This is a genomic window from Rhizobium ruizarguesonis (assembly GCF_017357285.1).
Classification (GTDB): domain Bacteria; phylum Pseudomonadota; class Alphaproteobacteria; order Rhizobiales; family Rhizobiaceae; genus Rhizobium; species Rhizobium ruizarguesonis.
Genome location: NZ_CP071678.1, coordinates 1752667 through 1809768, shown reverse-complemented (window position 1 = coordinate 1809768; position 57102 = coordinate 1752667). Strand labels below are relative to the sequence as shown.

Sequence of the window (57102 nt, the reverse complement as noted above, 5' to 3'; positions counted from 1 at the left end):
ATCTGAAGCTTCCCTTCGACGGCCAGCCAATCCAGGGGTTCTCGGGCGTCAGGACGATGGCTGACGGCACCTTCTGGACACTCTCCGACAACGGCTTCGGCTCGAAGTCCAACTCGTCGGATTCCATGCTCTTCCTGCACCAGATGAAGTTCGACTGGGCCGGCAACAAGGCTGAAGTCGTCAAGAACCTCTTCCTTTCCGACCCCAACAAGATCGCCCCGTTCCCGATCGTGCTCGAAGGCAGCGACACGCGTTATCTCACCGGCGCCGACTTCGACATCGAATCGATCCAGCCGGTTGCCGACGGCTTCTGGCTCGGCGACGAATTCGGTCCCTACATCCTGAAGTTCGACACATCAGGCCGCCTCACCGACGTCATTCCGACGACGCTCGACGGCAAGCCGGTGCTTTCGCCCGACAATCCGCTTCTCTCGGTTCCGGCCAACCCGGCCGCGAAGATGCCGGTCTTCAATCTGAAGCGCTCCGGCGGCTTCGAAGGCCTCGCCATATCGAAGGACGGAGCCAAGCTATACGGCCTGCTCGAAGGCGCCATCTACAAGGATGACGGCACGGTGGAGACCATCGATGGCCACACCGCCATCCGCGTCATCGAGTTCGATGTCGCGTCGAAGAAGTGGACCGGCCGAAGCTGGCTCTACCCGTTCGAGGACAAGGGTGTCTCGATCGGCGATTTCAACATGCTCGACGACACGACCGCTCTCGTCATCGAGCGCGACAACGGCGCCGGCACGACGGACAAGGCCTGCGCCGATCCGAAGCAGCCGAAGCCGGATTGCTTCGAAGCTCCGGCCGTGCTGAAGCGCGTCTACAAGATCGAGTTCAACGACGCCAATGTCGGCAAGGCCGTTCGCAAGATCGGCTATATCGACCTGCTGAACATCCAGGACCCCGACAACAAGAAGAAGGCCGGCAGCAAGGACGGCGTCTATGACATGCCGTTCGTGACGATCGAAAACGTCGACCGCGTCGACGCCACACACATCATCATCGGCAACGACAACAACCTGCCCTTTTCGGCCGGCCGCGCCGTCGACAAGGCTGACAATAACGAGTTCAGCCTGCTTGAGGTTGGCGAGTTCCTGAACGCGAAGTAATTCGAGCGTGATGTGAGATAGAGAGGGCGGTGCGCAGGCGCCGCCTTTTTTCGTTGACGCTGCGCGTGGGGTCGCCCCTCTGCCCCGCCGGGCCCGGCAGGCCAGAGGGGGTCCGCTCGGCACAACTGCCGCAAATCGGTTATTCGAACCGAAACGCCAACCGCTTGTTCGTCAGCCTCGACAGCTGCTGCAGGCGGCCGTCCAGGCGTTCGCCGGCGAAATCACGATATTCGGGAGGCACGACGAATTCGAGGTCGAGGTCCGGGCTCGAGGATTTGCGGAAGGTCAGGTTCTTGACGATGCCGGGCATCGAGGCCGAGAAGAGGTAGACGACGCGCAGCATGCCGCCGAGCAGCTTGGCGCGCTCGATGAGCTGCGGCGTGGCGATCTGCGCCAGCGGGCCGGTGGCGCCGTCGTCATGCAGGCCCTCGAAACGGTAATAGTTGGAAAGCGCGATAAAGGCGCGGCCCGGATGACTGATGCCGACGAAGGAAGAGTGGGCGATGACGTTCAGCGCCTGCAGGCCCCGATAGTCAGGATGGGCGCGCCAGCTGATATCGGCAAGCAGACAGGCGGCCTGACGGTAGCGGCTTTCCTCTTCGGTTTCCAGGATCCCGAAGAGGGGCATCATCCGGCCGGTCCATTCCGCCAGCTCGCGGGCATGTTCCGGCGAACGGGCACGCAGGATCGCCAGTTCGCCGGCGGCGGCAAGCAACGGATCCAGGCGGCGCTCGGACTCCGACAGCAGCGAATAGAGATATCCCTCGCGCACACCCTGCGCCGAGAAGGAAATCACCGACGGCTTCATGGCGCTCAGCACTTCCTTCATGGCGACGGCGCCAAAGGGCAGCAGTGAACGGCGGTGCTTGGAAACGGCCTGCAGCGCCGGCTCCCTGGAATCGCGCGCGGTCACCTGTTCGAGGAACAGCATCATCGCTTCGAAAGACACCTCATAGCCCTGCATCATGTGCAGCGGATAATGGGTGATTTCCATGTGCAGCTTGGCAATGTTTCGCCAGGTGCCGCCAACGGCGTAGAAGGTGCGCCCCTCGCCCTTCGACAACAGTTTTGCCGTCTTCAGCTGCTTTCGGGCAAAGGTCTGGGCCTTGGAAAGCGAGCCGCCGGCATATTCCGACAGGCGCAGGCCGCCGAGCGGCAGCGTGATGCCCTTGCCGACTTCCTTGCCCTTGATATCGATCAGCTCCAGCGAGCCGCCGCCGAGATCGCCGGCAATGCCGTCAGGATTGTAGAAACCGCTGATGATGCCGAGCGATGCGAATTTCGCCTCCTCCTCGCCGGAGAGCACGCGGACCTTGCGGTTAAGGATGGTTTCCGCCTGATGGATGAAATCAGGACCATTGCTCGCCTCGCGCGCGGCCGCCGTCGCCAGCACATACATGGTGGCGGCGCGGGCCTGGTCGGACAGAGCCTTGAAACGGTGCAGCGCTGCCAGAGCCCGGCTGACGCTGTCTTCGTCCATCTTGCCAGTAAGGGCTACGCCTTTGCCGAGGCCGCAGAGGACCTTTTCGTTGAAGAGGACGGTTGGCGAACGGGACATGCCTTCGTAGACGACAAGACGAATCGAATTCGATCCAATATCGACGACGGAGACCGGGGCGATCCCCGGAAGGCGCCCCTGGGCTTCAGATTCAACCATTTAGGTCCAGTTTTACTTGTTGTTGCGGCCTTCGAGCAGGCCGGCGATCAGCTTCGGCGCACTGGACTTCAGAGCTTCACCACGGCCCGACAGGCTCGGATTGGTCATGAAATACTGCTGCGCATTGAACGGTTCTTCGCCCCTGCGCACTTCCATGCGTCGCGACGTACCGTCGGGCAATATCTCGTAGCTTTGTTGATTGTCAATCACGTTGCCGAGCATAATCTGTGACAAGACCTGCTCGTGAACGGTGGGATTCGTCAGCGGAACCATGGTTTCGACGCGACGATCGAGGTTCCTCGGCATCATGTCGGCCGAGCCGATGTAAACCAGCGCCTTGTCGGACGGCAGGCCGTGGCCGTTGCCGAAGCAGAAGATGCGGCTGTGCTCGAGGAAGCGGCCGACGATCGACTTGACGCGGATCTTTTCCGAAAGGCCGGGCACCTGCGGACGCAGGCAGCAGATGCCGCGCACGACGAGATCGATTTCGACGCCGGCATGGCTGGCGCGATAGAGCGCGTCGATGATGTCCGGGTCGACAAGCGAATTCATCTTCATCCAGATCGCGGCCGGCGCACCGCTCCTGGCATGCTGAATCTCTTCTTCGATGTGACGCAGGATGCGCGGGCGCATCGTATAGGGGGAGATCGCGAGCTGCATGCCCTGTTCCGGCTCGCCATAGCCGGTGATGAAATTGAAGATGTTCGCCATGTCGTGGGCGATGACGGGATTGCAGGTGAAATAGGACAGGTCCGTGTAGATCTTCGCGGTGATTGGGTGGTAGTTGCCCGTTCCGAGGTGGCAGTAGGTTCGCAGCTTGCCTTCCTCGCGCCGAACGACCATCGACATCTTGGCGTGGGTCTTGAGCTCGATGAAGCCGAAGACGACCTGCACGCCGGCGCGCTCGAGATCGCGCGCCCAGCGGATGTTCGCCTCTTCGTCGAAGCGGGCCTTGAGCTCGACCAGCGCCGTGACCGACTTGCCGGCTTCGGCGGCGTCGATCAGCGCGCGGACGATCGGGCTGTCGTTGGAGGTGCGGTAAAGCGTCTGCTTTATCGCCAGGACGTCAGGATCGCGCGCAGCCTGGAGAAGAAACTGGACCACCACGTCGAAAGATTCGTAGGGGTGATGGACGACCATGTCCTTTTCGCGGATGGCAGCGAAGCAGTCGCCGGCATGTTCGCGGACGCGCTCGGGAAATCGCGCATTGTAGGGGGCAAACCTGAGATCCTCGCGCGGCGCCTTGGTGATCTCGGACAGGGTGTTCAACGCCAGAAGGCCCGGCAGAACGGCGACGCGATTATCAGGGATATTGAGCGCCTGAACGACGAACTGACGCAGCGAGGCCGGCATTTCCGAGTCGGTCTCGATGCGGATGACCTTGCCGCGACGGCGGCGCTTCAGCGCCGTTTCGAAGAAGCGGACGAGATCCTCGGCCTCTTCCTCGACTTCGATATCGCTGTCGCGGATGACGCGGAACGTACCGGAGCCCTGCACCTCGTAACCCGGGTAGAGCCGATGGATGAAGATGTTGGCGACATCTTCCAGCGTGATGTAGCGGATCGTGTTTCCATCATCCGGCAGGCGGACGAAGCGATCGAGCGCCACCGGCAGGCGCAGCAGCGCCGTCATCGGCTCGCGGCCGTTCTTGCTGACGAGCTGCAAACCGATCGAGAAGCCGAGATTCGGAATGAAGGGGAACGGATGGGCAGGATCGATCGACAACGGCGTCAAAACAGGGAAGATCGCCTGTTCGAATTCGGCGGCCAGCCACTGGCGGTCGGCATCGCTCAAGGCGCCGGGGCGCACGATCAGGATATCTTCCTTGGCGAGATACTGCTGCAGCACGGCGAGCGAGGCCTGCTGCTCCATCTGCAGGTGGTCGATCTCCTGCAGGATCGAGTCGAGCTGCTCGGCCGGCGTCTTGCCGTCGGGGCTGCGGATGGCGATGTTCTGGCGCACCTGGCCCTCGAGGCCGGCGACACGCACCATGAAGAATTCATCGAGGTTGGCGGCCGAGATCGACAGGAAACGGACGCGCTCGAGCAGCGGATGCTCGGTGTTCAGCGTTTCTTCCAGGACACGCCGATTGAACTGCAGCCAGGAGAATTCTCGGTTGATGAAGCGCTCGGGGCTCTTGAGCAGTTCTTCCAGCGGGGGGGTGTTGTCGTTGATTTCCGGAGTGAGTTCCTGATGTTCTACGACTGCGCTATCCATGGTCCGCTTACCCCGTTTTCAATCGCCAAAGGCAATTATATCAGTTTGACGACGGAACTGTGACAGTCAATCGGCCGGTTCCGAATTTCCCAATTCATTCAATACTTCGGCAGCAAGAGACCGGGTAATTTTCGTGCCCCGCGACAGGGCCAGCCGGTCAAGCCTTTCGACGATCGTCTGGGCCGCATTCAGCGACCGCTCCATCCGGTTCACGATATAGAGCACGAGTTTGTCATCTATATAAAGCTGCCGGTCGGCGAAGAGCTTGACGATCACCTGCGACAACAGCGCCTCATCGGGTTCGCCGATTTCGACGACGGTTGCCGCTTTCAGGCGCGAGCGCAGATCGGGCAGCAAAACCGGCCACGACATCGGCCAGAGGCGGCTGGTCATCAACAGGCTGGTGCCGTTTTCGCGCACGCTGTTGATGACGTGGAAGAGCGCGTTGTCGTCGAAGCCGAGGCGGTCGGCATCCTCAAACAGCACCGGGCCGGCGGCGGCGGTAACCGCGGCATCCGAGCCAAGCTCGGGATGGATGTCGACGGCGCCGCTCAATTCCCGCCAGATGCGGGCGATGTGCGATTTTCCCGAGCCGACGGGGCCGGCGAGTACGACGACCGGCGATGGCCATGCCGGCCAGGCATCGACGATCGAAACGGCGGCGGCAAGACGCTCCGAGATCAGGAGGTCGTCGCGCCCGCTTGCGGCATCGTGCGAAAAGACCAGCGGCAGCTGCTCTCCGGCCTTGCGCTTCGGATCAGCGTTCTTCACGTCATTCATTGGGAACAGATTTCGTCTTCCGGGCGCGGCCACTGGGCGACCCGCCAAAATAAAGATCGCTCTGAAGGTAGCGTGAAATCGCGAAACGAACAAGGACGCCGACGGCAGCGGCAGCCGGCACGGCAACCAGAAGCCCGACGAAACCGAAGAGCGCGCCGAAGGCAAAGAGCGCAAACATCAGCCAGACCGGATGCAGGCCGACGCTGGAGCCGACGAGCTTCGGCTGCAGAATGTTGCCTTCCAGGAACTGACCGCTGAAGAAGACGAGGAGCACCAGGCCGATCCAGGGATAATCGGGCCAGAACTGCACAAGCGCCACGCCGATGGCGAGCACGAGGCCAACCATCGAGCCGACATAGGGAATGAAACTGATCATCCCGGCGAAGAGGCCGATCAGCAGGCCGAAATTCAGCCCGACGAGAGAAAGGCCGACGGCATAATAGATACCGAGGATGAGACACAGCGAGCCCTGGCCGCGGATGAAACCGGCGATCGCCTGGTCGATCTCCTTGGCGATCTGGCGGACATCGCCGACATAATCGCGCGGGATCCATTGGTCGACCTTGGCAACCATACGATCCCAATCAAGCAGGATATAGAAGGCGACGACGGGGGTGACCACGAGCAGCGATATGACGTCGACGATCGCCTTGCCGGAATTCCAGATCTGCGCAAAAAGCCCGGTCAGGAAGCCCATGCCCTCCGACAGGATGCCGGAGAGATTGTCCTTGATCGTGCCCATCTGGTTCTCGACCCAGTCCGGTAGCAGCGAATTCTGCGCCTGCGTGATGAACTGCTGTAATTGGCTGATATAACCCGGCAGACGCTGAGCGAAATCGTTGAACTGGCTGATCAGCACCGGAATGAGGATCATCAGCGCCAGCGCGAAGACGATGACGAAGGCAACGAGAATGCCGATGGTCGCCATCATGCGGCTCAGACCCAGGCGCTCCAGCCGGTCGGCCACCGGATCGAGGAAATAGGCGATCGCCATGCCGGCGATGAAGGGCAGCAGGATCGAGCTGAAGACATAGAGAAAGACGATGAAGAACACGAGCACCGCCAGCCAGAAGAAGATCTGACGCTTGAGAATGTTCCCACTGACTTGCTGTGGCATTGCCTTCCCCGCTGATCGTCGCCGTCGCCGAACCCCGCATCCGATCCGAAGCGGCCATTCAGCACATAGGATGCAGGCGCAAAGATGGTCAACCCTGTCGGGCAAAATCCCCGAAAGGCTCAGGGAAGACGCGGGAAATTGGGGGCTTTTGCCATGCAGCGCTTGCATAAAAGCCCCTGTCATGCAATTGCGACCGGCAGATGACGCGGCACGTTTGCCGCCTGAAATAGCCATCGGAGACCAGCATGAGCCAGTCTGGGAAAAACGGCCTGACATATAGCGATGCGGGCGTCGATATCGATGCCGGAAACCTCCTCGTCGAGAAGATCAAGCCGGCGGTGCGCTCGACGCGCCGTCCCGGCGCCGACGGCGAGATCGGCGGCTTCGGCGGGCTGTTCGACCTCAAGGCGGCGGGTTTTACCGATCCGGTTCTCGTCGCTGCCAATGACGGTGTCGGCACCAAGCTGAAGATTGCGATCGATGCCGACTATCACGACACCGTCGGCATCGACCTCGTCGCCATGTGCGTCAACGATCTCGTGGTACAGGGCGCCGAGCCGCTGTTCTTCCTCGATTATTTCGCGACCGGCAAGCTCGACCCCGACCAAGGCGCGGCCATCGTCGGCGGCATTGCCGCCGGCTGCCGCGAGGCGGGCTGCGCGCTAATCGGCGGCGAGACGGCCGAGATGCCCGGCATGTATTCCTCCGGCGACTACGATCTCGCGGGTTTTGCCGTCGGTGCTGCCGAACGCGGCAAGCTCCTGCCAACAGGCGATATTGCCGAAGGTGACGTGATCCTCGGCCTTGCCTCCTCCGGCGTCCATTCCAACGGCTTTTCGCTGGTGCGCAAGATCGTGGAATTGTCCGGCCTCGACTGGAGCGCAGCCGCACCGTTTGCCGAAGGCCGGCGGCTCGGCGAAGCTCTGCTCGAGCCGACCCGTATCTATGTGAAGCCGCTTCTGAAGGCGATCCGCGAAACCGGCGCCATCAAGGCGCTGGCGCACATCACCGGCGGTGGCTTCCCGGAAAATATTCCGCGCGTCCTGCCGAAGCATCTGGCGGCCGAGATCGATCTTGCCGCCGTCAAGGTGCCGCCGGTGTTTTCATGGCTCGCCAAAGCGGGCGGCGTCGACTCCAGGGAAATGCTGCGCACCTTTAACTGCGGTGTGGGCATGATCGCCGTTGTCGCCAGCGAGAATGTCGCGACGGTTTCCGCGGCTCTCGAAGCCGAGGGCGAGACCGTTGTCACGCTCGGTCGCATGATCGCCCGCGACGAGGGCGCCGCCGGCACGGTCTACAAGGGTACGCTTGCCATATGAGCTCGCCGCGCAAACGCGCCGTCGTCTTCATATCAGGCAGCGGCTCCAACATGATGGCGCTGGTTGCGGCGGCGAAGGCAGCCGACTATCCGGCCGAGATCATCGGGGTGATCTCCGACAAGGCGGATGCCGGCGGGCTTGCCAAGGCCGCCGCCGAAGGTATTGCCACCTTTGCCTTTCCTCGCAAGGACTATGCCAGCAAGGACGCGCATGAGGCGGCGATCTTTTCGGCGCTCGATGAGCTTTCGCCCGACATTCTCTGCCTGGCAGGCTACATGCGGCTGCTGACGCCGACCTTCATCCAGCGTTACGAAGGCCGGATGCTCAACATCCACCCTTCCCTGCTGCCGCTGTTTCCGGGCCTGCATACACATCAGCGGGCAATCGACGCCGGCATGCGTATTGCCGGCTGCACCGTGCATTTCGTCACCGAAGGCATGGACGAGGGACCGGTGATCGGCCAGGCGGCCGTGCCGGTTCTTTCCGGCGACACGGCCGATAGCCTTGCCGCGCGTGTGCTCACCATCGAACACCAGATCTATCCGCAAGCCTTGCGGCTCTTTGCCGAAGGCCGTGTGACGATGGAAGGCGGCAGGGCCATGAGCACAGAGGCCTCAACCACCGTACCCAGGGCTCAACTCATTTCGCTGATCGGCGACCGCTCTTAGGCCGCTTGTTTTACGCAATTCCCGGCAAAAGCGCTTCGCGCTTTGCCTGGGAAAACCGCTTCGCACTTTTCCTGGAATTGCTCTAAGCCGCCAAGGCCCGCAGCGGATGCAGCGTGCCGTCGCTATAGACGAAGCGGCCGGCGCGGAACGTGGCGCGGATGCGATTGATATCACCCGGCTCAACCGCGACAAGATCGGCGCGCTGGCCGATGGCGATCTCGCCGCGATCCAGCAATCCGGCCGAACGGGCAGCATTGCCGGTCGCCATGGCAACGGCTGCCGGCAGGCCACCTTCCACCATGTCGGCAAGCTTGAAGATGCCGGGTACGAAGGCGGCCGGATGATAATCGGCGGCGATGACGCTCAGCAGGCCGGCCCTTGCAGCATCGAGCGCGCTGAGATTGCCCGACATCGACTGGCCGCGCAGTGCGTTCGGCGCGCCCATCAGCGTCCAGAGGCCACGACGGCGCGCCTCCTCCGCCGCAGGTGCGGTGACCGGAAACTCGCTGATGGTGACACCGAGATCGTGCATTTCGGCGACTTTTTCGACGCTGTCATCGTCATGCGAGGCAAGCGACAGCTTGTGCTTCAGCGACAGCGCGACGATCTCCTTCAGCTTGGCCTCGATGTCAGGATTGCTGCGCATGGCGATGCGCTTGGCGACGATCTCCGCCGCCATTTCCTCGGAGATGGCGCGGCGCTCGGAGATGCTGAGGATATAGCTTTGCAGGTTGTTGTACTGGCCCTGGCCCGGCGTGTGGTCGGTCAGCGAGACCATGTCGATCTGATCGGCATTCAGCAGGCGCTCGAGCGCGGGAGCTGCCCCGACATTGGTGATTTCGTAGCGGGCGTGGACGCGGTGGTCGATCAGCAGATCGCCGCGCAGGCGGTTAATGCCCTCGATCACCGCTGATGTCGTCTCCAGCGAGCGGACGTGGCCGTAGACGCTTTCGGTCGCGAAGGAGACGGCGGCAAACGCCGTCGTGACACCAGCGGCGGCAAGCTTTTTGTCGAGTTCGTGGATGCCGAAATCGATCGGCATCGTCGCGTTCGGCCGTGGGGCGATTTCGCGCTCGATCATGTCGCCGTGGAGATCGACGAATCCGGGCATCAGCAGCCGCCCGCCGCCATCGATGGCAGCACCGGCGACCGGCTCCGGCCTGATCTCGGCGATAACCCCATCCTCAACACGCACGGAACCTTCCCTCACCACCTCGTTAGGGAGAACGAGGGTGAAATTGCTGAGCCACATGGGCTTTCTCCTGACCGCATCCGATGATTGACAAACCGCAGCGGATAGAACCGCTTCGTGACAGTCGTATGAAATTTCGCGCCTTATCATCTTAAAGCGGAAACTTGCGCTTTGGAAATGATCCGATGCACTCGCCCCGCAGATTCACCGGTCCCTCGATCCCGCGAAATGATCGCGATCAGGCCGTCAGCCTTGCCCTGTTCAACGCGGCCCATTGCAGAAGCACGATCGTTTTGACGTCGAAGATCTCGCCGGTTTCGATCATCGCCGCCGCCTCGTCGAGCGGGATTTCGAGGACCTCGATATCCTCGTGCTCCTCGTCCAGGCCGCCGCCTTCCGCCACGCGGTCGGCGATGTCGACGAGGGCTGCGAAGAAGTGGACCACTTCGGTGACGGCACCCGGTGAGGTGTAGGATTTGAATAGGAAGCGCGCATCGCGCAGGCGATAGCCGGTCTCCTCCATCGCCTCGCGACGGATAGCCGCTTCGGGATGGTCATCGTCGAGAAGGCCGGCCGGCACCTCGATTATCCAGCTGGGATCGCCGTTGAGATGAACGGCGAGGCGGAATTGGCGGACGAGAACGACGAGGTCGCGCCTAGGATCATAAAGCAGGATGCAGGCGGCCGGCGTTCGGTGATAGACCTCCCGTTTCAACCGCTGGGTTGCGCCCTTGCGGTCGATATAGTCGAGCAGGTAGCTGCTCAACCGCGTCCACCCATTCGACAGCGTGTCTTCGCTGACGATCTTCACACGTGATTTCGGCTGCATCATGCTGCGTCCCTGCGAAGCCAGACCTTGTTGTCGTGTACGGCCGCCCCGCCATAGGGCGCGACAGGGTCGGCGCCGGTCAAGACGTTGATGCCCTCGCCGTCGACATGCGCCTTGTTCGGCCAGAGGCCTTCGGCGATCAGCACGCCGGATTTGACTTCGGTGGTGATGCGGGCGTGGAGGCGCAGATCGCCGCGGCTGTTGCCAATGCGGACGAGATCGCCATGGGCGATGCCGTTGGCTTCGGCGTCGGCCGGATTGATCATCACTTCAGGACGACCTTCCTTCTGGCGAGAGGTCTTGGTCTCGGAGAAGCTCGAATTCAGGAAGTTGCGCGCCGGCGAGGTGGCGAGCCGGAAGGGATGCTCGGAATCGGCGACTTCGATGACATCGACCTGATCGGGGAAGGCAGGAAGCGCGGCATGCGGCCCGAGCGCGCCGATAGAAGCCGGGGGCTTGTTCGGCGCCGGCTGATCGATCCAGTCCGGGCGAAAATGGAACTTGCCATCCGGATGTGCAAAGCCATTCAGATAATGCGCCTCCTCGAAAGCGGGCTGACGATCGAACCATTTGTGTTCGAGGAAATGGTCGTAATCCGGCAGGCCGCTCGACTCCAGAATGCGGTCGACCATCTCCCGGGCGGTGAAGCCGAAGCCGGGGCGATCGGCGACGCCGAGGCGTTTTGCCAATTCCTCGATGACGAAGAGATTGGTGCGCACGGTTGGCGGCGGCTCGACCAGCTTCGGCCCCAGCAGGATATGGTTCTGGCCGCCGGCCCGATAGATGTCGTCATGTTCGACGAACATCGTTGCCGGGATGACGATATCGGCGATCTCGGCCGTTTCGGTCATGAACTGCTCGTGCACGGCAACGAAGAGGTCGTTGCGGGCAAAGCCGCGCCTGACGAGGCGCTGCTCGGGGGCGATGTTGGCGGGATTGGTGTTCTGGATCAGCATCGCCGTCACCGGGCCGCGATGGCGCAGCGCGACAGCGTCACCGGTCAGCACGCGGCCGATCTGGGATTGATCGAGCATGCGGACATCCGCATCCTTCATCGACCGGCCGGTCAGTTCCGCATTGTTCAAGCGGAAGATGTCGCTGTTCGAATGGAAGGCGCCGCCGCCCTCATATTGCCAGGAGCCGAGGACGGTGGCGATTGAGGCCGCCGCATGCATGGCGACCGCGCCGTTGCGCTGGCGGGTGAAGCCATAGCCCAGGCGGAAGAAGGTTTTCTTCGTCGTGCCGACGAGGCTGGCGAAGGCTTCGATCTCCTCGACCGAAAGGCCGGTGATGGCAGCAGCCCATTGCGGCGTCTTGGTTTTCAGATGCGCTTCGAGGCCGGCGGGATCATCGGCATATCTCGCCATATAGTCACGGTCGGCATGGCCGTCTCGGAAGGCGATGTGCATGACGGCGCAGGCGAGTGCGGCGTCGGTGCCGGGCCTGACGATCAGCGCCATGTCGGCCTGCTTCATCGTCGGATTGTCGTAGATGTCGATGACGACGATCTTCGCACCGCGCTCCTTGCGCGACTTGATGGCGTGGGTCATCACGTTGACCTGCGTCGAGACCGCGTTGGTGCCCCAGATGACGACGCAATCGGTGCGGCCCATCTCGCGTGGATCGGGACCGCGCAGCGTGCCGGTCGCCATCGTGAAGCCGGTCCAGGCGGGGTTGGTGCAGATCGAGGAGAAGAAGCCGGAGTAACGCTTGGCATGACGCAGGCGATCGATGGAATCGCGCTGCACCCAGCCCATGGTACCAGCGTAGAAATAGGGCCAGATCGCCTCGCTGCCGTCCCTTGCCTCGGACTTCACAAAGGCTTCGGCGATCTCATCGAGCGCATCGTCCCAGGAAATCTGCTGCCACTGCCCTGCCCCCTTGGCACCGGCGCGGCGTAGAGGATGCATCAGACGGTCGGGATGGTAGAGCCGCTCGGCATAACGGGCGACCTTGGCGCAGATGACACCCGACGTGTAGGAATGGTCATTGGCGCCGCGCACACGGCCTATGCGGCCATCCTCTGATATATCGACCTCCAGCGCGCAGGTGGAGGGACAGTCATGCGGACAGGCGGTGTGGCCTACCCTATTCTCCGGCTTCGATGATTTGGCGTGGATGGGGGTCGCAATGTTCATGGCATTTGTATATTCCAAGGCTTGCACGGCCAAAAGCCACAAAAATTCCCCATGACGCGAATTCATACGGACATTCAGCAAAAATGAACTACCGCCACATCTATCACGCGGGCAACTTTGCCGATGTGCTGAAACATGTCGTGCTGACGCGGCTGATCCGCTACATGCAGAAAAAGGATGGCGGCTTCCGGGTGCTCGACACGCATGCCGGCATCGGGCTCTACGACCTCTCCTCCGAAGAAGCACAGAAAACCGGCGAATGGCTCGATGGCATCGGCAAGCTGATGGAGGCAGAGCTCGGCCCTCAGGTTTCTGAACTGCTGGAGCCCTACCTCTCGGCAATCCGCGAACTCAATCCTGAGGGCGGCATCCGCTTCTATCCCGGCTCGCCGAAACTTGCGCGCATGCTGTTCCGCCCGCAGGACCGGCTGTCGGCGATGGAACTGCATCCCGAGGACTACGTCAGGCTGCACCGGCTGTTCGAGGGCGATCACCACGCCCGCATCACCGAGCTCGACGGCTGGCTGGCGCTCGGCGCACATCTGCCGCCGAAGGAGAAGCGCGGCATCGTGCTCGTCGATCCGCCCTTCGAGGAAGAGGACGAATATCAGCGGCTGGCCGAAGGACTGGAAAAAGCCTACCGCCGCTTTCCCGGCGGCACCTATTGCCTGTGGTACCCCCTGAAAAAGGGCGCGCCGATCAAGGAATTCCACGAGGCGCTGCAGGCGCTCGACATCCCGAAAATGCTCTGCGCCGAACTCGCCGTTCGCAGCGACCGCGGCATTACCGGTCTGACGGGCTCAGGCCTCGTCATCGTCAACCCGCCCTTCACGCTGAAGGACGAATTGCACCAATTGCTGCCCGCATTGAAGGACCATCTGGCGCAAGACCGCTTCGCCTCGCACCGCGCTTTCTGGCTGCGCGGAGAGAACAAGGCAGTCAAGGACGATTGACCGGGTAGAGCGCCGCGCGCCCCATAGGACGAGCTAAGGACGCTCTAGCTGTGGATGCTCAAGAGGTTGTCTCGGTTGAGGCCGAGGCGACTGATGGGTGTTTTTGATTTCAGGCTGCCGTGCGGGCGATGCCAATTGTACATATGGGTCCAGCTTGGCAGATGGGCTTTTCGGTGTTCGGATGACGGATAGGCGCATGCATAGGCCCACTCTCGCAAAGCCGTCTGAATGAAGCGCTCCGCCTTGCCGTTGGTTTTGGGGGTATAGGGTTTGGTGCGGATGTGCTTGAGGCCGAGTGCCTTGCAGGTGGTTGCGAAGTCCTTGGCCTTGTAGCAGGAGCCGTTGTCGGTCATCACCCGCGTGACTGTGATGCCCAGGCTCTGATAATAGGTGACGGCCGCCTTGAGGAAGGCAATGGCGCTAACGGCGGTTTCGTCGGGGAAGATATCGGTAAAGGCGATGCGGGAGGCATCGTCGATGCAGATGTGGACGTATTCCCAGCCGACACCACGCGAGTTGCTTTGGCCGGTCCGGTCGCCGGTGATGCGGTGGCCGACGCGATGAAAGCGGCCGAGGCGCTTGATATCGAGATGGATCAGACCACCCGGCTCGGCATATTCGTAACGCACAATCGGCTCGGCGGGATCGACATCCTTCATCCGTGACAGGCCTGCACGCCTGAGAACGCGGCTGACGGTGGCGGGCGACACGCCTGTTTCCATGGCGATGTGCTTGCCTGTCAGGCGCTGACGGCGAAGTGCGACGATGCGCTCTGCCAAGGACTGACCCGTCTGACGTGGACTGATTTTGGGCCGGGACGAGCGGTCCGCCATCCCGGCGCGTCCTTGTGCCCTGAACCGTTCGACCCAGCGCGAAACGATCTTTGACGAGACACCATAAAGGCGGGAAGCCTGGGCTTTGGACACTTGGCCTTTGGCAACGGCCAAAGCCATTTCCTCTCGACGCAACGGGGTCAGTCGGGCATTCTTATGGATGTTCATTCGGAGTGATCCTGGAAAACTGAGGTGTGGTAACTCCAGTCTCCTAAATCCGCTCCGAATGGACAACCTCCGGAAAGCTCACATCTAGCACTTTGAATTTGCGCATAATCCTTTCCGAAAATCGATTCCGATTTTCGGAGTTATGCGCTAGCTTCAGGGATAGTCCGCGCCGCAACTCCACAATCTCATCAGGTGTCCCATGAAGCTCCTTTGTTCGCCCGCCTCGCCCTATTCCAACAAGGTGCGGATGGCCGCGCATTTTCTGGCGCTGAAATTGAACGCCATCCGGGTCGACACCAATACCGGACCGGCGATCCTGCTGGACAACAATCCGCTCGGCAAGATCCCGACGCTGCTGACCGATGACGGACTCTCGATATTCGACAGCGTGGCGATCATGCATTATTTCGACCGGCTGACGAAGGGCGGGCTCTACCCTTCCAAGAAGGGCAAGCGCACGGATGCGGAAATCCTCGAGGCGCTCTGCGACGGCATCTGCGACTGCCTGCTGGCGATCGTCTACGAGCGGCGCTTCCGCGACGAGGAAAAAATTCACCAGCCGTGGATCGACAGGCAATGGAAGAAGGCGACGAGCGGGCTCGCTCATCTCGGCGCCAATCCACCGAAGCTTGGCAAGAAGCTCAATGGCGGGCATTTCGCGCTGGCCGCGACGCTCGATTATCTCGAGCTGCGCTTCAAGGACCAGTGGGAAGCCGATCATGCGCCGCTCACCGACTGGCTGCGGCAGTTCGACAAGAAATTCCCTGCCCATAGCGAACTCAAGTCCCAAGGCTGAGCGCGCTCAAAGCCCAGGGCTCAACGGCGGGAAGAGCAAACAGACAGCAAAAAGCCGGGCGACGTGCCCGGCTTTTTCATGCTTGAACGGATGGTCCGGCTTAGAACTTGACGCCGATACCGAGCTTGACGCTGTTCTCGTCGTAACCGCGCGAGAAGCTGCCGGAGTCGAGGTCGTAGTCCTTGCTCTGGTAGTCGGTGTAGCGATATTCCAAGCGCGTCGTGATGTTGTTGGTCACGAAGGCTTCGACGCCGGCGCCGACCGTATAGCCGAAGTTCGTCTTGCTTTCGTCCGAGGTGTCGTCGGAAACCTTGACGTCGCCGATGGCAAGACCGGCCGTGCCGTAGAGCAGGAAGGGGTTCATGTCGTAGCCGACGCGGCCACGGACAGAGCCGTTCCAGCCATACTTGTTCTTGACGCCGCCTGAGGAGACGTCGTCGCCGCTGTAGCCGAGATCGGATTCAACGCCGTAAACGATCTGGCCCTGCTGCCAGTTGTAGCCGGTGAAGACCTGGCCGCCGAAACCGTAGGTGTGGCGGTCGGAACCGAAGTCACCCATGTTGTAGGTGCCGGCGCCGCCGAGATAAAAGCCTTCCCAGTTGCCTGCCGGCTTGACCGGAGCGTCCTGGGCGACCGGTGCTTCCGGAACCTGGTCGACGGCATCGGCCGCCTGAGCTGCCGAGACGCCCGCAATTGCAAAAACGGAGGCCATGAGGCCAGCAATGAGTACACGCATACTTAGTCTCCTTTCGGTCCCGCGCCGCTTGTCAACTGTCTATCAGTGAAGCATTGGCGGGATATTGCCAGATGTCCCTTCCGGATCGAGACTGAAATTGGAACTCAAATGCGGATTTGAAAGAGCCAAATTGTGATATCATTGTGGCTGCCGCATGGCTGAAATTCGATGTTGCTTTGGCGCAACATACACTTCATTAACCATACTGAAGTGTTAAACTGAAAATACTTATTTTAAGAAATCGCATTCTTAAATAATACATAGAATATCCGGCTCTCGGACGCAACCGCAGCGGCCTATTTATATAATCTCCGTCGGCCCCTATATAGTCTGCAGACAGACTCGCGGGATCAGAAGGCAAGATTTTGAACCACAAAAGACTTCGCTCGGCCCTTATAACAGGGGCTGCTAAGAGAATAGGCCGGGCAATCGCCGAAGACCTTGCTGCAAATGGCTTTTCCGTTGCGATCCACGCGAACGGCTCCATCGGTGAGGCCGAAGAGCTGGTGGCGGAATTGCGGCGAAAGGGATATCGGGCGATCGCCCTACAGGCCGACCTCACCGATATCGGCGAAACGGGTGCCTTGGTCGCGAAGGCGTCGGAAGCGCTCGGGCCACTCGATCTGCTCGTCAATAATGCGTCGGTCTTCCAGCATGATTCCGCGCGCAGTTTCAATGCCGCCACCTGGGCTTTGCACTTCGACCTGCATGTCCGTGCGCCCTCTATTCTTGCGGCGGCCTTCGCGCAGCAGATGCCCGTTGAGGCGGCAGGGCTGATCGTCAATATCATCGACCAGCGGGTCTGGGCGCTGAGGCCCAGCTTCTATTCCTATACCCTCTCCAAATCCGCGCTGTGGACGGCGACACAGACGCTTGCACAGGCATTGGCGCCACGCATCCGCGTCAATGCCATCGGCCCCGGCCCCTCGATGCCGAGCGAGCGGCAGGCGATGGAGGACTTCCAAGCGCAGGTCTCAGCCCTTATCTTGCAGCGAGGGCCGGCGCTGGAGGAATTCGGACAAACGATTCGCTTCCTTTACGACACGCCCTCGATCACCGGCCAGATGATTGCCCTCGACGGCGGCCAGCACCTCGCCTGGCAGACGCCCGATGTGGCGGAGATTACGGAATGAACGGACGAAAGCTGCCGGATGGCGGCGTTCTCTACGACGAGACGGATGAGAGCGAAGACGATATCGAAGTGGAAGGCGACGTTTCCGCCGCCGCCCCGCTTGCGGCTGCGGTCGACTGGAATGCAGGCAGCCTCAATGAAACCGGGCTCGTCGGCGCGGAACTGATCGGCGAATTCGTCAAGCGGCTCCCCAACAGCCCCGGCGTCTACCGCATGTTCAACGCCGAGGGTGACGTGCTCTATGTCGGCAAGGCGCGCAGCCTGAAGAAGCGCGTCAACAATTACGCCGTCGGCCGCGTGCATTCCAACCGCATCGCCCAGATGGTGCGCCAGACGGCCAACATGGAATTCGTGACGACGCGCACGGAAACCGAAGCGCTGCTCCTGGAAGCGAATCTGATCAAGCGCTTGCGGCCGCGCTTTAACGTGCTTTTGCGCGACGACAAGTCGTTTCCCTATATCCTCATTACCGGCGACCACCGGGCGCCGGCGATCTTCAAGCATCGCGGTGCGAGAGCGCGAAAGGGCGACTATTTCGGACCATTCGCTTCGGCCGGCGCGGTCGGGCGCACGATCAACTCGCTGCAGCGCGCCTTCCTGATCCGCACTTGCACCGACAGCGTCTTCGAAACGCGCACGCGACCCTGCCTGCTCTACCAGATCAAGCGCTGTTCCGGGCCGTGCACCCATGAGGTCAGCGACGAGGGTTACGGCGAACTGGTGCAGGAGGCGAAGGACTTCCTGTCCGGCAAGAGCCAGAAGGTGAAGTCGCATATGGCCGAGGCCATGAACCAGGCGGCCGAGGACCTCGACTTCGAGCGGGCGGCAATCTATCGCGATCGGCTGGCCGCACTTTCGCACGTGCAGAGCCACCAGGGCATCAATCCGGCCGGTGTCGAGGAGGCTGACGTTTTCGCCATCCATCATGAGGGTGGCATCTCCTGCATCCAGGTGTTCTTCTTCCGCACCGGCCAGAACTGGGGCAACCGCGCCTATTTCCCGAAGGCCGATCCGCAGCTTTCGAGCGCCGAAGTGCTGAATTCCTTCCTCGCGCAATTCTACGACGACAAGCCCGTGCCGAAGCAGATCATGCTGTCGCAGACAGTCGAGGAGCTGGAGCTGCTTGCCGCAGCACTCAGCGAAAAGGCCGGCCACAAGGTCTCCATCCTGGTGCCGCAGCGCGGCGAGAAGCGGGATCTGGTCGACCATGTCGTCGGCAATGCACGCGAGGCGCATGGGCGAAAGCTTGCCGAGACGGCGTCGCAGTCGCGGCTGCTCGAAGGTTTCAAGGAAACGTTCGGGCTTGCCTATGCACCGCAGCGCATCGAGATCTACGACAACTCGCATATCATGGGCACCAATGCCGTCGGCGGCATGGTGGTCGCGGGGCCGGAAGGTTTCGTCAAGAACCAGTACCGCAAGTTCAACATCAAATCGACCGACATCACGCCCGGCGACGACTTCGGCATGATGAAGGAGGTGATGACGCGGCGTTTCTCGCGGCTGATCAAGGAGGAAGGCATTCCTGACCGGACGGTGCAGGCGGCCACACCCGACGCTGCCGACATGCCCTTCCCCACCTGGCCCGATGTGATCCTCATCGACGGCGGCCAGGGGCAGATGACGGCGGTGCGCGCCATCCTTACCGAACTCGGCATCACCGACAGCGTGATGGCGATCGGCATCGCCAAGGGTGTCGACCGCGAGGCCGGGCGCGAGCGCTTCTTCCCGCCGGGCCGCGAGAGCTTCACGCTGCCGCCGCGCGATCCGGTGCTTTACTTCGTCCAGCGCATGCGCGACGAGGCGCATCGTTTCGCGATCGGCTCGCACCGGGCGCGGCGCAAGAAGGAAATGATCAAGAACCCGCTCGATGAGATCGGCGGCATCGGCCCATCGCGCAAACGCGCACTGCTCCAGCATTTCGGCACGGCGAAGGCGGTTTCGCGCGCCGCCCTGTCCGACCTGATGGCGGTGGAAGGCATATCGGAAGCCGTCGCCAAGCAGGTCTATAACCATTTCCACGACGACGCCGCGAAATAACCGGCGTCCGTCGCAAATTCCACGCAAAGGCGGTGAAAAGACAGAAAGAATGTTGACGGTCCGCGGCCAAAGCCGTCATCTACCGCATCGGCCCGAAAATCGGAATCGACTTTCGGAAAGCTCGATGCGGATATTCTAAAGTGTTACAGCGTCCTTTGCGCGCCTGAAAAGACGCGCGGCGCTTTAGCGGCGCATCAATTCAGAGAAACGATCCCATGGCATCGCGTGCGTACAGCATTCCCAATCTTCTGACCTACGGTCGTATCCTCGCCGTACCGCTGATAGTTCTCTGCTTCTTCATCGAGGGCAGGCTGTCGATCAGCAACACGGCGCGCTGGGTGGCGCTGTGGATCTTCGTCATCGCCTCGCTCACCGATTTCCTCGACGGCTATCTCGCGCGCATCTGGAACCAGACGTCGAATATCGGCCGCATGCTCGATCCGATCGCCGACAAGCTGCTGGTCGCTTCGATCCTTCTGCTGGTCGCGGCCGACCAGACGATCGCCGGCTGGTCGATCTGGGCGGCGATCACCATTCTCTGCCGCGAGATCCTGGTTTCGGGCTTGCGCGAATATCTGGCGGCGCTGAAGGTCAGCGTACCGGTGACGCGGATCGCCAAGTGGAAGACGACGCTGCAGCTCGTCGCCATCGCCTTCCTGCTCGCCGGCCCGGCCGGCGACGAGATTTTCCCCTATACGACACAGACGGGCATCGCACTGCTGTGGATCGCGGCGCTGCTGACGATCTATACCGGCTACGACTATTTCCGCGCCGGCGTGAAACATATCGTGGATGACGAGGAATGACGCGGCTTGTCTATTTCGCCTGGGTGCGCGAGCGCATCGGCAAGGGCGAGGAGGAGATCGACCTCCCCTCCTCCGTCGTCACCGTTGCCGATCTCCTGAATCATTTGAAGACGCTGGGCGAAGAATATGAGACCGCACTTCAATATCCCGACGTGATCCGCGTGGCGCTCGACATGGAGCATGTCGAGCACGACGAGCCGATATCCGGCGCCCGGGAGATCGGGATATTTCCGCCGATGACGGGTGGGTGACTGGGATGAGATCGGATGCGGCATATTCCCCTCCCTTCTCCCCTCGGGGAGAAGGTGCCCGAAGGGCGGATGAGGGGGCCGCGGCCGCAGGTACTGCCCTTCGCTTGAGCTCAGTGCGTTCGCGGCTTTCGCCGCGCACCCTCCTCATCTGTCCTTCGGACATCTTCTCCCCGCTGGGGAGAAGGGGGAGGCTGTCGTGACCGCCACCCCCACCATCCGCGTCCAGCATGAGGACTTCGACCTGCAGGCCGAGGTCGATCTGCTCTCCAAGGGCAAATCCGGCATTGGCGCCGTTGTCACCTTTTCCGGCCTCTGCCGCGATGAAGGCGGCACGCTGGCGGCCCTCGAACTCGAACATTATCCCGGCATGGCCGAAGCGGAGATGCTGCGCATCGGCGATCTTGCCATCGCGCGTTTCGGACTTCTCGGCCTCACCGCCATCCACCGCTACGGAAAGATCGCAGCCGGCGAGAATATCGTGCTCGTCGTCGCAGCCGCACCGCACCGGCAGGCGGCGTTCGACGGCGCCAATTTTGTCATGGATTTCCTGAAGACTGCGGCCCCCTTCTGGAAGAAGGAGCACGCCAGGGATGGCGCCAGCGGCGATTGGGTCTCAGCGAAAGACGCCGACGACGCGGCGCGCGACAAGTGGAAATAAGTTAGAGAATAACACGCTCCCGGCGGCTCATCACCAAGAGCAGGACGAGCAGCGAAAAGATGACCAGATCCCGCCAGACGAAGGGGCCATAGGCGCCCCACATGGTTTCGACGACGGCAAGCCCGGCAGCGCCGCCTGCCGAGCGCAGCGGATCGGAGTAGCCGCCGACGGCTGCGATCAACAGGACCTTCAGTCCGAACATCAGGCCGGCGCCGAAATCCATCGAGCCGTAATAGAAGGTGGCGAGGATGCCGCAGATCGTGGCGACGAGGGCGGCTGCCGCATAGGCGACGAGAAAGACGCGATCGGCGCTCGTGCCACAGAGTTCGGCCGCCAGCGGGTCATCGGTAACGGCGCGCCAGACGCGGCCCCAGGCCGTGCGTCTGAGGATCAGCGTGCCCACAGCGACAATGGCAGACATCAGTACCGTGTTGATCAGCTGGATATGGGTGAGCGTCACTTTGAACAGCCCGTCGCTCCAGAAGACGACTGTGTCGTTCAGGAACGGCGGCAGCCAGATAGAGCGGGTATTGGCGGCAAGCCGGGCGGTCTCCATCAGTACGATCATGATGCCGAGGGCAGCGACGATGACCGTATTCGGCGATTTGTTGACCAGCGGCAGCATGATCGAGCGGCCGATCCATAGGCCCGCCGCCAGCGAATAGACGATGGAAGCACAGGCGCCGACGGCAAGGGCGGCCGGCAGCACCAGCCAAAACCTGACATAGGCGAGTTCGGTGAAGAGCAGCAGGATCTGGCCCGCAAAGGCAAAGATCGCCCCATAGGTGATGTCGGCCCGCTTCGTCACGCCGAAGGCGACGGCATAACCGAAGGCAAGCGCGGCATAGAGGGCGGCAAGCGGAACCGCATTCGCCAGCTGCTGCAGAAGATAGGCCATTCCGAACACTCCGCGTCATCAAAATTATAACTAGTAAAACCTATTTCACCAGTTATAATTTCATCATGAGCTTTTCCTGGACCCCTCACCGCTTTGCCGGCGGCGCGCTGGCGCTCGATGTCGTCAACAGCGTCGTTCTGCGCCACGATGCAACGCGGCGGATCGACCGCTTCGCGGTCAGGGATCAAATGCAGAGCTTTCCACGCGCCGCCGCCGAATTCTGCGCCGAGCGCGCCCTCTTCGGCGATATCGCGCCGGTGGCGGCGGAAAACGAAGCGGATTTCATCGCACTGCGGGAAGCGATCGACCTCTATTTCCGCAAGCGTATACTGAATGGCGGCGACGACCAATTGCTGGCCAGGCTGCTGCAAGCGCTGGCGAAGGCGTTGCGCGACGCAAGCCCCGGCAGCCTGGCCGCGGCGACCGCCCATTCGGCACTGCGGCTGATCGCCATGCCCGATCCGGAACGCATGAAGATCTGCGGCAATTGCGGCTGGCTGTTCATCGACCGCAGCAAGAACAGGAGCCGGGCCTGGTGCGACATGGCGGTGTGCGGCAACCGCACCAAGGCGAACCGTCACTATCGCCTCAAGAAGGAGGAGACGCCATGAGAAACTATTGGATCGTGATGGCGGCGGCGGCCGCCCTTCTGCTTTCCGCCTGCCAGCGCCAGGCTGAAAACCTGGTCGAGGTCACCGGCCATCTCTTCGTCTTCAACTATCGGGTGGCGAGCGCCACCTATCTGCTGACGCTGAAGAAGACCGGGCCTATCCCCGATGGTTCGGTCATCATCGCCGAATTCGAAAATCCGCAGGGGGGCGATCCGCTGGTGCTGAACCAGAAGATCTACCCGATCGACGACAAGATCGCGCTGCAGAGCGAAAAACTGCACTGTGTGCGCAAGGACCGCCCCTATTCCGTGAGTGTCCGGCTGGTCGACAAGGATGGCAAGGTGCTGCAGGAATTGAAGACGCAGTTCCGGTCCGACCTAGACCAGACCGTCCTGCCGAGCAAACCGCTCGTCCTCGGCGCGCTTTATGACAAGAACCCGGAGGTCTTCAAGCCTGACGGCAGCGTCGATTTCTCGAATACCGACAAATGCCCGGCATAGAGAAATGCATAGAAAAAGCCGGGGCGTGGCCCCGGCTTTCGAGAGTCAATTCAAGGCATTGCCGGCGAATGCCTCAGCCGACGATTTCGGTATCGGAGAACCAGTACTTGATTTCCTGGGCAGCCGTTTCCGGAGCATCCGAGCCGTGAACGGAATTTTCGCCGATCGACAGAGCATGAACCTTGCGGATCGTGCCTTCGTCAGCGTTTGCCGGGTTGGTGGCGCCCATGATCTCGCGGTTCTTGAGGATCGCGCCTTCGCCTTCCAGCACCTGGACGATGGTCGGGCCGGAGGTCATGCCTTCGACCAGCTCGCCGAAGAAGGGGCGGTCCTTGTGAACGGCGTAGAAGCCTTCGGCTTCGCGACGGCTCATCCAGACGCGCTTGGAAGCGACGACACGCAGGCCGGCATCTTCGAGCATCTTGGTGATGGCGCCCGTCAGGTTGCGCTTGGTTGCATCCGGCTTGATCATCGAGAAGGTGCGTTCAATCGCCATAGTCAAATCCTCTGTTTTCTCGGGAAAAGTGGGCGGTCTTTACCCGCCCCAACGCCCGAAAACAAGAGGTCGGCGGCAATTTCACGCCGCTGTCACAGTCCTGCCGCGGCTTTGGTGGAGATCGAGGCAGCGTTCGAACCAGGCCATGACGGGATCGTCAGCGGCTAGCATGGCGAGACCGGCGGAGACACGCAGCCATTGCAGCGCGCCGAAGACGATATAGTCGGCAAAGAGCGGTGTCTGGCCGCCGATGAAGGGTTGGAATTTCAGCATGTGCCGAAGCGGCTCCAGCTTGGCACCGAGGGCGGCCTTCTCCACCTCGCTATCGGCGGCAACCACCTCCAACGGCTTGCCGAGCCGAGTCTCCCGGCTTTCGCGGAAATAGGCCTTGTCTCCCTCGTCGAGGTTCGCATGGATGTCGAGAAGGGCGATGCGCATGATCGCCGGATGGATGATCATCTGCGAATAGCCTTCCACCATCCGCGACAACGCCTTGCCGCCCTCGCCGTTGAACAGTGACGGCCGCTCGGGATAGGCCTCCTCCAGATAGAGGGCGATGTCGAAACTGTCGGAGACCAGCCGGCCATTGTCGTCGAGAACCGGCACGATCGACGAGACGCCGCCACCGATCGCGCGGATGCGGGCATAGGTCGTCGGAATCTCCTCGAAATCGAGGCCCTTATGCGCCAGCGCCATCACCGCCTTCCAGCAATGGGGCGAAAAGAAGCGCCGCTCGTCGGCGCCGCAGAGGGAATAGAGGGCTCTGGTCATGACAGTCCTTTCGAGATCGCAGCTCTATCCATTCCACGACAGAAAGCGGCTGCGATCAAATCAGGAAATTTCATGGCGTCATCACTCGGCTTTCTAGGGAAACCGGCTAGACTGCCGATACGATACGGGAGGGGACAGGATGCTCAGACATTACAGGATGTTCGCCGCCTATAATCGCTGGGCCAACACGCAAGTCTATGCGGCTGCGGCCGAACTCAGCGATGCAGAATTCCGCAGCGACCACGGCGCTTTTTTCGGTTCGCTGCATCGCACGCTCAATCATCTGATCGTCGCCGACCGGATATGGATGAAGCGCTTCACCGGCACCGGCGAAGCGCCGGGGACACTCGATGCCGTGCTCTTCGAAGATCTGGATGCGCTTGCCGCCGCACGCAAAATCGAGGACGAGCGTATCATTGCCTGGACGGGCATGCTGGACGAGAAAACCCTCGCCGCCGACTTCACCTATGTGCCGGTGACGCAGCCGATCAAGATCACCCAGCCGCTGGCTCCGGCGCTCGCGCATCTCTTCAACCACCAGACCCATCATCGCGGCCAATGCCACATGACGCTGACGGCGCTCGGCAAGCCGAGCCTCATGCTTGATCTCATCTACTTCCTGCGGAGCGGGCCGCGAGTGGATGTGAGGCCCGATCCGAATTAGAAAGTGAGAACATGATGCCATCCGGAAAACCGCTCACACTTTTCGGCATCATGTTCCGGCCATCAAGACTGAATTAACCGCCTTTGCCGGTTCTGCCGCCGATCCAGGGCTTCCCCGTTGAAAATTCAGCCTCTCTTAAACGCTTGCGGGCATAGCGTGATGTGAGAGATGAGGCCGGGCCGCGAGGGATCGTCATGCAGAATGCAAGCGCAAACGCACTGGTGCCGCGCGAGGCGGCACGCCCGGCGCCGATGGCGGACATTCAGAAGATCGCCCAGCACATGGCGCGCCTGAACGTCGTCGCGCTGCCGCGCAATTACGAACTCTTCCACGAGGCGATCGTCGGGCTCAATGCCGGCCTTGCACAGGATATCGCAGCACTCGGACCGCAGCCGCAGCAGCCGATGCTCGACGAACTCGGCCTGAAATATCGCCTCGTCGGTCATTGCGGACTGGCGGGCGAAACATCACGCAACGAGGCGAGCCGGATGCTGCGCGACGTGGCGGAAAGGCTTGCCGAAGGGTTGAAGCATAAGAACGCCTTTGCGCGCGCCTGCGGTACGATCCTGAAATCCGTTTCCGGCCATGACGATCAGAGCCTTGCCGCCTTCCTCAGCGAGATCGACTACCTCACTGCTTCGCTTTCGACCGTTCTTGCGGCGGAGATGGAAATCGGCGCGAAGCTGCAGGACGATATCAAGACGCTGGAAACGCTGGAGCGCGGTATTTCGGCGATGCAATCGGCCGCCATCGCCGACAGGATCACCGGACTTCCGAACCGCATCGCGCTGAACCGGACGATCGCCGATCTCTACGAGCGGGAAGAAGGTGCCGCCGGCAGCGCGCTGATCATGGTCGATATCGACAATTTCACCGATCTCAACGACAAATATGGCACGCAGGCAGGCAACAAGCTCCTGAAGAAGCTCGCCGGACTCCTCCAAAAGTCGATCAAGAAAAACGATTTCATTGCCCGCACCGAGGGTGACGAATTCGCCCTCTTGTTTTCCAATGTTGGCATGAAGGATGCAATTGCTATCGCCGACCGCCTGCGCGCCTCCGTCGAGGACAATCTGGTCTTCGCGACATCCGACAAGACCGATCGCGGCAGGCTCACCATCTCGATCGGCGTGGCGCTCAGCACCGATGCTGCAACACCAGGACAGTTGCAGGCCAATGCCCGCGTGGCGCTTCTCGCCGCGCAATCGAACCCTCGACTGCCGGTGCAGGCTTTCGGCCGCTGAAGCGGCGGACACGTGTTCTGGCCGCGGGACAAGCAAGCTTGCCAGCGCACAAGCAAGCTTGTCGTGGGACAAGCAAGCTTGTCCCGGGGATAAGCGCTCTTGCCTTGGCGAGCGCTTTCGGCCAAAACGCCGCCATGATCACGCTCACCGACATTTCCGCCCGCATCGCCGGGCGCCTGCTTCTCGACAATGCCAGCGTTTCGCTGCCTTCAGGCACGAAGGCCGGGCTCGTCGGGCGCAACGGCGCCGGCAAGTCCACGCTTTTTCGCGTCATCACCGGCGATCTCGGCTCGGAGAGCGGAACGGTGTCGATCCCGAAAGCCGCACGCATCGGCCAGGTGGCGCAGGAAGCGCCTGCGACCGAAGACGCGCTGATCGAGATCGTGCTTGCCGCGGACAAGGAACGTACCGCCCTCGTTGCCGAGGCGGAAACGGCGACCGACCCGCACCGCATCGCCGAAATCCAGATGCGCCTCGTCGATATCGACGCGCATTCGGCCGAAGCGCGTGCGGCGAGCATTCTTGCCGGCCTCGGCTTCGACAAGGCGGCGCAAGCCCGCCCCGCCTCCTCCTTCTCCGGCGGCTGGCGCATGCGCGTCGCCCTTGCCGCCGTGCTGTTTTCGGAGCCGGATCTGCTTCTGCTCGACGAGCCGACCAATTATCTCGACCTCGAAGGCACGCTGTGGCTGGAAGACTATGTCAGGCGCTATCCGCACACCGTCATCATCATCAGCCACGATCGCGACCTGTTGAACAATGCGGTCAATGCGATCGTCCATCTCGACCAGAAGAAGCTCACCTTCTATCGCGGCGGATATGACCAGTTCGAGCGGCAGAAGGCGGAAGCCGACGAGTTGCAGACGAAGGCCAAGGCCAAGAACGACGCGGCGCGCAAACATCTGCAGGGCTTCATCGATCGCTTCAAGGCCAAGGCCTCCAAGGCTCGGCAGGCACAATCGCGCGTCAAGGCGCTCGAGCGCATGGGAACGGTCGCCGCGGTGATCGAGGATCACGTCCAGCCGATCACTTTTCCCGAGCCGGAAAAGCAGCCGGCCTCGCCGATCGTCGCGATCCAGAGCGGCGCCGTCGGTTACGAGCCCGGCAATCCGATCCTGAAGAACCTCAATCTTCGTATCGACAATGACGACCGCATCGCCCTGCTCGGCTCGAACGGTAACGGCAAATCGACTTTCGCCAAATTCATCTCCGGCCGACTTGCGCCGGAGAGCGGTGAAGTGAAGATCGCGCCGAGCCTGAAGATCGGCTTCTTCGCGCAGCACCAGCTCGACGACCTCATCCCCGAGCAATCGCCGGTGGAGCATGTGCGCCGGCTGATGCCCGGTGCGCCGGAGGCCAAGGTGCGCGCCCGCGTCGCGCAGATGGGGCTTGCGACCGAGAAAATGGCGACGGCCGCCAAGGATCTTTCCGGCGGCGAAAAAGCCCGCCTGCTGATGGGGCTTGCCGCCTTCAATGCGCCGAACCTGCTGATCCTCGACGAGCCGACCAACCACCTCGACATCGACAGCCGCCGCGCGCTGATCGAGGCGCTGAATGACTACGAAGGCGCCGTCATCCTGATCTCGCACGATCGCCATCTGATCGAGGCGACGGTCGATCGGCTGTGGCTGGTCAATGGTGGCACGGTGACGACCTTCGAAGGCGATATGGACGAATATCGCGACCTCATCGTCACATCCGGTAAAAAAAAAGAAGAAAAGCCGCAGCTAATTGAAGACGCGACGTCGAAGGCCGACCAGCGCAAGCTCAATGCCGAACGTCGCGCCTCGCTGACGCCGCTCAGGAAAAAGATCAACGAAATCGAATCCTTGACGGCGAAGCTGGAGAAACAGATTCAGGCGCTTGACGCGGAACTTGCGGATCCGTCCCTTTACGAGAAGACGCCCGCTAAAGCCGCCGAGAAGGCAAAACAGCGCGGCGAAGCTGCGGCGAAACTGGCTGCCGCCGAGGAAGACTGGCTGCTGCTGTCGGCCGAATACGAAGAAGCGATGGCGGGATAGCCACAGGTCTTAGAACAGGATGATTTTAGGCGGGATCGGCCTAAAATCTGAATCCTATTCTAAATTAAAGAGTTAGAGCATGATGTCGCCCGAAAACCGCTCACACTTTTCGGCATCATGCTCTAGCGAAAGCGTGGCGAGGTGCCGCGCATCAACACAATTCCGGCCGCTATCAACCGATCGTTAACCATAATCCGAAAGGTTGTCTCAACATTCGTTACCGATTTGTTGAGCCCTTTCCATGTATCGTTTTTTCGTTCTGTCCTGCATAGCCCTCACGGCCGCCCTCTCCGCCTGCAGCACCACCAGACAAGCCGCTCCCGATACCACGATCAAGACCTCCTCGGTGATCGCGCCCGAAGAGCGGAAACTTGCCTATGCCGGCGACGATGCGACGCCGCGCCTTGCCGGCCCGCACCATCTGGCCGGACGGACACTGGAGGTCTCCTCGCTCGCCGATCTCAAGCTACAGGGCAAGGAGGTGATCCTCAGCTTCGACGATGGCCCGATCCCCGGCCGGACCGACAAGGTGCTGGCAATCCTCGACCAATTCGGCGTCAAGGGCGCCTTCATGATGGTCGGCGAGATGGCCGAGATGCATCCGGCGCTCGCCCGCAAGGTCGCCCAGGACGGCAACACGATCGGCAGCCACACCTATGATCACGCCAACCTCGATTCACTGAGTTTCGACGCGGCGATGGCCGAGGTGATCAAGGGCGAATTGGCGGTGACCAAGGCGACCGGAACCGATGTCTCCTTCTTCCGCTTCCCCTATCTTGCCGAGAGCCACAGGCTGCGCGCCGCGGTCGCCATGCGCGACATGGTCGTCATGGATGTCGATATCGACAGCAAGGACTACTTCACCACGACGCCGGTCTCCATAACGCAGCGGACGATGAACCTCTTGCACAAGCGCGGCCGCGGCATCATCCTGATGCATGACATCCACAAACGCACGGCGACGATGCTGCCGACCCTGCTCTCGAAACTCGAGACCGAAGGCTACAAGGTGGTGACGCTGAAATTCAAGAAGACCGAGGTGCCGAACACCGTCGTCGCCTCGGCCGATTTCGTGACGACCCGTTAAGGCTGCGGGTTGCCAAGTTGGGATCGGCTGCCTAGATCAGTGCGACGTCAATGGAAGCAGGCAAGTCGGATATGAACCTCCATCTCGAAACGGACGACGATCCGCGCACCCGCCAGTTTATCGACGAGCACAACCGGGTTTCCGACGCGGCACTGAGAACACCTGAATTCGAGAGGGATCGCGATGCGATCAAGGCGCTGATCGAGCGGCAGGACAGGCTGATCGTTCCGATGCGCCGCGGCGAGTGGCTGTTCGATTTCCGCCAGAGCAAGGACAATCCTCTCGGCGTCTGGCTCCGCCTGGCGGCGGACCAGGAGCCGCTTCCCGACGCCGCCTGGGAGCCGGTCTTCGATCTCGACGCCTTCTGCGTGAGGGAAGGCAAGCGCTGGAACTGGCGCGGCGTCGTCACCTGCCCATGGGAACCCACGCGAGTGCTGCTCACACTTTCGGACGGCGGCTCCGACCTTCTCCGCCTGCTCGAATTCGATGCCGGGCTGAAACAGGTCGTCGTGGGCGGCTTCGATAGCCCGGCCGCACGATCGCATGCCACTTGGCTGAACCGCGACGAAATCTGCTATTTCGGTTCCATCGACCGATTTTCGGCAACCCGTTCCGGGTGGCCGCGAGTCGGGCGGCGATTGAAGCGCGGGCAGCGACCGGAAGATGCCGCCGTCATGTTCGAAGCAGCAGATGAGGACGTCTACGGCTTCAATCTCGTCATCGACCCTGCTCTATCAGGCGCTTCGCCGGATCACGGATTGATCGACATTTTCGTCGCCGCCCACGAGATCGGCGTCGCCAGCGCTTTCCTGATCGCCAACGACGGCACGCGGCAGCGCATCGATCTGCCAGCCGATGCCGATTTCCAGTTCAATCGCGATCATTGCCTTTGGCGGGCAAAGACCGATGAGCGCGTTGCGACCGGCAGCCTCGTACTGCAACGCTTCGGTCCTGCCTCGGAGACGGCCCTGCTCGGGCCGGAGCGGATCCTGTTTTAGCCTGGCGAGGGCCAGTCCATCTCGCAGATGATACTGATGCGCGAGTGGTGCGTCTTCATCATTTCCGACCGGCTGCGCCCGCGTCTCATGGTGCTGGACCTGACAAGGCCCGATTCCGAGCAGCGCGAGATCGCGTTGCCGGCAGACATGCAGACCGCTCATTTCAGGCCGCTCCATGCGGATCTGCATCTTGGCGACGATACGCTCTACATCGTCGGCCAGGGTTTCCTGCAGCCTCCGGCCTGTTACCGCCTTGAGCTCTCGGATCGCAGCAAGCAGGCCGAGCCGATTTTCGTCGCCGCGGCGCCGAGCTATTTCGATGCGACCGATATGTCATCCGAACTGCTGGAGGCTGTTTCCGAGGACGGAACGAGGGTTGCTTATCGGCTGGTCCTGCCGAAGCAATGGACCAAGGGCGCGCTGCCGGTCCTGCTGTACGGCTATGGCGGCTTCGATGTTTCGCTGTCGCCGAACTATTCCGGCGTGACAGGACGCTGGCTGGAGCAAGGCGGTGCCTATGTGCAGGCCTATATCCGCGGCGGCGGCGAATTCGGGCCTGACTGGTATCGCAGCGCCAAGCGGCAGGGGCGAGACCGGGCGTTTGCCGATTTCGTCGCCATCGCCCGTGATCTCGTCGCCCGCGGCTACACCGTGCCGTCGCGGATTGCCTGCCAGGGCGGCAGCAATGGCGGTCTGCTGACCGGCGTGATGCTGACGCGCTATCCCGATGATTTCGGCGCCGTCTGGTGCCAGGTGCCGGTCCTTGACATGACACGCTTCCACCTGTTCAGCGCAGGGCAAGCCTGGATGGACGAATACGGCGACCCGGAGACGCCGGTGGACCGGGATTTCATGCTCGGCTATTCGCCGCTTCACAATGTCAGGCCGGCGACCGAGGTCACCTATCCCCCTATCTACGTCGAAAGCTCAGCCAATGACGACCGTGTGCATCCCTCGCATGCGCGCCGCTTTGCCGCGCGGCTGGAGCAAGAAGGACACCGGCCGCTCTTCCATGAATTCGGCTCCGGCGGGCATGGCGGCGACGGCAATTCCGAAGAGCGCGCCGCCCGCGCAGCGATGGGTTACAGCTTCCTTCGCCAAACCATCATGCGATAGGATGCCATAGAATGGAGGAGGAGAGCTTGTCGGCGCGCCTCTTTCTGAATACAAACACGGCAATAATCATACTTTTCATACAGGCTCGAGCGAAACACCATGTCTCCTATCAATCTCGCCATCGTCGGCGTCGGCAAGATCGTCCGCGACCAGCACCTTCCCTCCATCGCCAAGAACCCGGATTTCGCGCTCGTCGCCACGGCAAGCCGCCACGGCACAGTCGAAGGCGTCAAGAGCTATACGACGATCGAGGCGATGCTCGACGCCGAGCCCTCGATCGATGCCGTTTCGCTCTGCATGCCGCCGCAATACCGCTACGAGGCAGCCTATAAGGCGCTCGTCGCCGGCAAGCACGTCTTCCTGGAAAAGCCGCCCGGCGCGACGCTGAGCGAAGTGGCCGATCTCGAAGCGCTGGCGAGCAAGCAGGGTGCGTCGCTCTTTGCCAGCTGGCATTCGCGCTATGCGCCGGCCGTCGAGGCCGCCAAGGCATTTCTTGCCTCGACGACGATCAAAAGCGTGCATGTGATCTGGAAGGAGGATGTCCGCCACTGGCATCCGAACCAGGATTGGATCTGGCAGGCCGGCGGCCTCGGCGTTTTCGATCCCGGCATCAACGCGCTGTCGATCGTCACCCATATCCTGCCGCGGCCGATCTTCATCACCGAGGCCGTGCTCGAATTTCCCGAGAATCGCGATGCGCCGATCGCGGCCGACATTCGCTTCCGCAATGCCGACGGCCTGCCGGTTCACGCCGAATTCGACTGGCGCCAGACCGGCAAGCAAAGCTGGGACATCGTCGCGGAGACGGCAGCCGGCCAGATGGTGCTCGCCGAGGGCGGCGCCAAGCTTTTGATCGACGGCGCGCTGACATTCGCCGAGCCGGAGCAGGAATATCCCTCGCTCTACCGTCGCTTCGCCGAAATCATCAAGGCCGGCAAATCGGATGTCGACCTCGCGCCGCTGCGCCACGTCGCCGACGCCTTCATGCTCGGCAAGCGGAAATTCGTCGACGCGTTCCACGACTGAGCGTCGTAATAACGTCATAGAAACCGGCAAGATTTGCCGGCTTATGGCAATTGTGTTCGGGGGCAGCCGCTCATGAGCAACAAAATCCGCCGCAACGGCCGATTTTTCCGCGTGTTGAAGATTGGCATCCTTGTGGTGCCGCTTCTCGGCCTTGCAGCATGTTCGGGCGAACAGGCCGTCATGCCTCCTGATGCACCGGGCGTTTCCCGATCCGAGGAATATTCCTTCGGATCGGCGACCCAGGCTCAGGATTGGCAGGCCACCCGCAAGGTGTTGGGCCAACTGGAAGGGCGGTTCGGAGAGAAGTCCGTGCGGATACTGGCCCGCAATCTCGCCAGCACCACCGACCCGCAGACCATCAAGGCCTATTATGCCGACCGCCTTGTCCATCAAGCCGGCTGGGCAGAAATGCCGGTCAGCACCTTTGCCGACAAGGCGTGGGCATTCGCTTTTGTCAGTCCGAATGGAAAGCGGGTTTTGGCAGTGGAGGCGCTCAATCCGTCGGAAGGTGTGGGAGGGATCGTCCCCCTCAACATCCTGACGAACCTCGACGAGGACAAAGGGTCGTAGGGATAACGGCTTCCGCCGGCCGGTGAGAACGAAGTTGGAAGGTTTCATGCGGCATTCGAAGTGTTACCGCTGTAGTGTCGTCGCAAAACGGTCAGGCCTTCTTCTCCCACCGCCCCTCTGACGTCTGCTGCCAATAGGTGAGGTTATGCCCCTCGCCTTTCAGCTTCTTCCACTGCGCACGGGCGGCTTCCAGCTGCTCCTGATCGTGACCATCGAACATGAAGACGATGCGCTCATAGGCATCGGCCGGCGGCGGCTCGGCGCCGTCGACGATGAAACGCACGGTCGCTGCATTGGCATTGTCTGGCGTCACCGTCAAAAGCACCGGCTGGCTTTCGGAGAAGTCCGCCTCGTCGGTGCCGTGCGGCAGGAAGCTCTCCTCGCGGAAAGTCCAAAGATGCTGATCGAGAGCATCGCGTCGCGCCGGCTCACGCGTCTGGACGACAACGCGCCAGCCGCGCTCGACGCTTTTGTCGATGAGCGGCGGAAGCGCGTCCTCCAGCCTGGTTTCGGTCAGATGATAGAAGAGAACGTCCGTCATCAGGATTCATAATGGGCGCGAACGAGCTCGTCGAGCAGGCGCACGCCAAAACCGGAACCCCAGGACTGGTTGATCTCGTCCTGCGGCGAGCCCATCGCCGTGCCGGCAATGTCGAGATGCGCCCAAGGCGTCTCCTGCACGAAGCGCTTGAGGAAATGCGCGGCCGTGATCGAGCCGGCCTGTCGGCCGCCGGTGTTCTTCATATCAGCGAACTTGCTGTCGATCAGCTTGTCGTAATCCCTGCCTAGCGGCATGCGCCAGAGCTTCTCATTGCTCGAAAGGCCGGCTGCCGTCAGTTGGGCGGAAAGCTGGTCGTCATTGGAGAACAGGCCGGCATGCACATTGCCGAGCGCGACGACGATCGCCCCGGTCAGCGTGGCGAGATTGATCATGAACTGCGGCTTGAAGCGGTCGTTGCAGTACCAGAGCGCATCGCAGAGCACGAGGCGGCCCTCGGCATCGGTGTTGATCACCTCGATTGTCTGGCCCGACATTGACGTGACGATGTCGCCTGGACGCTGGGCGTTACCGTCGGGCATGTTCTCGACCAGGCCGATGATGCCGACCGCGTTGACGGCGGCCTTGCGGGAGGCGAGTACATGCATGAGGCCGGTGACGGCGGCGGCACCGCCCATATCGCCCTTCATGTCCTCCATGCCAGCGGCCGGCTTGATCGAAATGCCGCCGGTATCGAAGACGACACCCTTGCCGATGAAGGCGACGGGACGATCCTTGCCCTTGCCGCCCTTCCACTGCATGACCGCCAGGCGCGGCGGGCGCACGGAGCCCTGGGCGACGCCGAGAAGGGCGCCCATCCCAAGGCGGCGCATCTCCCGCTCCGTCAGGATTTCCACTTCGACGCCGAGCTTTTCCAGCTCCTTTGCCTTGGCGGCGAACTCGACGGGGCCGAGCACGTTCGGTGGTTCGTTGACGAGATCACGGGCAAGATTGACGCCGCCGGCAATCGCTTCGGAATCGGAAAACGCCTTCTTGGCACCGCCAGGATCGGCGGTGACGATCGTCACCTTGACGGATTTCGCCGGCTTCTCCTCCTCGTCGCCCTTCTTCGTCTTGTAGGTATCGAAGCTATAGGCGCGCAGCAGCATGCCGAGCGCGAAATCGGCCGCTGCCCGCGCGCTCGTCTCAAGCCCGGGCACGTCGATGAAGACAGCAGCCTTGTCGGTATTCTTGATTCTCGATGCCGCAGCACCACCGGCCTTCAGCCAGTCATGGGCAGTGAGTTCGGCGGCCTTGCCCAGCCCGATGACCACGATGCGCTCGACGGGCGCGCCTTCGGGGGCGACAATATCGAGCGCGCCCATGGATTTCGCGGAGAATCGGGCGATCCTGGCAGCCTTGGCGATCACGCCTGCCGGGTCGACCGCTTCGGCGCCGGCAGCGCTGTCGGCCTCCGCAGTCTTCAACAGGATCGCCAGGCCGCCATTGAGCTTTGCCGACTTCGAGAATGAAATTTCCATCTTTACTGACATGTCTTCTCCGCTGGGATTCTTTGAAATCCGTCCCTCGCGGATAATTTCGCGTTTGGCGGGTCTGTCAATGGCTTGCGACAATTGTTATGGTCGCCCGCGGCCATCATGGCCCTCATGTTTTCGTCAGTTTCGTAGATATTCGCGTTGACAGTTTTTTCGAAAAATCGATGGCGGGACCTGGCAATCCGCCTGCCGAAAACGACTTTCGGTGCATTCATGCTGCTGTTTTGGACGTGGTGGGCGCTGCTTGTGGTCTTCCGCGCCTTCCCCGGAATAGACATCTATTTTTCCCAGCTTTTTTTCGTGGGTGCAGATTGCGACGCGACGGCCGCCACCGGGAGCATCTGCGGCAGCTTTCCCTATCGCGACGTCGCGACCTTCGACCTGCTGCGCACGGTCTTCTTCCGCCTGCCCTATGTGATGGCGATCGTGATGCTGTGGAAACTCGTCGAATGCTACCAGCAGCACGGCGCGACCTTCAACGCCGAGCGGGCGCAAAAGCTCAAAGTCGCGCTCGGAACGCTGCTGATCGGGCCGGTGCTGCTGGTCAATGTCGTCCTGAAGGAACATTGGGGCCGGCCGCGGCCGATACAGACGGACATTTTCGGCGGTGCGCTGCATTTCGTCGAGGCCGGTTCGCTTGCCGGAAAATGCGTTTCGAACTGTTCGTTCATCTCGGGCGAGGCAGCAAGCGCCGGCTGGCTCATCTGCCTTCTGCTCTTCGTTCCGAAACCCCTGCGTTATGCGCTGGCGGCGCCTGTGGCGGCGATCTCGATCCTCACCCCGGCGATGCGGCTATCCTTCGGCGCGCACTACCTTTCCGACGTCGTTCTTGGATGGCTTTCGTCGCTCGTCGTCTTCGCCGCGTTGCTGGCGTTAACTGAGTCGCAACAGCATCAAAAAAATTCTGAAATTTGAATGAATTTTTGACACCAGCTTGTCGCAAAAGCGCGACAAAGAGCGTAGAGGGATTCTCCTGCAAAGCCGTTTGGGCGTGCAGGTGCTTTCAAGGGCAGGCATGAAACTACTCGAGACATACATATTGCGGCGCGTCGGCCAGATGTTTCTCGTGGCGCTCCTGCCCGTTCTGGCGATCATTTGGACGACACAGGTTCTGCAGCGCATCAATCTGGTCACCGACAGCGGCCAGTCGATCGGCACGTTCGCCAAGCTGGCGACGATGATCCTGCCGTCGATCATTCCCGTCGTGCTGCCCTTCGCCCTCGTTATCGCGATCACCCAGACGCTGACGACGATGAACAACGATTCCGAGCTCACCGTCATCGACGCGGCCGGGGCGCGGCGCAGCGTGCTGATCCGACCGATCCTGCTGCTTGCCGCCGTCATCAGCGTCTTTTCCTTCTTCGTCGACAACGTCGTCGAGCCGCGCGCAAAGACCGTCGTGCGCCAGATGATCGCCGAGACCTATGCTGACCTCCTCTCTTCGGTGATCGAAGAAAAGACCTTCCGCAAGCTTGATGAAGGCCTTTATGTGCAGATCTCGAAGCGGATGGCCGGCCGCATGCTGAAGGGCCTTTTCGTCGCCGACGAGCGCGACCCGGCCTACGAACTGATCTATTATGCGAAGGAAGGCGCCGTCGACGATACGGGCACGACGCTGATCATGCATCAGGGCGAAGTGCACCGCAAAACGCCCGATGGCAACGTCTCGGTCATCAATTTCGATTCCTATTCCTTCGACCTCTCGGACATGACGGAGAATCGCGGTCAGGCGACGCTGCGTGCCAGCGACCGCGACCTGTGGTTTCTGTTCAATCCAGATCCGGCCGACAAGGACTATACGATCCGGCCGCAGAGCTACCGCGCCGAACTGCACCGCCGGCTGACGGACTGGATCCTGCCCGTCGTCTTTACACTGTTTTCACTGGCGATCGCCGGCGATGCGCGCTCGCACCGCGAAGCGCGGCTGCATCCGATGGTGAGCGCGCTTGCCTATGCCTTCGCGATGCGATGGGCGGCCTTCTACGCGGCCAATCAGATCGACACCGACCCTGAATATATCGTCGTCCTCTACGCCATTCCGATCGTCAGCAGCATCGTCTCGATCGTCTTCCTCGGCCTGCACAAACGACTGGTCATGCCTTCGTTCATTCGGGACCGGATTTCGTCCTTCTGGAGAGGGATGCAGGAAAGGCTGCTTGCCGCGACCGGCAGGACCGGCGGGGGCGCTGCCCAATGATGTTCGGGACATTGTCGCGTTATTTCTTTCGCCGCTACCTGGTGACGACGGGCTGGTTCCTGATCGGCGTCTCGGCGATTTCCTTCCTCCTCGATTTCAGTGAGACGGCGGGCCGCATGTCCGGACTTCCCGGCTACACGATCGGCGGCGGCGTCCTGATGACCGCGGTGCGCCTGCCGCTCATCCTGCAGCAGACAGTGCCGTTCATCGCTCTCTTCGTCGGCATGACGGTGCTGATCGGGCTCAACCGCAAATATGAACTCGTCGTCACGCGCGCAGCCGGCATTTCGGTCTGGCAGTTCATGTTCCCCTTCATCGCCGGCTCGCTGGCGCTCGGCCTGTTGACGATGGCGGCGTTGAACCCGCTTGCCGCCTGGGGACAGCGCCAGGCGCTGCTGGTCGAATCCGACTGGCGCGGCGAGAACGCGGTTTTGCGCAAGGCGCCGCAGATTCCGTGGCTGCGCCAGATCAGCGGCCGGGACGATGTCATCATCGGCGCGCAGACGGTCCAGGAGAACGGAACCAAGCTGATCGACGCCGTGCTGATCCATTTCGATTCAAGCGGTCAGGTCATTCTGAGACAGGACGCCGCCACGGCAAAATTGGAAGATGGTTACTGGCAACTTAACAACGTTGTCGAGCGCAGGCCTGGCGAAATCCCCGTGCGCAAAGCTTCGGTTCAACTTCGCACCAATCTGAAACAGGACTTCGTCCAGGAGCGGCTGACAGCGCCGGAAACAATTGGTTTCTTTGACCTTTCCAACCGGATTGCGGCGGCCAAATCCTTCGGCATCTCGACCAAGGCGCTGGAGACGCAATTCAACTCCCTGTTGTCCCAGCCATTGCTGCTGGTGGCCATGACTTTCATTGCTGCAACAGTGTCCCTAAAATTTAGCCGGTTCAACCAATCCCGCTCCGTGATTCTGGGTGGCATCCTTTCGGGCTTCATGCTTTATGTCATCACCGTGCTTGTAAAGGCATTCGGAAGCAGTGGAGTCGTGCCCCCCTTCGTGGCGACGTGGATACCGGTGGTCGTCGCGCTGGCCTTGGGTGCGACTATTCTGCTTCATCAGGAGGACGGCTAGTGGCGGCAGGCGACCGCAAGTATTTTAGTAAACAGTTGGTTGCCCTGCTTGTCGGCGCGGCTTTATGTTCCTATTTCGGCAGCGCCCCGGCCTCTTTCGGCCAGGCCAGCGCGCCCGAACAAAATATAGAGAAGAAGATTCCCGAAGGGGCCAAGCTTCTGCTTTCGGCCAATGAACTGGTCTATAACCGTGACGCCGATCTGGTGTCGGCGGTCGGCGGCGTGCAGATCAATTATGCCGGCTACAAAATGGTCGCGCAGAAGGTCGAGTACAATCAGAAGACCGGCCGGATGATGGCGATCGGCAATATCGAGCTGGTCAGTCCCGACGGCAACCGCATCTATGCCGACAACCTTGACGTGACGGACAATTTCGCCGACGGGTTCATGAACTCGCTGCGGATCGAAACCGCCGACAATACGCGTATTGCCGCCGAAACCGGCGAGCGCGTCGGCGGCACCAAGATGATTCTCAACAAGGGCGTCTACACGGCCTGCCTTCCCTGCGCCGAAGATCCGAAGCGCGCGCCCTTCTGGCAGGTCAAGGCCCAGCGGGTGATCCAGAACGGCGAGACGCATACGATCCGTCTGGAGAGAGCGCGCTTCGAGTTGCTCGGCCATCCGATCGCCTTCCTGCCGTTCATCGAAGTTCCCGACAATACAGTGAAACGCAAGTCGGGCTTTCTCTTCCCGACGATGAGCCTGTCGCAGAATCTCGGCTTCGGTCTTTCCGTTCCTTATTACTATGTGATCTCGCCAAGCATGGACGCGACGGTCACCGCCACGGGCTACACCGCCCAGGGCTTCCTCATCGAAGGCGAATTTCGCCAACGCTTCGAAAATGGCACGCATATTCTGCGCGTCGCCGGCATCGACCAGGCAAAGCCGGGCAACTTCAGCTCCGGCACCAGCGATGCCGAAGCCGGCCAGCGTGGCATGGTGACATCGAAGGCCGAATTCCGCATCAATCCGCGCTGGACGTTCGGCTGGGACGTCATGATGCAGAGCGACAACAATTTCTCGAAAACGTACAAACTCCGCGGCCTGACCGGTACGGATCGGACCAACCAGATCTACCTGACGGGACTTGGGAAACGCAATTATTTCGACATGCGGGCGTTCTATTTCGACGTCCAGGATGCCGACCGGACGAACACCGCCGAAAAACAGCAGGCGATCGTCTATCCGTCGCTCGACTATCACTACGTGGCGCCGCAACCGCTTGCAGGCGGCGAGCTTTCGGCTGATGTCAACCTGACGAATATTTCGCGCACCCATGACGACTTCTATACCGTCGACGGCTTCGACCGCTTCCGCGGCCTGAAGGGACAAACCTCGCGGCTGACTGCCGAGCTGCAGTGGAAGCGCACTTATGTCACGCCGACCGGCTTGGTGATCACGCCACTGCTGGCCGCGCGCGGCGATGCCTTCGCGCTGAACATGGACGACCCCACAGGTTACGCCGGCAACTACGACGACGGCAATTCAGCCACCCGCTCGATGTTCACCGCCGGGCTGGAGATGCGTTATCCGATCCTGATGACGACGGACAATAGCACCCATATCCTCGAGCCGATCGCACAGATCTATGCCCGCCCCGACGAGCAGTTGGCAGGCCGCCTGCCGAACGAGGATGCGCAGAGCTTCGTCTTCGACGCCACCTCGCTGTTCGACCGCGACAAATTTTCGGGCTACGACCGCGTCGAAGGCGGGACCCGCGCCAATGTCGGCATCCAGTACACCGGTACATTCGACAGCGGTTACAAGCTGCACGGCATCTTCGGCCAGTCTTACCAGATCGCCGGCCAGAACTCGTTTGCGACCGATGATCTCGTCAATGTCGGCGCGGATTCGGGCCTTGAAACCGACCGCTCCGATTATGTCGGCCTTGGCGGCGTCGAAACACCGTACGGCGTTTCCGTCGCAGCCTCCTACCGGCTCGACGAAAAAGATTTCGAATTCCGCCGCGGCGATCTGACGACGGCCTACCAGAACGACACCTTCGCGACGCAGCTGACCTACACCCATCTCAGCGCCCAGCCGGCATATGGCTTTGCCGAAGACAATGACGAGATCCAGACCAACAGCAGCGTCAAGTTCAAGGATTACTGGTCGATCTTCGGCGGCATTGCCTGGGATCTGAACAATGATGTGATCAGCCGGCGGACGATCGGCCTCTCTTATGACGACGAATGCACGATCTTCACGATCGCCTATACGGACAGCAGAGATTCCGACGACGAGTCGGGAAGCGACTGGACGATCGGCGCACGGCTGACCTTCCGCACGCTCGGCGACATCAAGATCGGTTCCGACACCCTCGAATGACGGGCGATCGGCGCAAACATGGCCTGAAGCCATTCTTTCGCCGTAAGCCTGTGCAGGACATTGCCGCCAGTCGGTATCTGAGGCATAGGGGTTTCGCTCCGTGACGGAAGCGATTTCTGCGTGTCTCGCACTGTGGTAAGAACGCCGCGAACAACGGCTCGCGACGCTATCGGGAGGTCAACAGATGATTGACGCGAAAAAAGCCATAACCAAGTTCCTCGCCGGGGCAGCGCTTGCGTTGCTGACAGGCCTTGCCGGACCAGCGCTCGCGGTAAGTGAAGTCAAGGCCGTGGTCAACGGCACCGCCATCACCAGCGGCGATGTCGCCAAGCGCCAAGCCTTCCTGCGCCTGCAGCATACGAAGGCCGATGCCAAGACCGCCGAGGAGCAATTGATCGACGAAGCGCTCAAGCAGCAGGAAGTCTCCCGCGTCCATATGTCGGTGTCGCAGCAGGACGTCGATGCGTCTTTCGCGCGCTTTTCGAGCGGCAACAAGCTTTCCCCCGAGCAGATGTCGCAGATCCTCGATCGCGCCGGCGTCGGCGTCGACCATTTCAAGCGTTTCGTCGCCGTGCAGATGAGCTGGCCGCGTGTCGTCAACGCCCGCTACGGCTCGACCTCGCGGCTGTCGAACTATGATCTCGTCTCGCGCATGATGCAAAACAACAAGCAGAAGCCGGTGACGACGGAATATATGCTGCAGCAGATCATCTTCGTCATTCCGCAAGCCAAGCGCGGGGCCATCACCGGCAAGCGCAAGGGCGAGGCCGAGGCGTCGCGCTCGAAATTTCCGGGCTGCGATCAGGCAAAGGTGTTTGCTGCGACGATGCGCGACGTTTCCGTGCGCGATCTCGGCCGCCTGCTCGCCCCCGAGATCCCGCCGGATTGGAAGCCGCTGGTCGAGCAGGCCAAGGGCAACACGACAGGGACCCGCGTCACCGACAAGGGTGTCGAGTATCTGGTAATCTGCAGCCAGCGGCAGGTCTCCGACGACCAGGCAGCCGAAATGGTCTTCCGCCAGGAAGATCTCGACAAGTCCAAGGGCGGCAAGGACGCCAGCCCGGAAAACGAAAACAGCAAGAAATACCTGGATGAACTGCGCAAAAAGGCGCAGATCGCCTATCGCTGACCGACAATGGCGATACCGTTTTCGCGACCGCTTGCGCTGAGCCAGGGCGACCCCGCCGGCATCGGGCCGGACATTACTCTGATGGCCTGGCTCCGGCGGCGTGAACTCGGGCTGCCGCCTTTCTTCCTGATCGGCGATCCTGATGTCTTGGCGCTGAGAGCCCGCCAGCTCAATCTGGCCGTGTCGATCCGCGAGACCGATAATGCCAGCGAGGCCGCCGGCATGTTTGCCGACGCGCTGCCCGTCATGACCATACCGGCCGGCATCGAGGTCGTGGCTGGCGAGCCGCATGCGGCAACGGCGAAAGGTACGATCGCGGCGATCGAAAAAGCCGTGTCGCTTGTCATCAACGGCGAGGCGCTGGCGGTCGTTACCAACCCGATCGCCAAGGCCGTACTCTACGAGGCGGGTTTCCGGTTTCCCGGCCATACAGAATTTCTCGCCGATCTCGCCGCCAGGGCGACCGGCCGGCCGGTGACACCGGTGATGATGCTGTCCGGACCGAAACTCAGGGCCATTCCCGTCACCATCCACATTCCGGTCCGGGATGTGCCGCAGGCGCTGACGGGCGAACTGATCATGGAAACCTGCCGGATCGCTCATGAAGACCTGAGGCAGCGCTTCGGCATCGAGGCGCCGCGGCTTGCCGTTGCCGGCCTCAACCCGCATGCGGGCGAAGGCGGGGCGATCGGCAAGGAGGACGAGGACGTCATCCGTCCGGCGATCGAGCGCCTGCGCGACGAGGGCGTCGATGCGATCGGTCCCCTGCCCGCCGACACGATGTTCCATGACGAGGCGCGGGCGCGATACGACGTCGCCGTCTGCATGTATCATGATCAGGCATTGATCCCAGCCAAGGCACTCGGTTTCGACGACAGCGTCAACGTGACGCTTGGGCTTCCCTTCGTACGCACCTCGCCGGATCACGGCACCGCTTTCGGCATCGCCGGCAAGGGACTGGCGCGCGAGCAGAGCCTCGTTGCGGCCCTGAAGCTCGCCGCCCAGCTCGGCCGCAGTGCGGAAAGCCGCCGCTGATGGCAGCACTCGATGGCCTGCCGCCGCTTCGTGACGTCATCCAGCGTCACGGCCTCGATGCGCGCAAGGCGCTCGGCCAGAATTTCCTGCTCGATCTCAACCTGACGCAGAAAATCGCCCGCACGGCGGGGGCGCTCGATGACGCGACCATTTTCGAGGTCGGCCCCGGCCCCGGCGGACTGACGCGCGCGATCCTGGCGCTCGGCGCCAGGAAGGTTATCGCCATCGAGCGGGATGCACGCTGCCTGCCGGCGCTCGGCGAGATCGCCGATCATTATCCCGGCAGGCTCGAGGTGATCGAAGGCGATGCGCTGAAGACGGATTTCGAGACATTGGCGCCGGAAGGCCCGATCAAGATCATTGCCAACCTCCCCTACAATGTCGGCACGCAGCTCTTGGTCAACTGGTTGCTGCCGAAAGCCTGGCCGCCGTTCTGGCAGTCGCTGACGCTGATGTTCCAGAAGGAGGTCGGCGAGCGCATCGTCGCCAACGAAGACGACGACCATTACGGCCGTCTCGGCGTGCTCTGCGGTTGGCGGACGGAGGCACGCATGGCTTTCGACGTGCCGCCACAAGCCTTCACACCGCCGCCGAAAGTGACGTCGACGGTCGTGCATCTGGTCCCCCGCGAAAACCCCATCCCCTGCGCTGTCGCCAATCTGGAAAAAGTGACGCAGGCCGCTTTCGGCCAGCGTCGCAAGATGCTGCGCCAAAGCCTGAAACCACTCGGCGGCGAGAGCCTGCTCGTCAAGGCCGGGATTGATCCGGCGCGACGGGCTGAGACCCTTTCCGTCGAGGAATTCTGCCTGTTGGCGAACAGCCTTTAGAGCGGTTCAACTTTTCATGGAAGTGTAGAACCGCTCTAACCTTTTGTTTCTACGCAATCCCGGACGCAAAACCGCTGCGCACTTTTGCTGGACTTGCTCTAGATCCAGGATGACGTCATCCGAAACCGCGCACGTTCCGGCATCGCGTTTTAAAGCGACGGCGTCTCTTCCAGGAGCTCGCGGACAAAGTCGAACATGCCATGGCGGCGGTCGCGGCGCAGGCGTTCGGCCTTGACGATCGACTGGACGGCGTCGAAGGCAGCGTTGAGGTCATCATTGATGATGACGTAGTCGTATTCGCGCCAATGGGCGATCTCGGCGCGGCTGTTGGCGAGGCGCGTCTGGATGACCTCTTCGGAATCCTCGGCACGGCGGTGCAGCCGCGACTGCAGCTCGGTCATGGTCGGCGGCAGCACGAAGATCGAGACGACGTCGGCCGACATCTTCTCCTGCAATTGCTGGGCGCCCTGCCAGTCGATATCGAAGAGCATGTCGCGGCCTTCCGCCATGGCCTGCTCGACCGGCTCACGCGGCGTGCCGTAGAAATTGCCATGGACCTCGGCCCATTCGAGCAGCGAGTCGCTATCGCGCAGCCGCTCGAACTCGCGCACACTCTTGAAGTGGTAGTGCACAGTCTCGACCTCGCTTGGGCGGCGCTGGCGCGTGGTGACGCTGACGGAAAGGCCAATTTGCCTGTCTGTCTCCAGAAGCGTGCGCGCGATGGTGGATTTGCCGGCGCCCGACGGCGACGAGATCACAAGCATCAGACCGCGGCGGGCGATCTGCACGGGCGAGGATTTCGCCGGTTTCATGTCTTACTCCAAATTCTGGACCTGCTCGCGGAACTGGTCGATCACGACTTTCAACTCGATGCCGGCAGCGGTAACTGCCGAAGCATTCGACTTCGAGCAGATGGTATTCGATTCGCGGTTAAATTCCTGTGCAAGGAAGTCCAGGCGGCGCCCGGCAGGGCCACCTTTCACCAGAAGATCGCGCGCTGCGGCGATATGAGCCTTCAGACGATCGATTTCCTCGCGCAAATCCGCCTTGGTCGCCAACAGTGCGGCTTCAACATGCAGCCTGTCGCGGTCGAGTGCGGCCATGCCGTCCATCAACAAGGCGACCTGCGCGGCAAGCCGCGCAGCGATCTCCTGCGGCGAGCGCGAGGGATCGACGTCGATCGTTCGTGTCAGGCCTTCGATCGTCGTGATATGGTCGTGAAGAATGCGGGCCAGCGCCGAACCTTCCTGTTCGCGCATTGCTCTCAGATCGGCAAGCGCGGCCAGCAGGCCGGCAGCGATATCGGCGTCACGGGCGGCAAGCGCCTCCTCGCCATCCTCGCTTTCGCGGAATTCGACGATGCCGCGCACCAGAAGCAGCGTATCGAGCTTCAGCGGCGCCGGATCGATGACACCGTCCAACTGCTCGCGCATGGCCAGCACGGCGGCAAGCGCCTCCTTGTTCAGCACCGCCTCGAAACGGTTCTCGTCGGCGGTGACGGATAGCGATGCCTGCAGGTTGCCGCGGCTGAAGCTTTCACCGGCGAGACGGCGGACCTCTGCCTCCATGCGTTCGAGGCCGGGCGGCAGGCGCAGGCGCAGGTCGAGGCCCTTGCCGTTGACCGAGCGCAATTCCCATGCCCAGCGCCAGCGGCCGCTCGTTCCCTCGCGCCGCGCAAAACCGGTCATGGACTGCAAAGCCATGCGAGCCTCCCGAAAGTATCAGTTAATCTTCTTTTTCTTCGGCGGCACGACGGTCGCGCCACTATCCGCCGGCTGCTCTTCCGGCTGGCCGTCGACTGCGATGTTCGGGTCCGAACCCTTGTCGGCCTCGAGCTTGCGCCAGCGCTTGACGTTGGCATTGTGCTCCTCGAGCGTGGCGGCGAAAACATGGCCACCAGTGCCGTCAGCGACGAAATAGAGGTCCTGCGTCTTCCAGGGATTGGCGACGGCTTCCAGCGCATCCTTGCCGGGATTGGCGATCGGCGTCGGCGGCAGACCCTTGATGACATAGGTGTTGTAAGGTGTATCCCGCTTCAGGTCCGACTGGTAGATCGGCCGGTCGGCCGGTTTGCCTTCGCCGCCGAAGAGGCCGTAAATAATCGTCGGATCAGACTGCAGGCGCATGCCCTTGCCGAGCCGGTTCAGAAAAACGGAGGCGACATGCGCACGCTCGTCGGGAACGCCAGTTTCCTTTTCGACGATCGAGGCGAGTGCCACGAATTCCTCCTTGGATCGCAGCGGCAGCGAGGAGTCGCGCTTGTCCCAGATCTGATCGACGAGCTTCTGCTGCGCAGCCGCCATCTGGTCGATGATTTCCGAGCGCTTGGTGCCGCGCGAGAATTTGTAGGTATCCGGACGAAGGCTGCCCTCGGTCGGCAGTGCGGCCGGCAAGTCGCCTTCCAGCACAGTATCCAGCAGCATGCGGTCGAACATCTGGCGGACCGTCAAGCCCTCGGGGAAGGAAACGGAATAGAGAATGGACTTGCCCGATTTCAGAAGCTCCATGATATCGCTCATGGAAGCCCTCGCCTTGATCTCGTATTCACCCGCCTTGAGGCTCTCACCCGCAGACAGATGCGTTGCCGTGAGATAACGGAAGATGCGGGCATCGCTGATGATCGCGTTGCGCTCGAGGTTCGAGGCGATTTCGGTCAGACCAGCGCCGTTGCGGACGATGAAATTGGTGTTGGTCTGCAGCGGACCGGGATTCCGATAGGTCGATGTGGCGTAGTAGAAGCCGATAACGGCGACGACGCAGACCAGAACCGCCATCGTCATGATGAAGTTCAGGAAAAGAACGACCTGGCCGCGGGCTTTCTTGGACCGCTTCGGCGGCTCCGGAACGCGCTCAGGACGCAGGGCTTCGCTCGGCGACTTCGGGATGATCGGTCCCTTCTGTGCCTGGGTATCGTTGCTCTGGTTCGTCGTATCGCTCACCGGCAATCCTCTAAAACTTGACCCTCACTTCGCTATTTCGCGAAGCAATGCGGCAAAAGCAGGTTCTGCCGCCGTTCAACGACGCCGTTGCCGGTCGTTGTGCTTTCGCACGCCCTCCTACGCAAAGTAGAGGACGGCCTGTTGCGGTGTAAGGGAGACCCGTTACACCGCATACAGGACTCTTATTGCGCGTAACGGCGCAGTACGAGCGACGCGTTCGTGCCGCCGAATCCGAACGAGTTGGACAGCGCCACATTGATTTCCCGCTCACGCGCCTTGTGCGGAACAAGATCGATCGCCGTCTCACGTTCGGGATTGTCGAGATTGAGCGTCGGCGGCGCGATATTGTCGCGGATGGCGAGCGTGGTGAAGATCGCCTCGATGGCGCCGGCAGCACCGAGAAGGTGTCCTGTCGCTGACTTGGTCGAGGACATGGAGATCTTCGACGCCGCATTGCCGACCAGCCGTTCGACGGCGCCAAGTTCGATCGTGTCGGCCATGGTCGAGGTACCGTGAGCATTGATGTAATCAATATCGGACGGTGTCAGCCCGGCGCGCTTCAGCGCCATCGCCATACAGCGGCCGGCACCCTCGCCGTCTTCGGAGGGTGCGGTGATGTGATAGGCATCGCCCGACAGGCCGTAGCCGACGATTTCGGCATAGATCCTGGCGCCGCGCGCCTTGGCATGTTCCAGTTCTTCGAGCACGACGATGCCGGCGCCCTCGCCCATGACGAAGCCGTCGCGGTCGCGGTCATAGGGACGCGACGCTTTCTTCGGGTCGTCATTGTGCTGGGTCGACAGCGCCTTGCAGGCGGCAAAGCCTGCAAGCGAAATGCGGCTGACCGGGGATTCCGTGCCGCCGGCGACCATGACGTCGGCGTCGCCGAGCGCGATCAGCCGCGCGGCATCGCCGATCGCATGCGCACCCGTCGAGCAGGCGGTGACGACCGAATGATTGGGTCCGCGCAGCTTGTGGCGGATCGAGACCTGGCCGGAGACAAGATTGATCAGGCGGCCGGGAATGAAGAAGGGGGAGATGCGGCGCGGGCCTTTGTCGCGCAGGGTGTAACCCGCCTCGACAATGCCTTCGATGCCGCCGATGCCGGAGCCGATCAGCACGCCGGTGGCGATCTGGTCCTCATCGGTTTCGGGATGCCAGCCGGCATCGGCAAGCGCCATGTCGGCGGCGGCCATGCCGTAGATGATGAAGGGATCGACCTTGCGTTGCTCCTTCGGCTCCATCCACTGATCGACATTGAAGGTGCCGTCGGTGCCGTCGCCAACAGGGATACGGCAGGCGATCTTGGCGGGAAGGTCATCGACCTCGAATTCGGTGACGAGGCGGGCGCCGTTCTGGCCGGCAAGCAACCGCGACCACGTCACCTCTGTTCCGCATCCCAAGGGTGATACCATGCCGGTACCGGTGATGACGACACGTCTCATCGCGTGCTTTCCCCGTCTCTTATGTTCTATGGAGAAATATGCCGAAAAGAAAAGGGCGGACTCCAGGCCCGCCCTTTCTCAAACTCACAGGATCAGGCCTGGGCCTTCTCAATAAACTTCACGGCATCGCCGACCGTCAGGATCGAGTCGGCAGCGTCGTCAGGAATTTCAACGCCGAATTCTTCTTCGAAAGCCATGACAAGTTCGACCGTGTCGAGCGAGTCAGCGCCTAGATCGTCGATAAAGCTGGCGCTCTCGACGACCTTGTCGGCATCGACGCCAAGATGATCAATAACAATTTTCTTTACGCGTTCTGCGATATCGCTCATGTCGGTTTCCTCGACCTTATGTCCTGATCGGAATGCCGTTGCGGCACCCCTACCCTGTTTCAGCCTGCGATGTTTTCAGACATCCTCGGCAAACTCGTTTACCCGGCTTCAGAGATGTTCCAGGCTTGCAAAAAGCCCGCCGGTTCGTCTGCTTTCTCGGGACGACTGTTCACAGTCATGGCCCGCTTAACATGCTTTATGTCTGCCGCAAAGCCAGAAAATCAACGCTTCGTGATTGCTCAACATGCTATTGGCGGAAATATTCCCATGCCAACGGTTTGTCGTTTCAGATCATCGCCATGCCGCCGTTTACGTGCAGCGTCTGGCCGGTCATATAGGCAGCCTCGGAGGACGCGAGGTAAGCAACCGCCGAAGCGACCTCGCCGCCCGTGCCCATGCGCTTCATCGGGATCGCTCCCATGATCGCTTCCTTCTGCTTGTCGTTCAGCTTGCCGGTCATGGCGCTCTCGATGAAGCCCGGTGCGACGCAGTTGACCGTCACGTTGCGGGTGGCAATTTCCTGCGCCAGGGACTTGGTGAAGCCGATCATACCGGCCTTGGAGGCGCAGTAATTGGCCTGGCCCGGATTGCCGGTGACGCCGACGATGGAGGTGATGTTGATGATGCGGCCATAGCGGCGGCGCATCATCGGATGCGTCAATTCGCGCGTCAGGCGGAAGGTCGATGTCAGATTCACTTCGAGGACGCTGTCCCAGTCCTCGTCGCTCATGCGCACGAACAGGCCGTCGCGGGTGATGCCGGCATTGTTGACGAGGATGTCGACGCCTTCAAGGTCGGCCTCGGCCTTCTGGCCGAGCGCCTTGACCTCATCGCGGTCGGACAGGTTGGCCGGGAAGATCTTGACGCGCTCGCCGAGTTCGGCCGCTAGCGCTTCCAGCTTCTCGACACGGGTGCCGTGCAGGCCGACGATGGCGCCCTGCTTATGAAGAAGGCGGGCGATTTCCTCGCCAATACCGCCCGATGCGCCTGTGACGAGAGCCTTGCGGCCGGAGAGATCGAGCATGGAAACGTTCCTTATATCAGGGACACCAAATCCGGTGTCCGGGGATACCAATCAGGCCATGAGGGCGGCGACGGCCGCGTCGATATCCGCCGGACCGTTGACGGAGATGCCGTTGATCGTCTTGTCGATGCGGCGGGCAAGGCCGGTCAGCACCTTGCCGGAACCGAGTTCATAAAGCGTCGTGACGCCATTTCCAGCGAACCACTCCACCGTCTCGCGCCAGCGGACCTGACCGGTCACCTGCTCGACCAGGAGGCTGGCGATCTCGTCGGCGGCTGTCACGGGGGCGGCACGGACATTTGCAATGAGGGGCACGATGGGATCGGATTTTGAAACCATTGCCAGTGCTTCGCGCATGGCGTCGGCGGCCGGCGCCATCAGTGTCGAATGGAACGGAGCGGAGACCGGCAGCAGAATGGCGCGCTTGGCGCCCTTGTCGGTCGCGAGGCCGGCGGCCTTTTCGACGGCTGCCTTCTCGCCCGAGATGACGATCTGGCCGCCGCCATTGTCGTTAGCGATCTGGCAGGCGCCGACAGCGGTGGCTGCCTCGCAGACGGCAACGACGTCGGCATGTTCGAGGCCGATGATCGCGGCCATGGCGCCGACGCCGACAGGAACAGCCGCCTGCATGGCATTGCCGCGAATGCGCAGCAGCCGCGCGGTATCGGCGAGCGAAAAGGTGCCGGCGGCGCAAAGTGCCGAATATTCGCCGAGCGAGTGGCCGGCGACGTAAGCGACCTTCGACTTCAGATCCAACCCTTTGGCTTCCAGAACGCGAACAACGGCGATCGAGACGGCCATCAGCGCCGGCTGGGCGTTCGCCGTCAAGGTCAACGTATCCTCGGGACCGTTGAACATGACGTCCGAAAGCTTTTCACCGAGCGCCTCATCGACCTCTTCAAAGACGGCTCGGGCTTCGGCAAAATTCTCGGCGAGATCCTTGCCCATGCCGACGGCCTGACTGCCCTGGCCGGGAAAAGTGAAAGCAATGGTCATTCTCGTGTCCCTGGCTCATGCCCCTGATTGCGCCCCTTAAGGCTGTTTTGCCTCCAATTGACATTCTTTCCGGCAGAGTCAAGTGGCGGCCCGTTCTCCGCAAAGCCTTTCGCGCACGCGCAAAAGCCCGGTTTTTGCTCTTGCGCTCCGCCAAATCCAGCCTAGATTTGCGCGGACCCTCCCAAGGCTTCCACCTCTCTCCCAAGGTTTTTCCATGAAGTACAATTCACTAGGCCGCACCGAGATTTCCGTTTCAGAGATCTGCCTTGGCACCATGACCTGGGGTTCGCAAAACAGCGAAGCCGACGCGCATGCGCAGATGGACTATGCCGTCGAAAAGGGTGTCAATTTCTTCGATACGGCCGAGCTTTATCCAACCACCCCGGTTTCGGCCGCGACACAGGGCCGGACCGAAGACTATATCGGCAGCTGGTTCAAGAAGACCGGCAAGCGTGGGGATATCGTGCTCGCCACCAAGGTCGCGGGCCGCGGCCGCGACTATATACGCGGCGGCGAAGGTGCCGATGCGAAGAATATCCGCCTGGCGCTCGAGGCCAGCCTGGCGCGGCTGAAGACTGATTACGTCGACCTCTACCAGATCCACTGGCCGAACCGAGGCCATTTCCATTTCCGCCAGAACTGGAGCTACAATCCCTTCAATCAGGACCGCGACGAGACCGTCGCCAATATGCTCGACATCCTGGAAACGCTCGGCGCGCTGGTGAAAGAGGGCAAGATCCGCGCGATCGGCCTTTCTAATGAAACGACCTGGGGCATACAGAAATACCTGACGCTCTCCGAACAGAACAGCCTGCCGCGCGTTGCCAGCGTCCAGAACGAATATAATCTGCTCTACCGTCATTTCGACCTCGATCTCGCCGAGCTCTCGCATCACGAGGATGTCGGGCTGCTCGCCTATTCGCCGCTCGCCGGCGGCATCCTCTCCGGTAAATATGTCGATGGCATCAGGCCAAAGGGTTCGCGCGGTTCGATCAACCCCGATATCGGCGGCCGCCTGCAGCCGCTGCAGGAGCCGGCAACCAAAGCCTATCTGCAGATCGCGGCAACCTACGGTCTCGACCCGGCGGCGATGGCGCTCGCCTTCTGCCGATCAAGGCCTTTCATGGCCTCGGTCATCATCGGCGCAACCTCAATGGAGCAGCTGAAAATCGATATCGGCGCGGCCGACCTGACGCTTTCGGACGAGGTGCTCGCGGAGATTGCCAAGGTGCATCGGCAGTATCCGCTGACGCTTTGATCATATTCCTGGGCGCCTGCCCGACGCTAGAACAGGATGGGAGCATGATGTCGTCCGAAAACCGCTCACACTTTTCGGCATCATGCTCCGCCCACCGATTTGCGTCGGGTTCGATTGCCCGATTGCGCTTGCCTTTCCGCGAAAAATCCGTATAAGCCGCCCTGTTCGTTAACCCGCTCTTCTGGCTGGTGGCTGAACGGAGGGCCGGTTTCCTTTTGGAAATCGTTCGGAACGGAAGCGTTCCAGCCTCCCGTGTCTCCGCTCTCGACCGTCTCGGAAACGCTTTCTTGCCTGGGTCCGCCCAATCAGGAGCAGTCGTTGAGGCTTAGCCGCCGAATATCGGGTTGAACCAAACGCAAGAAAGGCAAAGCTGTCATGGCTCTTTATGAACATGTATTCCTTGCCCGGCAGGATATTTCCGCTCAGCAGGTCGACGCCCTCGTAGAACAGTACAAGGGTGTGATCGAAGCGAATGGCGGTAAGGTCGGGCGTATCGAGAACTGGGGCCTCAAGTCCCTCACCTACCGCATCAAGAAGAACCGCAAGGCGCACTACGCCCTGATGGACATCGATGCACCGGCTGCTGCCGTCCAGGAAATGGAACGTCAGATGCGCATCAGCGAAGACGTTCTTCGCTACATGACGATCGCCGTCGAGAAGCATGAAGAAGGTCCGTCTGCCATGATGCAGAAGCGCGACCGTGACGACCGTCCGCGTGAAGGCGGCCGTGGCCCGCGTGAAGGTGGCTTCGGTGATCGTGACCGTGGCCCGCGTCCGCCGCGTGAAGGTGGCTTCGGCGACCGTGACGACCGTCCGCGCCGTCCGCGCGAAGACCGTGTATAAGGGAGATCTGAGATATGTCTGAAACTTCCTCCGCTCCGGTCCGCCGCCCGTTCCATCGCCGCCGCAAGACCTGCCCATTCTCCGGCGCCAACGCGCCGCGGATCGACTATAAGGACGTACGCCTGCTGCAGCGCTACATTTCCGAGCGCGGCAAGATCGTTCCGTCCCGCATCACGGCCGTTTCCCAGAAGAAGCAGCGCGAACTCGCCCAGGCGATCAAGCGCGCCCGTTTCCTCGGCCTGCTGCCCTACGTCGTCGCCTAATCGGTCGACGCCAACACCTTTGAGGGAAGGCATTCGTGCCTTCCCTTCTCCCTTCCGCGATGGGCGCGGATCGGAACTGTTAAAACCCATGTTGAGACGTTTCTGAATTTGATTCAGCAACATCCTCTAACTGCTTGATGAAGCAGGACAGCGACCTTGAAACGACCGAACATTAAAACGCTGCTGATCGGCGCACTCGCCGGATTGACCGCCGCCCTGCTGGTGCTGGGCGCGAGCATGCAGCCGTCGTTTTTCAGCGCGCTTCTCTACACGGCCTCGGCTCTGCCGATCCTGATCGTCGGGCTCGGCTGGGGCAATGCCGCCGCGGTCTCGGCCGTCGTCACCGCTGCGGCGCTGGGCGCGATCTTGATCTCGCCTTCCTTCGCGCTGATCATGACGCTGGTGACGCTTCTGCCGGCCGGTTGGCTCAGTCATCTCGCCAATCTGGCGCGTCCGGCCTCCGAACTCGGCGGTCCCGACCATCTGCTTGCCTGGTATCCGCTCTCCGATATCCTGCTGCATCTCTGCGGTCTGGTGACGCTTGCCGTCATCGTCATCGGTGTGATCATCGGCTACGGGCCTGAGATCACCGATCCCATCGTCGATCTGCTGATCACCTCGCTCAAACAGCAGCAACCCGAATTCATGCCCGATCCGGCAGCGACGGCGCAGACCAAGTCGCTGATCCTACTGATGCTGCCGGCTTTGCAGGGCGGCATGTGGGTCAGCATGCTGTTTGCCGCCTATTATTTCGCCGTGCGCATCGTTGCCGCGTCCGGCCGCGGCCTTCGTCCGCGCGAGGATATTCCCTCATCGCTGCGGATGAACCGCAACTCGATCTTCATCTTCCTGGCCGGGCTTGCCGCCTGCTTTTTCGGCGGCGTTCCGGCGCTGGTCGGTGCGACCGTGATCGGCACCTTCGGCGCCGGCTTCATGCTCTCCGGTTTCGCCTCTCTGCATTTCCGCACGCGCGGCAAGGACTGGCGCATACCGGCTCTCATCCTCTGCTATCTGGCCTCGATGCTCATGCTGCTGCCAGCTCTCCTCATCCTCGTCCTCGGTCTCAGCGATACGCGCAAGGCGATCGCGCTGACCCCGACGAAAGATGCTGATGCCCCCAAACAATCCGATACGAAAATCTGAGACACAAGAAAGGAAAAAGAAAATGGAAGTCATCCTTCTCGAACGCATCTCCAAGCTCGGCCAGATGGGCGAAACCGTAAAGGTTCGCGACGGCTTTGCCCGTAACTACCTGCTGCCGCTCGGCAAGGCGCTGCGCGCCAACGCCGCCAACAAGACCCGCTTCGAAGCCGAGCGCGCGACGCTCGAAGCCCGCAACCTCGAGCGCAAATCGGAAGCCCAGAAGGTCGCCGACGTTCTCGACGGCAAGTCCTTCATCGTCGTGCGTTCCGCCGGCGAAACCGGCCAGCTCTATGGTTCGGTCGCTGCCCGTGACGTCGTCGAGATTCTCGGCGCCGAAGGCTTCAACATCGGCCGCAACCAGGTTCACCTCAACACGCCGATCAAGTCGATCGGCCTGCACAAGGTCGAGCTGCAGTTGCATGCCGAAGTCGAAATCCACGTCGAGCTGAACGTTGCCCGCTCTGCCGAAGAGGCAGAGCGCCAGGCCAAGGGCGAAGAACTCACCTCGGTCGACGCGATCTACGGCGTCGACGAAGACGCGCTGCGTCCGGAAGACTTCTTCGATCCGGAAGCCGACGGCGTCGACGAAGACGAAGCATAATTCTCGTTGGAGCGATCCGCGTGAGGGAAAGCCCGGCCACCGCGCCGGGCTTTTTCGTTTCCATCCCTTCGATTTGAGCCGCCGATCGGTTCGCTTTTTTTAAGGGGATTTTCCGGATGTTTTTGCTGCGTGCCTTATCGCATCGCGCTAAAGTAGGTTCTCCGAAACGGATGGGCTGAGTCGGCGCCATACCGTGTCGTGCGGGTGACACTGCCAGTATTTCTCCTTTGTGTCGCCCAAGACTGTGGAGAAGTCGAACAACGTGCACAGCATTCAGGATTTAGGCGAAGCGAGCCCCCGCTCCTTTCGTAGCCTCTTGATTTTCGCGTCCGGAATTGCAAATCCGGAGCTGGAAAAAGACAGAACGGATGATGATGAACGACGCCGCTCGAAAGATTGCAGCTGTTGCCCCGTCGGAGCAGCATTATCGCGAAGCACCCAACAATATCGAAGCCGAGCAAGCGCTTCTGGGTGCGATCCTGATGAACAACGACGCCTATTACCGGGTGTCCGACTTCCTGAAGCCGATCCATCTCTATGAACCGCTGCACCGGAAGATCTTCGAGGTTGCCGGCGATATCATCCGCATGGGCAAGATCGCCAACCCGGTGACGATCAAGACCTTCCTGAAAGCCGACGAAAAGGTCGGCGACATGACGGTTTCGCAATATCTGGCGAGCCTCGTCAGCAATGCCGTCACCGTCATCAATGCCGAGGATTACGGCCGGGCGATCTACGACCTGGCGCTGCGCCGGGCGCTGATCACCATTGGCGAGGATGTCGTCAACATCGCCTATGACGCGCCGCTCGACATGCCACCGCAGTCGCAGATCGAGGATACCGAACGCCGCCTCTTCGAACTGGCGGAAAACGGCCGCTACGACGGTGGCTTCCAGGCCTTCAACGATGCGGTCGCGCTGGCGATCGACATGGCGGCCGTCGCCAAGGAACGTGATGGCGGGCTTTCCGGCATTTCCACCGGCATCCATTCGCTGGATTCCAAGATGGGCGGCCTGCAGCGGTCGGACTTGATCGTGCTTGCCGGACGCCCCGGCATGGGCAAGACCTCGCTTGCCACCAACATCGCCTACAATATCGCCGCCGCCTACGAAGGCGAAGTCCAGTCGGACGGCAGCATGAAGGCGAAGAACGGCGGCGTTGTCGGCTTCTATTCGCTCGAAATGTCGTCCGAACAGCTCGCCACCCGTATCATCTCCGAGCAGACGGAAGTCTCCTCCTCGAAGATCCGCCGCGGCGACATCAACGATGCCGATTTCGAAAAGCTCGTCGCCTGCTCGATGATGATGCAGAAGGTGCCGCTCTTTATCGACCAGACCGGCGGCATCTCGATCGCCCAGCTTTCGGCCCGCGCGCGCCGTCTGAAGCGCCAGCGCGGCCTCGACGTGCTGGTCGTCGACTACATTCAGCTGATGACCGGCTCGGGCAAATCCAGCGACAACCGCGTGCAGGAAATCACCCAGATCACCACCGGCCTGAAGGCGCTCGGCAAGGAACTCAACGTTCCAATCATCGCGCTGTCTCAGCTTTCGCGCCAGGTCGAAAGCCGCGACGACAAGCGGCCGCAGCTTTCCGACCTTCGCGAATCCGGCTCGATCGAGCAGGACGCCGACGTCGTGCTCTTCGTGTTCCGCGAGGAATATTACGTCAAGAATTCGGAGCCGCGCGACATCCACGATCCGAAATATCCGGAATGGGAAGCGCTGTTCGACAAGGTGAAGGGCACGGCCGACGTCATCATCGCCAAGCAGCGCCACGGGCCAACAGGCACGGTGAAGCTCGCCTTCCAGGCGGAATTCACGCGCTTTGCCGATCTCGCCGATCCCTCCTTCACCCAATATGAAGAGCACTGATCGCGCGGATGCTGCGTGCAGCGCCGGGCTTTCCCTTGACATAGTTGACCTTTAAACTGGCCGGAGAATCCTTCTCCGGCCTCTTTTCGATGCGGATCATGAGCGAATTTTTCGACGCCCCCGAAGACGACAACTTTGCCTCGGCAGGCCTGCGGCTGACCGTCGACCTGACCGCTCTGACGGAGAACTGGCGCGACATGGCGCGCCGCTCCGGTGCGGCGCGCGCCTCGGCGGTCGTCAAGGCGGATGCTTACGGCATGGGCATCGAGGATGCCGGCGAAGCGCTCTACATGGCCGGCGCCCGCGACTTCTTCGTCGCGACCGTCGACGAGGGCGTAACACTTCGCCTCTA

Annotated in this window: 52 protein-coding genes and 2 pseudogenes (2 of these 54 cut by a window edge); 33 read left to right on the top strand and 21 right to left on the bottom strand. The window is 61.5% G+C overall.

Annotation, left to right across the window (positions count from 1 at the left end):
• A protein-coding gene (locus J3P73_RS08970) for an esterase-like activity of phytase family protein (RefSeq protein ID WP_130661326.1) crosses the window boundary here: on the top strand, positions 1-1115 show its 3' portion. 244 nt of this gene lie to the left of the window's left edge; 1115 of the gene's 1359 nt are visible here — the last part of the coding sequence; the start codon falls outside the window, past its left edge; the stop codon is at positions 1113-1115.
• Between the two features lie 139 nt (positions 1116-1254).
• On the opposite strand, the gene ppx is transcribed toward J3P73_RS08970, so the two are convergent.
• The 4 genes from ppx to J3P73_RS08950 all read right to left on the bottom strand — a co-directional run bounded on the left by ppx (position 1255) and on the right by J3P73_RS08950 (position 6886).
• Positions 1255-2772: an exopolyphosphatase gene (gene ppx, locus J3P73_RS08965; RefSeq protein WP_018070523.1), complete on the bottom strand. Its 1518-nt coding sequence runs from the start codon at positions 2770-2772 to the stop codon at positions 1255-1257.
• 12 nt (positions 2773-2784) lie between these two features.
• A complete protein-coding gene (locus J3P73_RS08960) occupies positions 2785-4989 on the bottom strand; it encodes an RNA degradosome polyphosphate kinase (protein ID WP_018070524.1) in 2205 nt (734 codons plus the stop codon).
• A 66-nt stretch (positions 4990-5055) separates the two neighbouring features.
• The gene (hdaA, locus tag J3P73_RS08955) at positions 5056-5769 is read right to left on the bottom strand and encodes a DnaA regulatory inactivator HdaA (protein WP_018070525.1); all 714 of its coding nucleotides are present in this window, start codon (positions 5767-5769) and stop codon (positions 5056-5058) included.
• Complete coding sequence (locus J3P73_RS08950; RefSeq protein WP_018070526.1) at positions 5762-6886, bottom strand: AI-2E family transporter; 1125 nt, start codon at positions 6884-6886, stop codon at positions 5762-5764. The genes hdaA and J3P73_RS08950 overlap by 8 nt, the downstream gene beginning before the upstream one ends.
• Positions 6887-7131: 245 nt before the next feature.
• Here J3P73_RS08950 and purM point away from each other — a divergent pair, with 245 nt between their 5' ends.
• Both purM and purN read left to right on the top strand, forming a co-directional pair.
• Complete coding sequence (gene purM, locus J3P73_RS08945; protein ID WP_027689746.1) at positions 7132-8205, top strand: phosphoribosylformylglycinamidine cyclo-ligase; 1074 nt, start codon at positions 7132-7134, stop codon at positions 8203-8205.
• Positions 8202-8873 carry a phosphoribosylglycinamide formyltransferase gene (gene purN / locus J3P73_RS08940; RefSeq protein ID WP_207579887.1) on the top strand — a complete coding sequence of 224 codons (672 nt, stop codon included), beginning with the start codon at positions 8202-8204 and terminating at the stop codon, positions 8871-8873. Before purM ends, purN begins: the two co-directional genes overlap by 4 nt.
• Positions 8874-8955: 82 nt before the next feature.
• Here the strand turns inward: purN and J3P73_RS08935 are convergent, their stop codons facing one another.
• The 3 genes from J3P73_RS08935 to J3P73_RS08925 all read right to left on the bottom strand — a co-directional run bounded on the left by J3P73_RS08935 (position 8956) and on the right by J3P73_RS08925 (position 13098).
• Entirely contained in the window at positions 8956-10125 is a 1170-nt protein-coding gene (locus J3P73_RS08935) for an alpha-D-ribose 1-methylphosphonate 5-triphosphate diphosphatase (RefSeq protein ID WP_027689744.1), read from the bottom strand.
• 178 nt (positions 10126-10303) lie between these two features.
• The gene (locus J3P73_RS08930) at positions 10304-10897 is read right to left on the bottom strand and encodes an NUDIX domain-containing protein (protein ID WP_027689743.1); all 594 of its coding nucleotides are present in this window, start codon (positions 10895-10897) and stop codon (positions 10304-10306) included.
• Positions 10894-13098 (bottom strand): molybdopterin-containing oxidoreductase family protein, encoded by a 2205-nt coding sequence (locus J3P73_RS08925; RefSeq protein WP_027689742.1) that lies wholly within the window; start codon positions 13096-13098, stop codon positions 10894-10896. Before J3P73_RS08925 ends, J3P73_RS08930 begins: the two co-directional genes overlap by 4 nt.
• Before the next feature lie 17 nt (positions 13099-13115).
• Here J3P73_RS08925 and J3P73_RS08920 point away from each other — a divergent pair, with 17 nt between their 5' ends.
• On the top strand, positions 13116-13985 hold the full coding sequence (locus tag J3P73_RS08920; RefSeq protein WP_018070532.1) for a 23S rRNA (adenine(2030)-N(6))-methyltransferase RlmJ: 870 nt from the start codon (positions 13116-13118) through the stop codon (positions 13983-13985).
• Positions 13986-14029: 44 nt separating this feature from the next.
• Here the strand turns inward: J3P73_RS08920 and J3P73_RS08915 are convergent, their stop codons facing one another.
• Entirely contained in the window at positions 14030-14986 is a 957-nt protein-coding gene (locus J3P73_RS08915; protein WP_130666286.1) for an IS481 family transposase, read from the bottom strand.
• Positions 14987-15185: 199 nt separating this feature from the next.
• On the opposite strand from J3P73_RS08915, the gene J3P73_RS08910 reads away from it, so the two are divergent.
• Positions 15186-15782 carry a glutathione S-transferase gene (locus J3P73_RS08910; protein ID WP_207579886.1) on the top strand — a complete coding sequence of 199 codons (597 nt, stop codon included), beginning with the start codon at positions 15186-15188 and terminating at the stop codon, positions 15780-15782.
• A 100-nt stretch (positions 15783-15882) separates the two neighbouring features.
• On the opposite strand, the gene J3P73_RS08905 is transcribed toward J3P73_RS08910, so the two are convergent.
• Positions 15883-16518, bottom strand: coding sequence for an outer membrane protein (locus J3P73_RS08905; protein ID WP_018070534.1), 636 nt, complete (start codon positions 16516-16518; stop codon positions 15883-15885).
• 365 nt (positions 16519-16883) lie between these two features.
• On the opposite strand from J3P73_RS08905, the gene J3P73_RS08900 reads away from it, so the two are divergent.
• The 5 genes from J3P73_RS08900 (at position 16884) to J3P73_RS08880 (ending at position 21405) form a co-directional block, all read left to right on the top strand.
• Positions 16884-17651, top strand: coding sequence for an SDR family oxidoreductase (locus J3P73_RS08900; RefSeq protein ID WP_018070535.1), 768 nt, complete (start codon positions 16884-16886; stop codon positions 17649-17651).
• Complete coding sequence (gene uvrC / locus J3P73_RS08895; RefSeq protein ID WP_018070536.1) at positions 17648-19690, top strand: excinuclease ABC subunit UvrC; 2043 nt, start codon at positions 17648-17650, stop codon at positions 19688-19690. Before J3P73_RS08900 ends, uvrC begins: the two co-directional genes overlap by 4 nt.
• A gap of 215 nt (positions 19691-19905) precedes the next feature.
• The gene (pgsA, locus tag J3P73_RS08890; RefSeq protein ID WP_003547103.1) at positions 19906-20496 is read left to right on the top strand and encodes a CDP-diacylglycerol--glycerol-3-phosphate 3-phosphatidyltransferase; all 591 of its coding nucleotides are present in this window, start codon (positions 19906-19908) and stop codon (positions 20494-20496) included.
• The gene (gene moaD / locus J3P73_RS08885; RefSeq protein WP_017959832.1) at positions 20493-20747 is read left to right on the top strand and encodes a molybdopterin converting factor subunit 1; all 255 of its coding nucleotides are present in this window, start codon (positions 20493-20495) and stop codon (positions 20745-20747) included. Before pgsA ends, moaD begins: the two co-directional genes overlap by 4 nt.
• A 196-nt stretch (positions 20748-20943) precedes the next feature.
• Entirely contained in the window at positions 20944-21405 is a 462-nt protein-coding gene (locus J3P73_RS08880; protein WP_018070537.1) for a molybdenum cofactor biosynthesis protein MoaE, read from the top strand.
• A gap of 1 nt (position 21406) precedes the next feature.
• On the opposite strand, the gene J3P73_RS08875 is transcribed toward J3P73_RS08880, so the two are convergent.
• On the bottom strand, positions 21407-22303 hold the full coding sequence (locus tag J3P73_RS08875; protein WP_018070538.1) for a branched-chain amino acid ABC transporter permease: 897 nt from the start codon (positions 22301-22303) through the stop codon (positions 21407-21409).
• Between the two features lie 65 nt (positions 22304-22368).
• On the opposite strand from J3P73_RS08875, the gene J3P73_RS08870 reads away from it, so the two are divergent.
• Both J3P73_RS08870 and J3P73_RS08865 read left to right on the top strand, forming a co-directional pair.
• Positions 22369-22914, top strand: a complete 546-nt coding sequence (locus J3P73_RS08870; protein WP_018070539.1) for a CGNR zinc finger domain-containing protein — start codon at positions 22369-22371, stop codon at positions 22912-22914.
• Positions 22911-23414, top strand: coding sequence for a hypothetical protein (locus J3P73_RS08865; protein ID WP_018070540.1), 504 nt, complete (start codon positions 22911-22913; stop codon positions 23412-23414). Before J3P73_RS08870 ends, J3P73_RS08865 begins: the two co-directional genes overlap by 4 nt.
• Before the next feature lie 73 nt (positions 23415-23487).
• Here J3P73_RS08865 and ndk read toward each other — a convergent pair whose 3' ends face one another.
• Both ndk and J3P73_RS08855 read right to left on the bottom strand, forming a co-directional pair.
• On the bottom strand, positions 23488-23910 hold the full coding sequence (gene ndk, locus J3P73_RS08860; RefSeq protein ID WP_003547097.1) for a nucleoside-diphosphate kinase: 423 nt from the start codon (positions 23908-23910) through the stop codon (positions 23488-23490).
• Between the two features lie 81 nt (positions 23911-23991).
• On the bottom strand, positions 23992-24681 hold the full coding sequence (locus J3P73_RS08855; protein WP_207579885.1) for a glutathione S-transferase family protein: 690 nt from the start codon (positions 24679-24681) through the stop codon (positions 23992-23994).
• 139 nt (positions 24682-24820) lie between these two features.
• Here J3P73_RS08855 and J3P73_RS08850 point away from each other — a divergent pair.
• The 7 genes and pseudogenes from J3P73_RS08850 (at position 24821) to J3P73_RS08820 (ending at position 33404) form a co-directional block, all read left to right on the top strand.
• Positions 24821-25328, top strand: a pseudogene (locus J3P73_RS08850) (DinB family protein).
• A 211-nt stretch (positions 25329-25539) separates the two neighbouring features.
• Positions 25540-26589 (top strand): GGDEF domain-containing protein, encoded by a 1050-nt coding sequence (locus J3P73_RS08845; protein ID WP_032995671.1) that lies wholly within the window; start codon positions 25540-25542, stop codon positions 26587-26589.
• A 134-nt stretch (positions 26590-26723) separates the two neighbouring features.
• Complete coding sequence (locus tag J3P73_RS08840; RefSeq protein ID WP_207579884.1) at positions 26724-28607, top strand: ABC-F family ATP-binding cassette domain-containing protein; 1884 nt, start codon at positions 26724-26726, stop codon at positions 28605-28607.
• 241 nt (positions 28608-28848) lie between these two features.
• Positions 28849-29694 carry a polysaccharide deacetylase family protein gene (locus J3P73_RS08835; RefSeq protein ID WP_130655128.1) on the top strand — a complete coding sequence of 282 codons (846 nt, stop codon included), beginning with the start codon at positions 28849-28851 and terminating at the stop codon, positions 29692-29694.
• Positions 29695-29765: 71 nt separating this feature from the next.
• A pseudogene (locus tag J3P73_RS08830) lies at positions 29766-31808 on the top strand (prolyl oligopeptidase family serine peptidase).
• A 99-nt stretch (positions 31809-31907) separates the two neighbouring features.
• A complete protein-coding gene (locus J3P73_RS08825) occupies positions 31908-32834 on the top strand; it encodes a Gfo/Idh/MocA family protein (RefSeq protein ID WP_130655126.1) in 927 nt (308 codons plus the stop codon).
• A gap of 72 nt (positions 32835-32906) precedes the next feature.
• Positions 32907-33404: a hypothetical protein gene (locus J3P73_RS08820; RefSeq protein WP_018070547.1), complete on the top strand. Its 498-nt coding sequence runs from the start codon at positions 32907-32909 to the stop codon at positions 33402-33404.
• A 91-nt stretch (positions 33405-33495) separates the two neighbouring features.
• Here the strand turns inward: J3P73_RS08820 and J3P73_RS08815 are convergent, their stop codons facing one another.
• Together J3P73_RS08815 and J3P73_RS08810 are read right to left on the bottom strand one after the other, a co-directional pair.
• Positions 33496-33945 carry a DNA polymerase III subunit chi gene (locus J3P73_RS08815; protein ID WP_018497277.1) on the bottom strand — a complete coding sequence of 150 codons (450 nt, stop codon included), beginning with the start codon at positions 33943-33945 and terminating at the stop codon, positions 33496-33498.
• The gene (locus tag J3P73_RS08810) at positions 33945-35435 is read right to left on the bottom strand and encodes a leucyl aminopeptidase (protein ID WP_018070549.1); all 1491 of its coding nucleotides are present in this window, start codon (positions 35433-35435) and stop codon (positions 33945-33947) included. The genes J3P73_RS08815 and J3P73_RS08810 overlap by 1 nt, the downstream gene beginning before the upstream one ends.
• A 144-nt stretch (positions 35436-35579) precedes the next feature.
• Between J3P73_RS08810 and J3P73_RS08805 the strand changes: the two genes are divergently transcribed.
• The 7 genes from J3P73_RS08805 to rsmA all read left to right on the top strand — a co-directional run bounded on the left by J3P73_RS08805 (position 35580) and on the right by rsmA (position 44038).
• Positions 35580-36353, top strand: coding sequence for a phosphatase PAP2 family protein (locus J3P73_RS08805; protein WP_164592675.1), 774 nt, complete (start codon positions 35580-35582; stop codon positions 36351-36353).
• A gap of 100 nt (positions 36354-36453) precedes the next feature.
• Positions 36454-37635 (top strand): LPS export ABC transporter permease LptF, encoded by a 1182-nt coding sequence (gene lptF / locus J3P73_RS08800; RefSeq protein WP_164592677.1) that lies wholly within the window; start codon positions 36454-36456, stop codon positions 37633-37635.
• On the top strand, positions 37632-38720 hold the full coding sequence (lptG, locus tag J3P73_RS08795; protein ID WP_130655122.1) for an LPS export ABC transporter permease LptG: 1089 nt from the start codon (positions 37632-37634) through the stop codon (positions 38718-38720). The genes lptF and lptG overlap by 4 nt, the downstream gene beginning before the upstream one ends.
• Positions 38720-41047: an LPS-assembly protein LptD gene (locus J3P73_RS08790; RefSeq protein WP_018070553.1), complete on the top strand. Its 2328-nt coding sequence runs from the start codon at positions 38720-38722 to the stop codon at positions 41045-41047. Before lptG ends, J3P73_RS08790 begins: the two co-directional genes overlap by 1 nt.
• Positions 41048-41231: 184 nt before the next feature.
• Positions 41232-42176: a SurA N-terminal domain-containing protein gene (locus J3P73_RS08785; protein ID WP_130688076.1), complete on the top strand. Its 945-nt coding sequence runs from the start codon at positions 41232-41234 to the stop codon at positions 42174-42176.
• 6 nt (positions 42177-42182) lie between these two features.
• Complete coding sequence (gene pdxA, locus J3P73_RS08780) at positions 42183-43211, top strand: 4-hydroxythreonine-4-phosphate dehydrogenase PdxA (RefSeq protein ID WP_207579883.1); 1029 nt, start codon at positions 42183-42185, stop codon at positions 43209-43211.
• A complete protein-coding gene (gene rsmA, locus J3P73_RS08775) occupies positions 43211-44038 on the top strand; it encodes a 16S rRNA (adenine(1518)-N(6)/adenine(1519)-N(6))-dimethyltransferase RsmA (RefSeq protein WP_130661316.1) in 828 nt (275 codons plus the stop codon). Before pdxA ends, rsmA begins: the two co-directional genes overlap by 1 nt.
• Positions 44039-44187: 149 nt before the next feature.
• Here rsmA and gmk read toward each other — a convergent pair whose 3' ends face one another.
• The 7 genes from gmk to fabD form a co-directional block, all read right to left on the bottom strand.
• Positions 44188-44850, bottom strand: coding sequence for a guanylate kinase (gene gmk / locus J3P73_RS08770; RefSeq protein WP_075224229.1), 663 nt, complete (start codon positions 44848-44850; stop codon positions 44188-44190).
• A gap of 3 nt (positions 44851-44853) precedes the next feature.
• Positions 44854-45741, bottom strand: coding sequence for a YicC/YloC family endoribonuclease (locus tag J3P73_RS08765; protein ID WP_130688073.1), 888 nt, complete (start codon positions 45739-45741; stop codon positions 44854-44856).
• An 18-nt stretch (positions 45742-45759) separates the two neighbouring features.
• Positions 45760-46977: an endolytic transglycosylase MltG gene (gene mltG, locus J3P73_RS08760; protein ID WP_207579882.1), complete on the bottom strand. Its 1218-nt coding sequence runs from the start codon at positions 46975-46977 to the stop codon at positions 45760-45762.
• A gap of 182 nt (positions 46978-47159) precedes the next feature.
• Positions 47160-48422, bottom strand: coding sequence for a beta-ketoacyl-ACP synthase II (fabF, locus tag J3P73_RS08755; protein WP_018070559.1), 1263 nt, complete (start codon positions 48420-48422; stop codon positions 47160-47162).
• A gap of 92 nt (positions 48423-48514) precedes the next feature.
• Positions 48515-48751: an acyl carrier protein gene (locus J3P73_RS08750; RefSeq protein ID WP_003547058.1), complete on the bottom strand. Its 237-nt coding sequence runs from the start codon at positions 48749-48751 to the stop codon at positions 48515-48517.
• Positions 48752-49037: 286 nt separating this feature from the next.
• Positions 49038-49775 carry a 3-oxoacyl-[acyl-carrier-protein] reductase gene (gene fabG, locus J3P73_RS08745; protein ID WP_018070560.1) on the bottom strand — a complete coding sequence of 246 codons (738 nt, stop codon included), beginning with the start codon at positions 49773-49775 and terminating at the stop codon, positions 49038-49040.
• A gap of 51 nt (positions 49776-49826) precedes the next feature.
• Positions 49827-50771 (bottom strand): ACP S-malonyltransferase, encoded by a 945-nt coding sequence (fabD, locus tag J3P73_RS08740; RefSeq protein WP_075224232.1) that lies wholly within the window; start codon positions 50769-50771, stop codon positions 49827-49829.
• A 214-nt stretch (positions 50772-50985) separates the two neighbouring features.
• Here fabD and J3P73_RS08735 point away from each other — a divergent pair, with 214 nt between their 5' ends.
• From J3P73_RS08735 to alr, 7 genes are all read left to right on the top strand, one after another.
• Positions 50986-52029 (top strand): aldo/keto reductase, encoded by a 1044-nt coding sequence (locus J3P73_RS08735; RefSeq protein ID WP_207579881.1) that lies wholly within the window; start codon positions 50986-50988, stop codon positions 52027-52029.
• A 375-nt stretch (positions 52030-52404) separates the two neighbouring features.
• Positions 52405-52872, top strand: coding sequence for a 30S ribosomal protein S6 (rpsF, locus tag J3P73_RS08730; RefSeq protein WP_003547040.1), 468 nt, complete (start codon positions 52405-52407; stop codon positions 52870-52872).
• Positions 52873-52886: 14 nt separating this feature from the next.
• The gene (rpsR, locus tag J3P73_RS08725; RefSeq protein WP_003547038.1) at positions 52887-53135 is read left to right on the top strand and encodes a 30S ribosomal protein S18; all 249 of its coding nucleotides are present in this window, start codon (positions 52887-52889) and stop codon (positions 53133-53135) included.
• 156 nt (positions 53136-53291) lie between these two features.
• Positions 53292-54278: a DUF2232 domain-containing protein gene (locus J3P73_RS08720; protein WP_075224235.1), complete on the top strand. Its 987-nt coding sequence runs from the start codon at positions 53292-53294 to the stop codon at positions 54276-54278.
• Between the two features lie 22 nt (positions 54279-54300).
• Positions 54301-54879: a 50S ribosomal protein L9 gene (rplI, locus tag J3P73_RS08715; protein ID WP_018070564.1), complete on the top strand. Its 579-nt coding sequence runs from the start codon at positions 54301-54303 to the stop codon at positions 54877-54879.
• Positions 54880-55253: 374 nt separating this feature from the next.
• Positions 55254-56750 (top strand): replicative DNA helicase, encoded by a 1497-nt coding sequence (locus J3P73_RS08710; protein ID WP_012756827.1) that lies wholly within the window; start codon positions 55254-55256, stop codon positions 56748-56750.
• An 89-nt stretch (positions 56751-56839) separates the two neighbouring features.
• On the top strand, positions 56840-57102 hold the beginning of the coding sequence (gene alr / locus J3P73_RS08705) for an alanine racemase (protein ID WP_207580000.1). Its footprint extends 907 nt past the window's final position; the window shows 263 of its 1170 coding nt (coding positions 1-263); its start codon is at positions 56840-56842; its stop codon lies off the right edge, out of view.

Bases quoted from the DNA above. Each gene is read 5' to 3' on its own strand.
- J3P73_RS08845 (WP_032995671.1), top strand. From the start codon at position 25,540: ATGCAGAATGCAAGCGCAAACGCACTGGTGCCGCGCGAGGCGGCACGC.
- J3P73_RS08815 (WP_018497277.1), bottom strand. From the start codon at position 33,945: ATGACGGACGTTCTCTTCTATCATCTGACCGAAACCAGGCTGGAGGAC.
- J3P73_RS08905 (WP_018070534.1), bottom strand. From the start codon at position 16,518: ATGCGTGTACTCATTGCTGGCCTCATGGCCTCCGTTTTTGCAATTGCG.
- J3P73_RS08910 (WP_207579886.1), top strand. From the start codon at position 15,186: ATGAAGCTCCTTTGTTCGCCCGCCTCGCCCTATTCCAACAAGGTGCGG.
- rplI (WP_018070564.1), top strand. From the start codon at position 54,301: ATGGAAGTCATCCTTCTCGAACGCATCTCCAAGCTCGGCCAGATGGGC.
- J3P73_RS08785 (WP_130688076.1), top strand. From the start codon at position 41,232: ATGATTGACGCGAAAAAAGCCATAACCAAGTTCCTCGCCGGGGCAGCG.
- J3P73_RS08855 (WP_207579885.1), bottom strand. From the start codon at position 24,681: ATGACCAGAGCCCTCTATTCCCTCTGCGGCGCCGACGAGCGGCGCTTC.
- J3P73_RS08735 (WP_207579881.1), top strand. From the start codon at position 50,986: ATGAAGTACAATTCACTAGGCCGCACCGAGATTTCCGTTTCAGAGATC.
- fabF (WP_018070559.1), bottom strand. From the start codon at position 48,422: ATGAGACGTGTCGTCATCACCGGTACCGGCATGGTATCACCCTTGGGA.
- J3P73_RS08750 (WP_003547058.1), bottom strand. From the start codon at position 48,751: ATGAGCGATATCGCAGAACGCGTAAAGAAAATTGTTATTGATCATCTT.
- J3P73_RS08875 (WP_018070538.1), bottom strand. From the start codon at position 22,303: ATGGCCTATCTTCTGCAGCAGCTGGCGAATGCGGTTCCGCTTGCCGCC.
- J3P73_RS08825 (WP_130655126.1), top strand. From the start codon at position 31,908: ATGTCTCCTATCAATCTCGCCATCGTCGGCGTCGGCAAGATCGTCCGC.
- J3P73_RS08915 (WP_130666286.1), bottom strand. From the start codon at position 14,986: ATGAACATCCATAAGAATGCCCGACTGACCCCGTTGCGTCGAGAGGAA.
- rpsF (WP_003547040.1), top strand. From the start codon at position 52,405: ATGGCTCTTTATGAACATGTATTCCTTGCCCGGCAGGATATTTCCGCT.
- J3P73_RS08810 (WP_018070549.1), bottom strand. From the start codon at position 35,435: ATGTCAGTAAAGATGGAAATTTCATTCTCGAAGTCGGCAAAGCTCAAT.
- J3P73_RS08840 (WP_207579884.1), top strand. From the start codon at position 26,724: ATGATCACGCTCACCGACATTTCCGCCCGCATCGCCGGGCGCCTGCTT.
- uvrC (WP_018070536.1), top strand. From the start codon at position 17,648: ATGAACGGACGAAAGCTGCCGGATGGCGGCGTTCTCTACGACGAGACG.
- fabD (WP_075224232.1), bottom strand. From the start codon at position 50,771: ATGACCATTGCTTTCACTTTTCCCGGCCAGGGCAGTCAGGCCGTCGGC.
- fabG (WP_018070560.1), bottom strand. From the start codon at position 49,775: ATGCTCGATCTCTCCGGCCGCAAGGCTCTCGTCACAGGCGCATCGGGC.
- J3P73_RS08835 (WP_130655128.1), top strand. From the start codon at position 28,849: ATGTATCGTTTTTTCGTTCTGTCCTGCATAGCCCTCACGGCCGCCCTC.
- gmk (WP_075224229.1), bottom strand. From the start codon at position 44,850: ATGAAACCGGCGAAATCCTCGCCCGTGCAGATCGCCCGCCGCGGTCTG.
- pgsA (WP_003547103.1), top strand. From the start codon at position 19,906: ATGGCATCGCGTGCGTACAGCATTCCCAATCTTCTGACCTACGGTCGT.
- ppx (WP_018070523.1), bottom strand. From the start codon at position 2,772: ATGGTTGAATCTGAAGCCCAGGGGCGCCTTCCGGGGATCGCCCCGGTC.
- purM (WP_027689746.1), top strand. From the start codon at position 7,132: ATGAGCCAGTCTGGGAAAAACGGCCTGACATATAGCGATGCGGGCGTC.
- lptG (WP_130655122.1), top strand. From the start codon at position 37,632: ATGATGTTCGGGACATTGTCGCGTTATTTCTTTCGCCGCTACCTGGTG.
- J3P73_RS08710 (WP_012756827.1), top strand. From the start codon at position 55,254: ATGAACGACGCCGCTCGAAAGATTGCAGCTGTTGCCCCGTCGGAGCAG.
- J3P73_RS08925 (WP_027689742.1), bottom strand. From the start codon at position 13,098: ATGAATTCGCGTCATGGGGAATTTTTGTGGCTTTTGGCCGTGCAAGCC.
- J3P73_RS08865 (WP_018070540.1), top strand. From the start codon at position 22,911: ATGAGAAACTATTGGATCGTGATGGCGGCGGCGGCCGCCCTTCTGCTT.
- pdxA (WP_207579883.1), top strand. From the start codon at position 42,183: ATGGCGATACCGTTTTCGCGACCGCTTGCGCTGAGCCAGGGCGACCCC.
- rpsR (WP_003547038.1), top strand. From the start codon at position 52,887: ATGTCTGAAACTTCCTCCGCTCCGGTCCGCCGCCCGTTCCATCGCCGC.
- lptF (WP_164592677.1), top strand. From the start codon at position 36,454: ATGAAACTACTCGAGACATACATATTGCGGCGCGTCGGCCAGATGTTT.
- J3P73_RS08930 (WP_027689743.1), bottom strand. From the start codon at position 10,897: ATGATGCAGCCGAAATCACGTGTGAAGATCGTCAGCGAAGACACGCTG.
- J3P73_RS08870 (WP_018070539.1), top strand. From the start codon at position 22,369: ATGAGCTTTTCCTGGACCCCTCACCGCTTTGCCGGCGGCGCGCTGGCG.
- J3P73_RS08950 (WP_018070526.1), bottom strand. From the start codon at position 6,886: ATGCCACAGCAAGTCAGTGGGAACATTCTCAAGCGTCAGATCTTCTTC.
- J3P73_RS08960 (WP_018070524.1), bottom strand. From the start codon at position 4,989: ATGGATAGCGCAGTCGTAGAACATCAGGAACTCACTCCGGAAATCAAC.
- rsmA (WP_130661316.1), top strand. From the start codon at position 43,211: ATGGCAGCACTCGATGGCCTGCCGCCGCTTCGTGACGTCATCCAGCGT.
- moaD (WP_017959832.1), top strand. From the start codon at position 20,493: ATGACGCGGCTTGTCTATTTCGCCTGGGTGCGCGAGCGCATCGGCAAG.
- hdaA (WP_018070525.1), bottom strand. From the start codon at position 5,769: ATGAATGACGTGAAGAACGCTGATCCGAAGCGCAAGGCCGGAGAGCAG.
- ndk (WP_003547097.1), bottom strand. From the start codon at position 23,910: ATGGCGATTGAACGCACCTTCTCGATGATCAAGCCGGATGCAACCAAG.
- purN (WP_207579887.1), top strand. From the start codon at position 8,202: ATGAGCTCGCCGCGCAAACGCGCCGTCGTCTTCATATCAGGCAGCGGC.
- J3P73_RS08935 (WP_027689744.1), bottom strand. From the start codon at position 10,125: ATGTGGCTCAGCAATTTCACCCTCGTTCTCCCTAACGAGGTGGTGAGG.
- J3P73_RS08765 (WP_130688073.1), bottom strand. From the start codon at position 45,741: ATGGCTTTGCAGTCCATGACCGGTTTTGCGCGGCGCGAGGGAACGAGC.
- J3P73_RS08820 (WP_018070547.1), top strand. From the start codon at position 32,907: ATGAGCAACAAAATCCGCCGCAACGGCCGATTTTTCCGCGTGTTGAAG.
- J3P73_RS08920 (WP_018070532.1), top strand. From the start codon at position 13,116: ATGAACTACCGCCACATCTATCACGCGGGCAACTTTGCCGATGTGCTG.